62 protein-coding genes (2 of these 62 only partly in view) are annotated in these 53,416 nt (G+C 67.7%); 27 read left to right on the top strand and 35 right to left on the bottom strand.

Annotated features, from left to right (window positions below; translation table 11 throughout):
• Positions 1-12, bottom strand: the beginning of a protein-coding gene (gene asd, locus WDJ57_RS19670; RefSeq protein WP_338902703.1) for an aspartate-semialdehyde dehydrogenase. 1,026 nt of this gene lie to the left of the window's left edge; 12 of the gene's 1,038 nt are visible here — the first part of the coding sequence; it begins with the start codon at positions 10-12; the stop codon falls past the left edge of the window.
• 123 nt (positions 13-135) lie between these two features.
• Between asd and WDJ57_RS19665 the strand changes: the two genes are divergently transcribed.
• Entirely contained in the window at positions 136-390 is a 255-nt protein-coding gene (locus WDJ57_RS19665; protein ID WP_338902702.1) for a YgaP family membrane protein, read from the top strand.
• Here WDJ57_RS19665 and WDJ57_RS19660 read toward each other — a convergent pair.
• The 5 genes from WDJ57_RS19660 to cofD form a co-directional block, all read right to left on the bottom strand.
• Positions 387-578, bottom strand: a complete 192-nt coding sequence (locus WDJ57_RS19660) for a 30S ribosomal protein S17e (protein WP_338902701.1) — start codon at positions 576-578, stop codon at positions 387-389. The two genes, WDJ57_RS19665 and WDJ57_RS19660, sit on opposite strands and share 4 nt — an antisense overlap.
• Before the next feature lie 74 nt (positions 579-652).
• Entirely contained in the window at positions 653-1,237 is a 585-nt protein-coding gene (locus WDJ57_RS19655; RefSeq protein WP_338906319.1) for a DUF447 domain-containing protein, read from the bottom strand.
• The gene (locus WDJ57_RS19650; RefSeq protein WP_338902700.1) at positions 1,234-2,067 is read right to left on the bottom strand and encodes a triphosphoribosyl-dephospho-CoA synthase; all 834 of its coding nucleotides are present in this window, start codon (positions 2,065-2,067) and stop codon (positions 1,234-1,236) included. The genes WDJ57_RS19655 and WDJ57_RS19650 overlap by 4 nt, the downstream gene beginning before the upstream one ends.
• Positions 2,064-2,819, bottom strand: coding sequence for a tRNA-dihydrouridine synthase (locus WDJ57_RS19645; protein ID WP_338902699.1), 756 nt, complete (start codon positions 2,817-2,819; stop codon positions 2,064-2,066). The genes WDJ57_RS19650 and WDJ57_RS19645 overlap by 4 nt, the downstream gene beginning before the upstream one ends.
• Positions 2,816-3,808, bottom strand: a complete 993-nt coding sequence (cofD, locus tag WDJ57_RS19640; protein WP_338902698.1) for a 2-phospho-L-lactate transferase — start codon at positions 3,806-3,808, stop codon at positions 2,816-2,818. Before cofD ends, WDJ57_RS19645 begins: the two co-directional genes overlap by 4 nt.
• Positions 3,809-3,955: 147 nt before the next feature.
• Between cofD and WDJ57_RS19635 the strand changes: the two genes are divergently transcribed.
• From WDJ57_RS19635 to WDJ57_RS19615, 5 genes are all read left to right on the top strand, one after another.
• Positions 3,956-4,504, top strand: coding sequence for a protein-tyrosine phosphatase family protein (locus WDJ57_RS19635; protein ID WP_338902696.1), 549 nt, complete (start codon positions 3,956-3,958; stop codon positions 4,502-4,504).
• Positions 4,505-4,546: 42 nt separating this feature from the next.
• Positions 4,547-5,770: an HD domain-containing protein gene (locus WDJ57_RS19630; protein ID WP_338902695.1), complete on the top strand. Its 1,224-nt coding sequence runs from the start codon at positions 4,547-4,549 to the stop codon at positions 5,768-5,770.
• A 57-nt stretch (positions 5,771-5,827) separates the two neighbouring features.
• The gene (locus tag WDJ57_RS19625) at positions 5,828-6,142 is read left to right on the top strand and encodes a HalOD1 output domain-containing protein (RefSeq protein WP_338902694.1); all 315 of its coding nucleotides are present in this window, start codon (positions 5,828-5,830) and stop codon (positions 6,140-6,142) included.
• An 80-nt stretch (positions 6,143-6,222) separates the two neighbouring features.
• The gene (locus WDJ57_RS19620) at positions 6,223-7,245 is read left to right on the top strand and encodes an amidohydrolase family protein (RefSeq protein WP_338902693.1); all 1,023 of its coding nucleotides are present in this window, start codon (positions 6,223-6,225) and stop codon (positions 7,243-7,245) included.
• Positions 7,246-7,322: 77 nt separating this feature from the next.
• Complete coding sequence (locus tag WDJ57_RS19615; protein WP_338902692.1) at positions 7,323-7,775, top strand: universal stress protein; 453 nt, start codon at positions 7,323-7,325, stop codon at positions 7,773-7,775.
• A gap of 3 nt (positions 7,776-7,778) precedes the next feature.
• On the opposite strand, the gene WDJ57_RS19610 is transcribed toward WDJ57_RS19615, so the two are convergent.
• The 8 genes from WDJ57_RS19610 to WDJ57_RS19575 all read right to left on the bottom strand — a co-directional run bounded on the left by WDJ57_RS19610 (position 7,779) and on the right by WDJ57_RS19575 (position 16,744).
• Positions 7,779-8,717 carry a biotin--[acetyl-CoA-carboxylase] ligase gene (locus WDJ57_RS19610; protein ID WP_338902691.1) on the bottom strand — a complete coding sequence of 313 codons (939 nt, stop codon included), beginning with the start codon at positions 8,715-8,717 and terminating at the stop codon, positions 7,779-7,781.
• Positions 8,718-8,765: 48 nt separating this feature from the next.
• A complete protein-coding gene (locus WDJ57_RS19605) occupies positions 8,766-10,622 on the bottom strand; it encodes an acetyl-CoA carboxylase biotin carboxylase subunit (RefSeq protein ID WP_338902689.1) in 1,857 nt (618 codons plus the stop codon).
• Position 10,623: 1 nt separating this feature from the next.
• Entirely contained in the window at positions 10,624-10,902 is a 279-nt protein-coding gene (locus WDJ57_RS19600; protein WP_380630236.1) for an acc operon protein, read from the bottom strand.
• A gap of 10 nt (positions 10,903-10,912) precedes the next feature.
• Positions 10,913-12,451 carry an acyl-CoA carboxylase subunit beta gene (locus WDJ57_RS19595; RefSeq protein WP_380630235.1) on the bottom strand — a complete coding sequence of 513 codons (1,539 nt, stop codon included), beginning with the start codon at positions 12,449-12,451 and terminating at the stop codon, positions 10,913-10,915.
• Positions 12,452-12,810: 359 nt separating this feature from the next.
• Positions 12,811-14,139 (bottom strand): sodium-dependent transporter, encoded by a 1,329-nt coding sequence (locus tag WDJ57_RS19590; protein ID WP_338902685.1) that lies wholly within the window; start codon positions 14,137-14,139, stop codon positions 12,811-12,813.
• Positions 14,140-14,189: 50 nt separating this feature from the next.
• A complete protein-coding gene (locus tag WDJ57_RS19585) occupies positions 14,190-14,900 on the bottom strand; it encodes an SDR family oxidoreductase (protein WP_338902684.1) in 711 nt (236 codons plus the stop codon).
• A gap of 63 nt (positions 14,901-14,963) precedes the next feature.
• Positions 14,964-15,707: a GNAT family N-acetyltransferase gene (locus WDJ57_RS19580; RefSeq protein WP_338902683.1), complete on the bottom strand. Its 744-nt coding sequence runs from the start codon at positions 15,705-15,707 to the stop codon at positions 14,964-14,966.
• Between the two features lie 77 nt (positions 15,708-15,784).
• The gene (locus tag WDJ57_RS19575) at positions 15,785-16,744 is read right to left on the bottom strand and encodes an NADPH:quinone reductase (protein WP_338902681.1); all 960 of its coding nucleotides are present in this window, start codon (positions 16,742-16,744) and stop codon (positions 15,785-15,787) included.
• Between the two features lie 83 nt (positions 16,745-16,827).
• Here WDJ57_RS19575 and WDJ57_RS19570 point away from each other — a divergent pair, with 83 nt between their 5' ends.
• Entirely contained in the window at positions 16,828-17,484 is a 657-nt protein-coding gene (locus WDJ57_RS19570) for a glycerophosphodiester phosphodiesterase (protein ID WP_338902680.1), read from the top strand.
• A gap of 35 nt (positions 17,485-17,519) precedes the next feature.
• On the opposite strand, the gene WDJ57_RS19565 is transcribed toward WDJ57_RS19570, so the two are convergent.
• From WDJ57_RS19565 to WDJ57_RS19555, 3 genes are all read right to left on the bottom strand, one after another.
• Entirely contained in the window at positions 17,520-19,010 is a 1,491-nt protein-coding gene (locus WDJ57_RS19565) for a DUF7289 family protein (RefSeq protein WP_338902679.1), read from the bottom strand.
• A 109-nt stretch (positions 19,011-19,119) separates the two neighbouring features.
• The gene (locus WDJ57_RS19560) at positions 19,120-19,845 is read right to left on the bottom strand and encodes a hypothetical protein (protein WP_338902678.1); all 726 of its coding nucleotides are present in this window, start codon (positions 19,843-19,845) and stop codon (positions 19,120-19,122) included.
• Positions 19,838-21,316: a protein kinase domain-containing protein gene (locus WDJ57_RS19555; protein ID WP_338902677.1), complete on the bottom strand. Its 1,479-nt coding sequence runs from the start codon at positions 21,314-21,316 to the stop codon at positions 19,838-19,840. Before WDJ57_RS19555 ends, WDJ57_RS19560 begins: the two co-directional genes overlap by 8 nt.
• Before the next feature lie 195 nt (positions 21,317-21,511).
• Between WDJ57_RS19555 and WDJ57_RS19550 the strand changes: the two genes are divergently transcribed.
• From WDJ57_RS19550 to WDJ57_RS19490, 13 genes are all read left to right on the top strand, one after another.
• Positions 21,512-23,827, top strand: a complete 2,316-nt coding sequence (locus WDJ57_RS19550) for a methyl-accepting chemotaxis protein (protein ID WP_338902676.1) — start codon at positions 21,512-21,514, stop codon at positions 23,825-23,827.
• Positions 23,828-23,829: 2 nt separating this feature from the next.
• Positions 23,830-24,528, top strand: a complete 699-nt coding sequence (locus WDJ57_RS19545; RefSeq protein WP_338902675.1) for a bacteriorhodopsin — start codon at positions 23,830-23,832, stop codon at positions 24,526-24,528.
• A gap of 39 nt (positions 24,529-24,567) precedes the next feature.
• The gene (locus tag WDJ57_RS19540) at positions 24,568-25,470 is read left to right on the top strand and encodes a 3-hydroxyacyl-CoA dehydrogenase family protein (protein WP_338902674.1); all 903 of its coding nucleotides are present in this window, start codon (positions 24,568-24,570) and stop codon (positions 25,468-25,470) included.
• Between the two features lie 53 nt (positions 25,471-25,523).
• The gene (locus tag WDJ57_RS19535; RefSeq protein ID WP_338902673.1) at positions 25,524-25,703 is read left to right on the top strand and encodes an HVO_2753 family zinc finger protein; all 180 of its coding nucleotides are present in this window, start codon (positions 25,524-25,526) and stop codon (positions 25,701-25,703) included.
• Between the two features lie 2 nt (positions 25,704-25,705).
• The gene (locus WDJ57_RS19530) at positions 25,706-25,972 is read left to right on the top strand and encodes an elongation factor 1-beta (protein WP_338902672.1); all 267 of its coding nucleotides are present in this window, start codon (positions 25,706-25,708) and stop codon (positions 25,970-25,972) included.
• Positions 25,973-26,036: 64 nt separating this feature from the next.
• Positions 26,037-26,327, top strand: coding sequence for a 50S ribosomal protein L21e (locus tag WDJ57_RS19525; RefSeq protein ID WP_338902671.1), 291 nt, complete (start codon positions 26,037-26,039; stop codon positions 26,325-26,327).
• On the top strand, positions 26,324-26,680 hold the full coding sequence (locus WDJ57_RS19520; protein WP_338902670.1) for an RNA polymerase Rpb4 family protein: 357 nt from the start codon (positions 26,324-26,326) through the stop codon (positions 26,678-26,680). Before WDJ57_RS19525 ends, WDJ57_RS19520 begins: the two co-directional genes overlap by 4 nt.
• Positions 26,681-26,724: 44 nt before the next feature.
• Positions 26,725-27,306: a DUF655 domain-containing protein gene (locus tag WDJ57_RS19515; protein ID WP_338902669.1), complete on the top strand. Its 582-nt coding sequence runs from the start codon at positions 26,725-26,727 to the stop codon at positions 27,304-27,306.
• A complete protein-coding gene (locus WDJ57_RS19510) occupies positions 27,306-28,172 on the top strand; it encodes a 16S ribosomal RNA methyltransferase A (protein ID WP_338902668.1) in 867 nt (288 codons plus the stop codon). Before WDJ57_RS19515 ends, WDJ57_RS19510 begins: the two co-directional genes overlap by 1 nt.
• Positions 28,172-28,780: a HemK2/MTQ2 family protein methyltransferase gene (locus tag WDJ57_RS19505; RefSeq protein WP_338902667.1), complete on the top strand. Its 609-nt coding sequence runs from the start codon at positions 28,172-28,174 to the stop codon at positions 28,778-28,780. The genes WDJ57_RS19510 and WDJ57_RS19505 overlap by 1 nt, the downstream gene beginning before the upstream one ends.
• 59 nt (positions 28,781-28,839) lie before the next feature.
• On the top strand, positions 28,840-29,835 hold the full coding sequence (locus WDJ57_RS19500; RefSeq protein ID WP_338902666.1) for a 5-methyltetrahydropteroyltriglutamate--homocysteine methyltransferase: 996 nt from the start codon (positions 28,840-28,842) through the stop codon (positions 29,833-29,835).
• Positions 29,832-30,896, top strand: coding sequence for a methionine synthase (locus WDJ57_RS19495; RefSeq protein WP_338902665.1), 1,065 nt, complete (start codon positions 29,832-29,834; stop codon positions 30,894-30,896). Before WDJ57_RS19500 ends, WDJ57_RS19495 begins: the two co-directional genes overlap by 4 nt.
• 48 nt (positions 30,897-30,944) lie before the next feature.
• Positions 30,945-31,124: a hypothetical protein gene (locus WDJ57_RS19490; protein WP_338902664.1), complete on the top strand. Its 180-nt coding sequence runs from the start codon at positions 30,945-30,947 to the stop codon at positions 31,122-31,124.
• 50 nt (positions 31,125-31,174) lie between these two features.
• Here the strand turns inward: WDJ57_RS19490 and WDJ57_RS19485 are convergent, their stop codons facing one another.
• From WDJ57_RS19485 to WDJ57_RS19475, 3 genes are read right to left on the bottom strand one after another with little or no spacing between them, the layout of a single operon-like run.
• Positions 31,175-31,567, bottom strand: coding sequence for a Zn-ribbon domain-containing OB-fold protein (locus WDJ57_RS19485; RefSeq protein WP_338902662.1), 393 nt, complete (start codon positions 31,565-31,567; stop codon positions 31,175-31,177).
• Between the two features lie 55 nt (positions 31,568-31,622).
• Entirely contained in the window at positions 31,623-32,789 is a 1,167-nt protein-coding gene (locus WDJ57_RS19480) for a thiolase domain-containing protein (protein ID WP_338902661.1), read from the bottom strand.
• 1 nt (position 32,790) lies between these two features.
• Positions 32,791-33,552 carry a beta-ketoacyl-ACP reductase gene (locus WDJ57_RS19475; RefSeq protein ID WP_338902659.1) on the bottom strand — a complete coding sequence of 254 codons (762 nt, stop codon included), beginning with the start codon at positions 33,550-33,552 and terminating at the stop codon, positions 32,791-32,793.
• Positions 33,553-33,725: 173 nt separating this feature from the next.
• Between WDJ57_RS19475 and WDJ57_RS19470 the strand changes: the two genes are divergently transcribed.
• Together WDJ57_RS19470 and WDJ57_RS19465 are read left to right on the top strand one after the other, a co-directional pair.
• Positions 33,726-34,685, top strand: a complete 960-nt coding sequence (locus tag WDJ57_RS19470) for a ribose 1,5-bisphosphate isomerase (RefSeq protein ID WP_338902658.1) — start codon at positions 33,726-33,728, stop codon at positions 34,683-34,685.
• Positions 34,682-35,542: a carbohydrate kinase family protein gene (locus WDJ57_RS19465; RefSeq protein WP_338902657.1), complete on the top strand. Its 861-nt coding sequence runs from the start codon at positions 34,682-34,684 to the stop codon at positions 35,540-35,542. The genes WDJ57_RS19470 and WDJ57_RS19465 overlap by 4 nt, the downstream gene beginning before the upstream one ends.
• Before the next feature lie 27 nt (positions 35,543-35,569).
• On the opposite strand, the gene rbcL is transcribed toward WDJ57_RS19465, so the two are convergent.
• Positions 35,570-36,820 (bottom strand): type III ribulose-bisphosphate carboxylase, encoded by a 1,251-nt coding sequence (gene rbcL, locus WDJ57_RS19460; protein WP_338902656.1) that lies wholly within the window; start codon positions 36,818-36,820, stop codon positions 35,570-35,572.
• A 143-nt stretch (positions 36,821-36,963) separates the two neighbouring features.
• Here rbcL and WDJ57_RS19455 point away from each other — a divergent pair, with 143 nt between their 5' ends.
• Positions 36,964-37,581 carry a metal-dependent hydrolase gene (locus WDJ57_RS19455; RefSeq protein WP_338902654.1) on the top strand — a complete coding sequence of 206 codons (618 nt, stop codon included), beginning with the start codon at positions 36,964-36,966 and terminating at the stop codon, positions 37,579-37,581.
• A 40-nt stretch (positions 37,582-37,621) separates the two neighbouring features.
• Here WDJ57_RS19455 and WDJ57_RS19450 read toward each other — a convergent pair whose 3' ends face one another.
• Entirely contained in the window at positions 37,622-39,487 is a 1,866-nt protein-coding gene (locus tag WDJ57_RS19450; protein WP_338902652.1) for a bacteriohemerythrin, read from the bottom strand.
• Positions 39,488-39,662: 175 nt separating this feature from the next.
• Between WDJ57_RS19450 and WDJ57_RS19445 the strand changes: the two genes are divergently transcribed.
• Positions 39,663-40,097, top strand: a complete 435-nt coding sequence (locus tag WDJ57_RS19445) for a pyridoxamine 5'-phosphate oxidase family protein (protein ID WP_338902650.1) — start codon at positions 39,663-39,665, stop codon at positions 40,095-40,097.
• Positions 40,098-40,140: 43 nt separating this feature from the next.
• On the opposite strand, the gene ndk is transcribed toward WDJ57_RS19445, so the two are convergent.
• The 5 genes from ndk to WDJ57_RS19420 all read right to left on the bottom strand — a co-directional run bounded on the left by ndk (position 40,141) and on the right by WDJ57_RS19420 (position 43,122).
• Positions 40,141-40,608, bottom strand: coding sequence for a nucleoside-diphosphate kinase (gene ndk, locus WDJ57_RS19440; protein ID WP_338902649.1), 468 nt, complete (start codon positions 40,606-40,608; stop codon positions 40,141-40,143).
• Positions 40,605-40,988 (bottom strand): 50S ribosomal protein L24e, encoded by a 384-nt coding sequence (locus WDJ57_RS19435; RefSeq protein WP_338902648.1) that lies wholly within the window; start codon positions 40,986-40,988, stop codon positions 40,605-40,607. Before WDJ57_RS19435 ends, ndk begins: the two co-directional genes overlap by 4 nt.
• The gene (locus WDJ57_RS19430) at positions 40,988-41,218 is read right to left on the bottom strand and encodes a 30S ribosomal protein S28e (RefSeq protein WP_338902647.1); all 231 of its coding nucleotides are present in this window, start codon (positions 41,216-41,218) and stop codon (positions 40,988-40,990) included. The genes WDJ57_RS19435 and WDJ57_RS19430 overlap by 1 nt, the downstream gene beginning before the upstream one ends.
• An 11-nt stretch (positions 41,219-41,229) precedes the next feature.
• A complete protein-coding gene (gene rpl7ae / locus WDJ57_RS19425; RefSeq protein ID WP_338902646.1) occupies positions 41,230-41,592 on the bottom strand; it encodes a 50S ribosomal protein L7Ae in 363 nt (120 codons plus the stop codon).
• A 189-nt stretch (positions 41,593-41,781) separates the two neighbouring features.
• A complete protein-coding gene (locus WDJ57_RS19420) occupies positions 41,782-43,122 on the bottom strand; it encodes an arylsulfotransferase family protein (protein ID WP_338902645.1) in 1,341 nt (446 codons plus the stop codon).
• Positions 43,123-43,215: 93 nt separating this feature from the next.
• Here WDJ57_RS19420 and tmcA point away from each other — a divergent pair, with 93 nt between their 5' ends.
• From tmcA to WDJ57_RS19405, 3 genes are read left to right on the top strand one after another with little or no spacing between them, the layout of a single operon-like run.
• Positions 43,216-45,450 carry a tRNA(Met) cytidine acetyltransferase TmcA gene (gene tmcA, locus WDJ57_RS19415; protein ID WP_338902644.1) on the top strand — a complete coding sequence of 745 codons (2,235 nt, stop codon included), beginning with the start codon at positions 43,216-43,218 and terminating at the stop codon, positions 45,448-45,450.
• Complete coding sequence (locus WDJ57_RS19410; protein ID WP_338902643.1) at positions 45,447-45,959, top strand: DUF456 domain-containing protein; 513 nt, start codon at positions 45,447-45,449, stop codon at positions 45,957-45,959. Before tmcA ends, WDJ57_RS19410 begins: the two co-directional genes overlap by 4 nt.
• Before the next feature lie 46 nt (positions 45,960-46,005).
• Positions 46,006-46,188: a hypothetical protein gene (locus WDJ57_RS19405; RefSeq protein WP_338902641.1), complete on the top strand. Its 183-nt coding sequence runs from the start codon at positions 46,006-46,008 to the stop codon at positions 46,186-46,188.
• Positions 46,189-46,200: 12 nt separating this feature from the next.
• Here the strand turns inward: WDJ57_RS19405 and WDJ57_RS19400 are convergent, their stop codons facing one another.
• From WDJ57_RS19400 to WDJ57_RS19365, 8 genes are all read right to left on the bottom strand, one after another.
• On the bottom strand, positions 46,201-47,097 hold the full coding sequence (locus tag WDJ57_RS19400; protein ID WP_338902639.1) for a universal stress protein: 897 nt from the start codon (positions 47,095-47,097) through the stop codon (positions 46,201-46,203).
• 43 nt (positions 47,098-47,140) lie between these two features.
• Positions 47,141-47,872: a GNAT family N-acetyltransferase gene (locus WDJ57_RS19395; RefSeq protein WP_338902637.1), complete on the bottom strand. Its 732-nt coding sequence runs from the start codon at positions 47,870-47,872 to the stop codon at positions 47,141-47,143.
• Between the two features lie 94 nt (positions 47,873-47,966).
• Positions 47,967-48,332 carry a hypothetical protein gene (locus tag WDJ57_RS19390; protein WP_338902636.1) on the bottom strand — a complete coding sequence of 122 codons (366 nt, stop codon included), beginning with the start codon at positions 48,330-48,332 and terminating at the stop codon, positions 47,967-47,969.
• A 6-nt stretch (positions 48,333-48,338) separates the two neighbouring features.
• Positions 48,339-50,009, bottom strand: a complete 1,671-nt coding sequence (locus tag WDJ57_RS19385) for an FAD-dependent monooxygenase (protein WP_338902635.1) — start codon at positions 50,007-50,009, stop codon at positions 48,339-48,341.
• On the bottom strand, positions 50,002-51,633 hold the full coding sequence (locus tag WDJ57_RS19380) for an electron transfer flavoprotein subunit alpha/FixB family protein (RefSeq protein WP_338902634.1): 1,632 nt from the start codon (positions 51,631-51,633) through the stop codon (positions 50,002-50,004). Before WDJ57_RS19380 ends, WDJ57_RS19385 begins: the two co-directional genes overlap by 8 nt.
• The gene (locus WDJ57_RS19375) at positions 51,634-52,551 is read right to left on the bottom strand and encodes an electron transfer flavoprotein subunit beta/FixA family protein (protein WP_338902633.1); all 918 of its coding nucleotides are present in this window, start codon (positions 52,549-52,551) and stop codon (positions 51,634-51,636) included.
• Between the two features lie 128 nt (positions 52,552-52,679).
• Positions 52,680-53,018 (bottom strand): 4Fe-4S dicluster domain-containing protein, encoded by a 339-nt coding sequence (locus tag WDJ57_RS19370; RefSeq protein ID WP_338902632.1) that lies wholly within the window; start codon positions 53,016-53,018, stop codon positions 52,680-52,682.
• Positions 53,019-53,112: 94 nt separating this feature from the next.
• On the bottom strand, positions 53,113-53,416 hold the 3' end of the coding sequence (locus tag WDJ57_RS19365; RefSeq protein ID WP_338902631.1) for a glutamate--tRNA ligase. Its footprint extends 1,433 nt past the window's final position; the window shows 304 of its 1,737 coding nt (coding positions 1,434-1,737); its start codon lies beyond the right edge, outside the window — the gene reads right to left on this strand; it ends in the stop codon at positions 53,113-53,115.

Below are 53,416 nucleotides of genomic sequence, written 5' to 3'. Positions count from 1 at the left end.
GCGTACTGTCATAGGGGTGCGTAGGGCGAGGCCGGGTCAAAACAGTTTGGAAATGTCCCACGCACCCGGCCCGTCGCCGGCGCTGTCCGCTCATCGCCGCAAAACGTGTTTGTCCCTGTGGCCCCAACGGGAGGTATGTCCGGACTCGACATCCTCCCCCACGCGCGCAAGAACGTCGGCGGGTACGACCGGCTGGCGCGCATCCTCCTCGGCGTCGCGCTGGTCGTCGTCGGTACAGCCGCCTTCCCCTCGGACGTTACGCTGGCTGCGCTGGCCTTCGTCGGAGCCGCTGGACTCTTTTTCAACGCCGCCACGCAGTTCTGTGGGATAAACGCGGTGCTCGGCGTCGATACGTGTTCGCGCGACGCGGACGGCGAGTGCCAGAACTAGGCTTCGACCGGACGGGCCTGCTTGCGGGTGACGTACCCGGCGATGCGGTTGCGGACGCCCTTGGACTCGATGTTGGTCAGCTCCTCGACGAGCTCCTTGTTGTGCTCGAAGTCCGTGGAGAAGGCGTCCGGGTATCGTTCCATCAGCAGTGTCGCGGTCTTCTTGACGTAGGCGGGTTTGATGGCCATCGTTGCACCCACGTAACCCGCTGCCCCCCTAAAAGGATTCGATACCCACCGCGGGCCACCCGCACCCGACGCCCTCACTCCTCCCAGTCCGACAGGTCCCGCACCCGCTGGAAGGCCGCGCGCTCGCGAGGTCCGCCACACCGCTTTACGACGTCGGCGAAGTACGCGAGTCGCTCGCGCAGCGTCTCCGTGTCGTACGCGTCGACGTCCAGCCGCGAGGCGGCGACGGTGGCCTCGACGACGGCGCAGTGCCCGCGGCTCGTCACCGGCACCGTCTCGCGAACGACCGTCGAGTCCAGCGGCTCCAGCCGCCAGTCGACCCACTCTGTTCCGCCCGCTGTCCCGCTGTCCAGCCGTTCGACCGCCACCTCGACCCACGCGTCGGCGCTGTCGAGGACTGGAGATTCCTCCTCGCGGACGGCGAGTGCGGCCTCGACGAAGTCCACGGGGTCCCGCGAGAACTGGACGTAGCCCCCGCCGCGCTCGCGGAAGTTCCGCCAGGTCCGCGTGCGGCCCCACGTTCGGGCAGTCACGTCGTCCTCGCCGTCGCCCCCCTGGAGGCCGAGCGCAGCGACGTTCCACAGCCCGTTGGGCCCCTCCGTGGTCACGATGGATTCCACCACGCCCTCGACTGGGACCGGCCAGTCGCTCACGGTCAGACCTCCATTCCCCGCTCCAGCGCGACGAACAGCGCGCCGGCGACGACGTCGGCCGTCGTCCCGGGGTTGACCTCGCGGTCGACGAGTTCCTCCGCGAAGGCCTCGACGTCCTCGTCCCCGTCGCGCACGACAGCGGCCCGCTGGCGCACCTCCTCTGCGGTCTCCCGGTCGTGTTGCGTGACGACGAAGGTGTCCACCGTCGACGCGAGTTCGTCGAGGTAGACTGTCGCCGCGCGGTCGGTCACCGGCCCGTCGAGGCTCTGGAGCCGTTCGGCCGCCGCGAACGTCCGTGGGAAGCCGTCGGTCCACTCGGCCGCGATGCCGTCCCGGTCGGCGCTGTCGGCCATCAGTTCCCCGAGCGTGATACCGCGCTCGCGGACGGCCGGCACCGCCTCCGCGCCCCGTCGAACGTCCAGCGGTTCCATCGACGCCGGCGGGTCGTCCACGGCGACCTCGACGTGCTCGAACGACCGGAAGAAGTCGGCCGCGTCCTCGACTGTCGTCGCGTCGACCACTGCGTCGGCGCTCTCCGGCGACAGCGCGCCGTCGGCAGCAGCACAGACGAGCGGCGTCACGAGCAGGAGAGCCCCGAACTGCGTATTGCCCCCGGACTGCCCGCTCATCCCCTCGACAGCACGCACGAACGCCGCTCCGACCGGCGCACCGTCGGCGGCCATGGCGAGTCCCTCGCGCGCCCCGACCGCACCGGCCAGGAAGTGCTCGAAGCGCAGGTCGGGGTACTCCCGGACGCGGTCGACGTTGCCCGGCTTCGGCGTCCCCGACACCTCCAGCAGGAGCGCGAGCTGTGCGTTCTCCGTCGTCGTCCTCACGGTCCGACCTCCCGCGGGTGTCGCTCGAACCACGCCCGTGTCGCCGCGGCGACCCTGGCGAGGACGTCAGGGTCGTCGCTCGCTCGCCCGACGCTGACCGCGTCGGCCCCGTACTCCAGGTACTCGGAGACCGTCGCCCGGTCGCGGACGCCGTTGTTGGCGATGACGCGAGCGTCCGTCGCCGCGACGACGTCGGCGATGACGTCCTCGGAGTCCATCGCGTCGACGTGGACGTAGTCGGCACCGGCGTCGGACGCGGCCGCCGCGAGCGCCGGCAGGTCGACGCCGTGAACCTCTGTGCGGACCTTCACGCTGACTGTCGCACCGGTTTCCGCGGCGGCTTCGACCTGTTCGCCGAGGCGGTCGGCGTCCCGCAGCAGCGACTCACCGGCCCCGGCCGCGCACATCTCCTCCTGGCGGCAGTGGGCGTTGATTTCGAGGATGGCACCGTGGTCCCGACAGACCGACGCGGCCTCTCGCAGTGGGTCCAGCGTCGCCGTCCTGACGTTGAATCCCGGCGTGAGCGCAACGTCGGCGAGTTCCGAAAGTTGGTCGTCGACGAACGAAACGGGGTCTGCCGGCAGGAACTCCGTCCGGTCGCGCTCGACCATCCGGCGGGCCGCCTCCCGCGTCCGCTCGTCGAGGGCGATACCCCCGAGGAAGGCGGTGTCGGCGTACGCCGCCGCCTGCTCGGCCCAGGCAGCGTCCGCCTCGCCGCTGAGACTCGCCAGCGCGACGCGGACGTCTGTCACCGCGCCACCTCCAGCGCCTCGGCGACGGCGCGAGTGACTCGCGCCGCATCCGCCTCGTCGTCCATCGCCGTGTCAGTCCTGACCACGGGCCGGTCCAGCGCCGTGCCGTCCTCCGTGTCGAGGACGAACGCGTCCGCGAACGGGTAGGCGTCCGCGACCCCCGCCGTCGACGGGTCGTACCCGACCGCCTCCATCAGTTTCGCCGCGGGGCCGGAGAACACCTGGTCCTCGACGAACGGCGAGACGGCGACGACGGTGGTCTCCGCGAGCGCGTCCTCGATGCCCTCGACGGCGAGCATCGGGCCGATGCTCGTGACGGGATTCGACGGGCCGACGACGACGGGTTCGGCCAGCGCTGTCAGCACCGCGTCCGTCGCCGTCGCGTCCGCGCCGCCGCGGAACTCGACGTCCTCGATTTCGGGGTCGCCGTTTCGCGCCACCCAGAACTCCTGGAAGTGCATCGGCCCGTCCGGCGTGTGGACGAGCGTCGCCACGGGGTCGTCACTCATCGGGAGCAGTGTCCGGTCGAGCACGAACGCGTCCGCGAGGTGTGTCGTCGCCTCGGTCAGCGTGTGGCCCTCGTCGAGCAGGCCGGTCCGCGTGATGTGGACCGCGCGGTCGCGGTCGCCGATGTGCATGAACTCCGCGACCCCGGAGAAGCGCCGCCAGCGGGCGATGTCCCGACCGTCGGTCTGGGCCTCTGCCGGGAGGTACCGCGGACCGCCCGCCAGCCCTGCGGCGTCGGCGAGCGCGAGCAGTTCGTCGTGTGTCTCGGCCGTGTCGTCTGCGATGCCCCACCACGTGTCCGTGTCGAGTTCGTCACCGTCGAGAAAGAGCACGGTATCGAGGTCGGGACAGACGAGGTGCCCGCCGAGTTCCACGTCGTCGCCGGTGTTGGCGACCACCGTGGTCTCCGCGGGCGCGAACGTCGCGTCGGCGCCGGCGAGGAATTTCGGGGTTCCGGTCCCGCCGGACAGGAACGTCACCATACCGCTACCAGGGCCGAGGGACGTGATAAAGTGTCGGGAACAGTGCTGCCCGACTGAAGCCCCGCAGCGACGATTGCATCGCTGACAGTTTCACTTCTGAGAATGGCGGGCATACACTCAAAGGGGGCGGCCGGGACAGTTCTCACAATGACGAATCTGGCACCGGTCGAGAACGATGCTCACCGGTTTGCCCCCGCCGGGCCGGACGAGGACATCGTGTACGGAGCCTGTTGTCCTGGCTGGCACACCGCCGCCAGCCACGAGGCGGCCGTCGCGCAGTGGGTCTCGTTCATGCGCGACCACGGCATCGAGCGTGTCTGCTGTCTGCTCCCGGGCGACCAGCTCGACGCCGGAGGCGCGAACGTCGCCCGCTACAACGAGGCTTTCGGCCCCGACCAGGTCTTGCACGCCCCGATTCCCGACCACCGTCTGGCGGACCCCGACGTGCTGCGCGAGGACATCCACCCGTTTCTCGACGAGGCCGACGCGGACCGCGAGCCGGTCGTCGTCCACTGTCTCACGGGGCTCGGACGGACGGGGCAGGTGCTTGCCGCCTGGCTCGTCCACGCCCGGCAGTGCTCCCCCGAGGTGGCCGTCGAGACGGTGCAGTCGATGGGGCGGGACCCGCTGGCGGTCGTCGAGGCCGGCAACGCGACGCGGGAGGAACTGCTCACTCTGCTGGCGCTGACGGCCTGAGCCGGCCAGCCCTTTTATCCCGTCGGGCGCAACCTCCTCCCAATGACGACTATCAAGGACAGCGTCCACGACCACATCGAGGTGACCGGTGTGGCCGCGGACCTCCTCGAAACGCCGCCCGTCCAGCGTCTCCGCCGCATCAAGCAACTCGGCACGGTCGTCCTCGTCTACCCCTCCGCGAACCACACGCGCTTCGAGCACAGCCTCGGCGTCTACAGCCTCGCCGACAGCGCCCTCTCCCATCTCGGTATCCGTGGCCGCCAGGCCGAGCGCGTCCGCGCCGCGGCGCTCCTGCACGACATCGGACACGGCCCGTACAGTCACAACATCGAGGACCTCATCTACCGCCGGACCGGGAAGTACCACGACGACATCGCCGACCTCGTCGACAGCGGCCCGGTCGCCCGCGTCCTCTCCGAGCACGGCATCAACCCGGACCGCGTGGCGGACCTCGTCGCGGGCGAGGGCGAACTCGGCCAACTCGTCTCCGGCGAACTCGACGTCGACCGGATGGACTATCTCGTCCGCGACGCCCACCACACGGGCGTCCCCTACGGCACCATCGACCACGAGCGCCTCGTCCACGAACTCCGCCTGCTGGACGGCTCGCTCGTGCTCGACGAGGGGAACGTCCAGTCCGCCGAAAGTCTGCTGCTCGCCCGTGGGCTGATGAACCCGACGGTGTACTCCCACCACGTGGCCCGCATCGCAAAGACGATGCTCCGGCGGGCCGCCGAGAAACTGCTCGCGTCGGGAGCGACGACCGCCGAGGAGTTGCGCCGGATGGACGACCACGCGCTGCACGCAACGCTGCGCGATTGCGAGGCGACCGCAGGGTACGCCCGCCGACTCGACGACCGGAATCTCTACAAGCGGGCCGTCTGGGCGGAGATGGAGGCCGTCCCCGAGGACCTGCTCATCGCGGACCACGAGACGGTCCGGGCCTTCGAACGCGACATCGCCGACTCGGCCAACGTCGACCCCGAGGAGGTCATCCTGGAGATCCCCGACAGGCCGGAGATGAAGGAGTCCACCTCCCGCGTGGTCGTCAACGGTGAACCCCGCCGCCTGGGGCAGCAGTCGACGCTCGTCAGCGCGCTGCGGGCCGCCCAGCGCGACCAGTGGCGACTCGGCGTCTACGCGCCCGACGACCACAGCGAGCGGGTCGGGAACCAGGCGATTCGCACGCTCGGACTGGACCTTGAGGGAGCGCTCGTCCGGGACGTCCGGCCCGGCATCAACGCGACCCTCGAAGACTTCGAGTGAGTCGCCGACGGCACGCGGATAGACATATATAACAGGCAGTGGTCGATAGGCCCGGATATGACCAACGAGGCGGACGGCGAACGGAGAGACGACGGGGGTCACGACGCGACTCACTCCGTCGAGTTCGACTGGGACGACGAGTTGTCCATCGCTGCCGTGGTCACCTCCGCCGTCGAAACGGTCTCGGGTCGCGACGTCACGGACCTTCCCCCGCTCCACGACGTCGTGGACGTCGACGCGCTCGACAAGTTGTTCAGGCCCAGACGGTCCGGCGAGCGACGCACGAACGGGTCGGTGACGTTCCGGTTCGCCGGCTACACCGTCACCGTCTACGCCGACGGACTGCTCGTCGTCCGTGACGCAGAGAACTGACAGGCAATTTTCGTCCGCGTCGTCCGGTGCCACGCCCCGGGAACGGTGATTACAAAGCGAGGGCGATGCTGGGTACGGGCATGCTGCTCGAAGGGACGATACTCCGCGGGCGCGAGTTCGAACCCGTCGACGGGCGCGTCGTCATCGAGGACGGCGAAATCGTCGACATCGAGGAGGCCGACGTCCGCAGCGAGGACGTCATCCTGCCCGCGTTCGTCAACGCCCATACCCACATCGGGGACTCTATCGCGAAGGAGGCCGGCGAGGGCCTCTCGCTCGAAGAACTGGTCGCCCCACCGGACGGCCTCAAGCACCGCCTCCTGCGCCAGGCCGACCGCGACGACCTGGTCGCCGCGATGCGGCGCTCGCTCGAATTCATGGCGACGGCCGGCACGGCCACCTGTATCGAGTTCCGCGAGGGGGGCGTCGAGGGCGTCCGCGCTATCGACGACGCTGCGGAGGGGACACCGATCGACCCGGTCGTCCTCGGTCGGGAGACGGTCGAGGCGATGGAAGCGAGCGACGGCTTCGGTGCCAGCGGGGCCGAAGACGGCGACTTCACGCGGGAACGTAACGCGACCGGGCGCGCGGGGAAGCTCTTCGGTATCCACGCCGGCGAAGTCGACAGCGGCGACATCAACTCCGCGCTCGACCTCGAACCGGACTTCCTCGTCCACATGGTCCACGCCGAGGAACTCCACTTCGAGCGCGTCGCCGACAGCGAGATTCCCGTCGTGGTCTGTCCCCGCTCGAACCTGGTGACCGACGTCGGACTCCCGCCGGTCAGGGACCTGCTCGACCGGACGACGGTTGCACTGGGGACGGACAACGTCTTCCTCAACAGTCCCTCGATGTTCCGCGAGATGGAGTTCACCGCGAAACTGACCGACGCGACGACCCCGGAAATCCTCCGGATGGCGACCGTCAACGGGGCGGACATCGCGGGACTGAACTGCGGACTCGTCGAACCGGGCCGCGACGCCGAACTCCTCGTTCTCGACGGGGCCTCCGACAACCTCGCCGGGGCCCAGGACGTCGCGCGCGCCGTCGTTCGCCGCGCCGGCGTCTCCGACGTGAAAGACGTCGTTCGGGGCGAGGCCTGACCGCGCTGGCGGCGGCGGCGGTATCCGGACCGCGCCAGGGGCCGGGTTCTAAGTGCGACCGTGTGATACTCTCGCATATGTACGACGATATCCTCCTCCCGACGGACGGCTCCCCTGGCATGTCGAGCGTCGTCGACCACGCGGTATCACTCGCCGAGACCCACGATGCGACGGTACACGGCCTGTACGTGGTGGATACCGTCTCGCTGGCGGACGTGCCCATGGAGACCACGCTGGAGGGCGTCAACCGGGCGCTCCGCGAGGAGGGCGAGGCGGCCATGGAGGACCTCCAGCAGCGCGCCGACGGCGTCGACGTCGAGACGACCATCATCGAGGGGTCGCCGTCGCGGGAAATCGTCCACTACGCGGAAGACACGTCCTGCGACGTCGTGGTCATGGGGACGCACGGCCGCGACGGCGTCTCCCGCCTCCTGCTGGGCAGCGTCGCCGAGCGCGTCGTCCGCTCCTCGCCGGTCCCCGTCCTGACGATTCGCGTCGGGGACGAACCGCCCGACCTGGACGAGATGTAGCCCTCACTCCGGCCGCAGGTGCTCGCAGTCGCCCGCAGTCACCGATTGCCGTCCGGACTCCGTCTCGACGACCAGCGTTCCCGGCCCGGTCACGTCGACGGCCTCCCCGACGACCGCTTTCTCGCCGGTCTCGACGCGGACGCGCTGGCCGAGCGTCGCCGCGTGCTCGCGCCACGCCGGGAGGACGCCGTCGAGGTCGCTCCTGAGAGCGTCGAACTCCTCCAGCAACCGCTGGGTGAACACCCGACGGTCGACGTCCCCGGCCACCTCACGGATGCTCGTCCCGGCCGCGTCCGCTGGCAGGTCGTCGGGGGCGACGTTGGCGTTGACGCCGATGCCGACGACGAGCCAGGAGACCCTGTCGGCCTCGCCCTCCATCTCGGTGAGGATGCCGGCGAGCTTTCGCTCGCCGTCGGGCGTCTCCACGAGCACGTCGTTTGGCCACTTGATGTGTGCGTCGACGCCGGCCTCCCGCGCCGCGCGCGTCGTCGCGACGGCGGCGGCGAGCGTGAACGTCGGTGCGCTCGCGGGCGGCACGTCCGGCCGGAGGACCAGCGAGAGCCAGACGCCGCCGCTGGGCGAGGACCACTCCCTGTCCAGCCGTCCCCGGCCACCGGTCTGCTCGTCGGCCACCACCGCCACGTCCGCACGCCCAGCCGTCGCCAGTTCGCGTGCCCGGTCGTTCGTGCTCGGGATGGCGTCGTGGTACTCGACTGCGAAGGGCGCGTCGAGTCCGACCTCGATCGCAGCGCCGCCGAACTCGGGGACGCCGGTCAGTTCGTACCCCTCGTCGCCGCTCTCGATGGCGAAGCCGTCCGCGCGCAGCGCCTCGACGTGCTTCCAGACGGCGGCCCGCGAGACGTCGAGTCGCTCGGCGAGGGCCGGTCCGGACACTGTGTCGGTCTCCAGTGCCGAAAGCACCGCCCGACGTGTCTCGTTCATACGCGTCAGGTGGCGTCTGCAGGATAAAAGTTCGGCGCGTCCGGCCAGTCAGTCGAGGACGACCAGCAGGTCGCCCATGTCGACGCTGTCGCCCTCGCCGACGGCGACTTTCTCGACGACGCCGCCCGACTCCGCGACGACGTCGTTCTCCATCTTCATCGCCTCCAGCACGAGCAGGACGTCGCCCGCGGCCACCTCGTCGCCCTCGGCCACGTTCACGTCGAGAATCGTCCCCTGCATCTCGGCGGCCACCTGCTCGCCGTCTGCCGCTGCCGCGCCACCGCTGCTGTCGTCGCCCGGCCCCGCTCGCTCGGGGCGGGGCTGAGTGCCGCCACTGTCACCGGCCGCCGCGGCGTCGATGTCGATGGCGGGCGCACCGCGCTCTTCGAGTTCGACCTCGAAGCGCTTGCCGTTGACCTCGACGGTGAACTCCCGCTCTGTGACCTCCTCGTCGTCGGCGGGCGCCGCCGTCTCGGTGCCCCACTTCTCCTGGGCCTCGTCGATGCGCTCGGGGTCGAGGTGGTTGTCGAGGTACTTCGTGGTGTGGCGGCCGGTGACGAATCGCTCGTCGTCGAGCATCAGCCGGTGGAACGGGATGACCGTCACGATGCCCTCGATGTCGAACTCGGCCAGCGCACGCTTGCCGCGCTCGATGACCTCCTCGCGGTCTTCGCCGCTGACGATGAGCTTGGCAATCATCGAGTCGTAGTCGGTCACCAGGTCGTCACCCTGTCGCAGCGCGTCGTCCATCCGGACGCCGATGCCGCCCGGCGGGTCGTACGTCTCCAGCGAGCCGCCGGTGGCGGGTGCGAAGTCGTCAGCGGCGTTCTCGGCGTTGATTCGGAACTCCATGGCGTGGCCGCGGACCTCAACGTCGTCCTGGGCGAAGGCCAGTTCGTCGCCCTCCGCGACGCGAATCTGCCACTTCACGATGTCGATGCCCGTGATCTCCTCGGTGACGCAGTGTTCGACCTGGATGCGCGTGTTGACCTCCAGGAAGTAGAAGTTCGTGTCCGGCCCCAGCACTTCACCCGGCTCGCGGTCCTCGTCCTCCTCGACGAGGAACTCGACGGTCCCCGCGTTGGTGTAGTCGGCCTCGCGGACGCCCCGGCGGGCGGCCTCGCCGATTTTCTCCCGGAGTTCGTCCGACAGCGCCGGACTCGGTCCCTCCTCGATGACCTTCTGGTGGCGCCGTTGCAGCGAACAGTCGCGCTCGCCCAGATGCCGGACGTTGCCCTGGCTGTCCGCGACGATCTGCACCTCGATGTGGCGCGGGTTCTCCAGGTACCGCTCCAGATACACCGAGTCGTTGTCGAAGTATGCCTCGCCCTCGCGCTTGGCGCTCTGGAGCTGGTCGGCCGCTTCGTCCGCGGCGTGGACGACCTTCATGCCGCGGCCGCCGCCGCCACCCTCTGCCTTGATAGCGACGGGATAGCCGTATTCGTCGCCGAAGGCCTCGACTTCTTCGGGGTCCTCCACGGGGTCGGTCGTCCCGGGGACGATCGGCACGTCCGCGCTCTGCATTATCTGGCGGGCCTTGGTCTTCTCGCCCAGCCGTTCCATCGCGTCGCTGGCGGGGCCGATCCACTGGACGCCGTCGGCGTCTTCGACCTTCCCCGCGAAGGTGGCGTTCTCGGCGAGGAAGCCGTAGCCCGGGTGGATGGCGTCGGCGCCGGACCGCTGTGCGGCGTCGATGATGGCGTCGTGGTCGAGATACGAGTCGGCGGCCCGCGCCGGGCCGACGTTGTAGGCCTCGTCGGCGTAGCGGACGTGGCCGCCGTGTTTGTCCGCCTCGCTGTAGACAGCGACGGTGTCGATACCGAGTTCTTCGCAGGCGCGCATGACGCGCACGGCAATCTCTCCACGATTCGCGACGAGTACCTTGTCGAATCCGTTGTCAGACATGTTAGAATCGCTCCGTTCGTCCGCTGGCCGCCCATTCGTCCGTCGGTGCGTTCGCTGGCACGCGCTCCCCCCGGCCGGTCAGCCCCTCCAGGCGACCGGCGTAGGCCCACCGCTTGCCGTCCCAGGTCTCCGCTTCGCCCGACTGCGCGGCGAGGGCCGCCGCCGCTGCCTGCTGGTCGCGCAGGTGCGTCCCGATTGCTGCGGCGATGGCCGCCGCCTCCTCGACGGTGGCCGTCTCCGGCACGGCGAGCGTCCCGTCGTCGGTGTCGAGCGTGAGCATGTCGGCGGCCTCAGAGTGGGATGTTGCCATGTTTCTTGTCGGGCTGTGATTTGCGTTTCGAGCGCAGCATCTCCAGGTCGGAGACCAGTTGCGCGCGGGTGTCCTTCGGTTCGAGCACGTCGTCGACGAAGCCGCGGTCCGCGGCCGTGTACGGATTGGCGAACTGCTCGCGGTAGTCGTCGATGAGTTCCTGCCGGCGCTCGTCGGCGTCCTCTGCCGCTTCGAGTTCGTCGCTGTAGAGGACGTTCACCGCGCCCTGCGGCCCCATGACGGCGATTTCGGCGGAGGGCCAGGCGTAGTTGACGTCCGCGCCGATGTGTTTCGACGCCATGACGTCGTAGGCCCCGCCGTAGGCTTTCCGCGTGATGACGGTCATCAGCGGAACCGTCGCCTCGGAGAAGGCGTACAGCAACTTCGCGCCGTGGTTGATGATGCCGTTGTGCTCCTGGTCGGTGCCGGGCATGAACCCGGGGACGTCCACGAACGTCAGGATGGGGATGTTGAAGGCGTCACAGAAGCGGACGAACCGTGCGCCCTTGATGGACGCCTCGATGTCGAGCGTGCCGGCGTTGACGCGGGGCTGGTTGGCGACGACGCCGATGGCGTGGCCGTCCAGGCGGGCGAAGCCGATGGCGAGGTTCCGCGCGAAGGCCTCCGCCACCTCGAAGAACGAGCCCTCGTCGACCACCTCGTCGATGACGTCGGTCATGTCGTAGGGCTTCTGTGGCTGGTCGGGGACGATGTCGGCGATCGCCTCCGAGCGGCGCTGTGGGTCGTCCCAGGGGTCGACGCGGGGCGGGTCCTCGACGTTGTTCTGTGGGAGATAGGAGAGCAGGTGGCGGATGTCGTCCAGCGCCTCCTCCTCGTCGGCGGCGGTGAAGTGCGCCACACCGGACTCCGACGCGTGGGTGTTCGCGCCGCCGAGTTCGTCGAAGCCGACCTGTTCACCGGTGACCGTCTCGATGACGTCCGGGCCAGTGATGAACATGTGGCTCGTGTCCTGGACCATCATGATGAAGTCCGTGATGGCGGGCGAGTAGACCGCGCCGCCGGCGCAGGGCCCCATGATGGCCGAAATCTGCGGGATGACGCCGCTGGCCTGCTGGTTGCGGTGGAAGATTTCCGCGTAGCCGGCGAGCGAGTCGATGCCCTCCTGAATGCGGGCACCAGCGGAGTCGTTGAGGCCGATGACGGGCGCGCCGGTCTCCATGGCCTTGTCCATGACCTTGGTGACCTTCTCCGCGAACACTTCGCCGAGCGACCCGCCGAAGACGGTGAAGTCGTGGGCGAAGACGAAGACGGTGCGGCCGTTGACCTCGCCGTAGCCCGTGACCACGCCGTCGCCCTTGTACTCCTCCATGTCGAACTTCTGGGTTCGGTGGGTGCGGAACTGGTCGAACTCGGTGAAGGTGCCGTCGTCGAGGAAGTAGTCGATGCGCTCGCGGGCGGTCAACTTGCCCTTGTCGTGCTGGGCCTGGATGCGCTCCTCGCCGCCGCCCTTTTCGGCCTCCTCGCGGAGTTCCCGCAACTCCTCGATACGCTCCTCCATCGTCATTGGGACTGCCTCCCGACGGTCATTGGGAGTCACAAACAGCACCCACGGGAAAAGGATTCCGCAATCAGAAAACGGTGATTCGTCAACCGTCGAATTCGCGGCGCTAGACCACCGCTACGGCGGGGTCGGACCTGTGCGCCGCCGCCTGCTGAGTCCGCCCCCGTGACGTTCGTCCGGGGAACCCCCACAAATCCCGTTGCTAGTCCGCCTGTGCAGCGCTGTCGGACACACCTAGGCGTCTAGGTCAGGCCACCGGTTGCCCCGGCGCTACGACGATAATCGAATGTCACGGAAGATGATTAGAAACCGGCTCCGTCGGTGTGGATACCGCGGTCGCGTGGGCCCGCCGTCGGTCACACCGGCGGCACGATGTCGCCGCCGAGCAGCAGCGTCTCCAGGCCGAGCGCCAGCGTGGCGACCACGGCGAGGACGACGACGGTCCGGACGGTCCAGAGCCAGACCGGGCCGAGCCAGCCGGTGTCGCTGCCCAGCAGGAGTTGTTCGACGGCCTCGTCCGCGAGCACCCAGCCGACGAAAAGCAGCAACAGAAGCACCGATAGCGGCAGGAACAGCTTGTAGGCGAGCGTGTCGAACCAGCCGAGCCAGGCCGTGTCCCACGCCGACGGCAGTCCCATCACGAAGAGGACGGTCCCCGTGAGGACTGCCAGCCTGGGCCGGGACACGGTCGAATGGTCCGTCGCGTAGGAGACGACGACCTCCATGAGACTGATGGCGGAGGACAGCGCCGCGATGAGGACGACGCCGAAGAAGACCATCCCGAGCAGTCGTCCGCCCGGGACCTGACTGAAGGCGTTGGCCATCGCGACGAAGATTGCTTCCGCCTTCGTCGTGTTCGGGTCGATGCCGTTAGCGAACAGCACCGGGAACACGACGAGCCCCGCGAGGACGCCGATGAGCGTGTTCATGACGACGATGACCCCGCCGTCGACGAACAGGCTGGTGTCTTCCCCGACGTACGACGAGTAAGTTATCATGATAGCCATCCCCAGCGAGAGGGTGAAGAAAGCCTGCCCGACGGCGAAGGGGACGACGTCGCCGGCGTTGGCGAGGAGCGTGCTGAAGTCCGGGTTCAGAAAGTACGAGTAGCCGGCCGCGGCACCGGACTGGGTCGCCGCCCAGACGGCCAGGCCGAGCATCATGACGACGATGCCGGGGACCATCACCTTCGTCGCGCGCTCGATGCCGCTGTTGACGCCGAGGGCGACGACGGTGACCGTCGCCGTCATGAAGAGGCCGTGGAACAGAATCGCCTCCGGACCGGTGGCGATGGCCCCGAAGTACTGCCCCGGCGCGTCGAAGTACCCGCCAGTGACGCTCCCGATGAAGTAGCGTCCGACCCAGCCCCCGACGACGCTGTAGTAGGAGACGATCCAGAACCCGATGAACGCGCCGAACGCGCCGATGACCCGCCACCGCGGGTGGCCGAGTTTCCGGAACGCGTCGACGGCATTGGCTTTCGTCTTCCGCCCGACCACGAACTCTGCCAGCAGGGCAGGCAACCCGATTCCGACGACGGCCACCAGGTAGACCACGAGGAACACCGCGCCCCCGTTCGAGGCCGTCTTGAACGGGAACTGCCAGATGTTGCCAAGCCCCACTGCGCTCCCGATTGCCGCGACGAGAAAGCCCACCCTCGTCGCCCACGTCGCTCGTTCACTCATGCGGCTGAACGTCTACGATGGGGGGTGATATGCCCCTCGACTCCGCCGCGTCAGGCTTCGCCGTAGACCGGGACCGCCGCGCCGCTCGTGACGCCCGCGGCGTCGGAGGAGAGGAACATGACGACCTGCGCGATGTCGGCGGGGTCGACCCACGAGTCGTGGTCGGCGTCGGGCATCATCTCGCGGTTCATCGGCGTGTCGATGACGCTCGGCATGATGGCGTTGGCGCGGACGCTCCCGACGTTCTCCTCCGCGACCGTCTCGGTGAGCAGTCGGACGCCGGCCTTGGTCGCGCGGTAGATGCCGTCGCCCTCGCCGCCCTCCAGCGAGGAGCGCGCCGAGACGCTGACCACGGCACCGCCCGACTCCTGGAGGTGCGGGACCGCGTGCTTCGTCGCGAGGAACATCGTCTTGAGGTTCACGTCGAAGAGGAAGTCGAAGGTGTCCGCATCTGTCTCGTGTATCGGGGTCCCGCCGCGCCAGGTCCCCGCGATGTTCGCCAGCGCGTCGAGGCGGCCGTGGTCGTCGACGATGCTCTCCACCGCGGCCTGGACCTGGGCCTCCTCGGTGAAATCGCCCTGGTAGAAGTCGATGCGGTCGGGGTCGGCGAGCAGGAAGTCCTCGCTGTCCTGTTCCACCACGTCCGCGCCGCAGACCGTCGCGCCCGCGTCCAGGAACGCCTCCGCGACTGCGCTTCCCAGCGCGCCGCCCACGCCGGTCACCAGCACGACGTCACCGCTGAAATCGAACGAGACTGACATACACACCCGTTGGCGCGCCGCAGGAATAAAACGTGCCGCCGGCGGTCCGCGCCCGGAAGCGTCTCAGCGCCCGAGGTGCCGGGCCATCATCACCTCGTCGACGTCCGTCCCGTCGACCCTGTAGTGGTCACGGCGGCGCGCTTCTTCAGTCCACTCGTAGGACCGGAGGAACTCGATGGCGGCCTCGTTGGTCGCCGGGAGCGACTGGTGGACCTTCTCGTACCCGTGTGCGGCCGCCCAGGAGAGTCCCCGGTGTAGCAGGTGGCTGCCGATTCCCCGACGGCGGTGGTCCGCCTCGATGCCGAGGGTCAATTCGGCTGTGTGGCGGAGTTTCGCCACCTCCGGGGACTCGACGTGACACCAGCCGACGACCTCCTCCTCGACGGTCGCCACGAAGAACATCCGTGATTCGAGGTCGTTGTGGCGGATGAGCGCCGCCTCGCGGTCGAGTTGTTCCGCGACCGTCTCGGCCTCGATGTAGGTCCGTTCGGCCGTGACCGCCTGGATGACGTCGACGACGTCGGGGAAGTCCTCCTGTCTGGCCGGGCGAATCTCGAACTGGAGTGTCTCCCTCGCGAACTCCTCGGTGGCTCCGCCGTCGAGCGCGACGCGGAGCAGTCCGTCCCGTTCCTCCAGATAGCCGTCCCGCTTCAGGATGTCGACGAGCTGTCGGAAGCGGTCCGGCGAGACCCGGACGATGTCGGCGTCGGAGAGCTCCGGCGGTCGTACTGCTCCGTTCCGTTCGATGTACTCGTAGATGCGCCGCCTGTCGCTCGTGTCGAACTCCGGGCGGTCCGTGGCTCTCATGCTGCCCGCGACTTCGACCCCCTCCCCCTTTTACTTTGTCACGTGGTGGCATACAACAAACAGGTGGGACGGGACTCTCAGGGGACGACCACGAGCTTGCCGAGGTAGCTGTCCTCGACGACTGCGCGGTGGGCCTCGTCGACGTTGTCCAGCGAGTACCGCCGGGCGACGACGGCCGCGAGGTCGCCGTCGGCCATCAGCGTCGCGAGGCTGTCTAGCACGGCCCCGACGTCCGGCGTGTTGAACATGCTCACGTGGTGAAAGGAGAGGGACTTCCCGCGACACCGCGGGACGTTGTCGTGGGTCGCCCGGAGGTCCCGGTTCCCGATGACCGCGATGCGTCCGTCCTGGGCCGCGACCCGCGCGTCGAAGGGGAGGTACTCGTCGAAGCGGTGGTCCAGAATCACGTCGGGGGCACCGGCGTTCCCGACCGCTTCCGCGAGGTCGTCCCGTCGGTAGTCGAAGACGCTGTCGGCTCCCAGTTCCCGGAGGCGGTCGTGGTAGCCCGTCGAGGCCGTCGTCGTGACGGTCGCACCCGTCGCGGCCGCGAGCTGGACGGCGACGTGACCTACGCCGCCGCTGCCGCCGTGGACGAGACAGGTTTCGGCCGGCCGGAGGTTGCAGGCCTCTACGAGCGTCTGCCACGCGGTCACGCCGACGAGCGCCGTCGCCGCGGCCGTCTCCGCCTCGACTCCCTCCGGAATCCTCGCGAGCAGTTCCGCCGGGACCGCGACGTACTCCGCGCAGGTCCCCGGCAGGTCGTTCCCGAGCCCCGTCGCGAACACCCTGTCACCCACCTCGTACCCGCTGGCGTCCGGGCCGGTCTCGACGACGGTGCCGGCCACGTCCGACCCCGGTATCCAGGGGAGCCCACCCGGCTGGAACGTCTCGCCGTCGCGGAACTTCGTGTCGACGGGGTTGACCGACGCGGCGGCAACCTCTACCAGTACCTCGTCGTCGTCCGGCGTCGGTCTGTCGACCTCTTCGACCTGCAGCACGTCTCTCCCGCCGTGGTCGTGGTATCTGACTGCCTGCATGTGGAGTGGCTGGGACACCGAGCACAATAGTTCTGTCCTGCGGGACCGGTACTGTTCTTCCGCTCGCGTGCGTAGCCGGGCACGTGCGCTGTATCGCCCACCGCGGCTTCGCCGGCGTCAACCCCGAGAACACGGTGCCGGCAGTCCGCCGCGCCGTCGAGGCCGGTGCCGACGCTATCGAAGTCGACGTCCGTCGCTGCCGCAGCGGCGAACTCGTCGTCGTGCACGACGCGACGGTCGACCGCGTGACAGACGGCAGTGGCGCAGTCGCGGACCTCCCGCTGTCCGAACTCGCGTCGCTGGACGTCCTCGGGACCGGACGCGGCATGCCGACGTTGCAGGCGGTCGTCGACGCGGTGCCAGCGAGCGTCGGACTCAACGTCGAACTCAAGGAGACCGGGTTGGCCGGGGACCTGCTGTCGGTCGTGGGCGACCGTGACGACGTTCTCGTCTCGTCGTTCGACCCGCAGGCGCTCCGCGAGGTCGCCGACCGTTCCGAGTGTCCGCTGGCCCTGCTGTGCGCCGAACGGGCGGGGGCAATCGAAACCGCCGAGTCGCTAACCTGTGCGGCGGTGCACCCACACCACGGGTTCTGTGACGACGCCCTCGTCGCGGCGGGCCACGACGCTGACCTGAGGGTGAACGCCTGGACAGTCCGCGATACCGCCACGGCCGCTCGGCTCCGCGACTCGGGCGTCGACGGCCTCATCTCGGACGCGCCGTCGTACTGTCGCGTCTGAGCGCCGCCTCAGTTCCCGGCCCTCTGAACTGTCGCTCAGTCTTCGGACACGTCGATGCGGTTCTCCGTCACGTGGAGGTACGTGATGTCGTTGATAGCCGTGAACTCCACGGAGATGTCCATCGACCCGTCGTAGGTCAGTTTGCCGTTGCCGACTGCCGTGGCCTCCTCCACCACGACGCTGCCGACGATGTTGCCGTTACATTTTGAGTTGCCATTCCCCTTACCATTCCCTTTGGAAGCGCCACAGGCACCACCACCGTTGATTTCGAACTCCGACCCCGGTGCGTAGATGACGCCGGTGAACTGTGGTGTGCCACTCGCTGCTGCGACAGTGTCCCCGTCAGAGTGGACCATCACGAGCAGGTCCGACGCGTTCCCGCCCGTGTTCACGGCAGCGTTGCCGCCCGCGGTCACGTCCCCGCGGACGTAGAACCTGACCGTCCCGTTGGACCCGGTGATGGACTGGTCCAGATTCCCGGGACCGCCGGTGCCAGTGAACGTCAGGCTGCCATTGACGACGACGGTCACGTCGCCGCCGGCCGTGTCGAACTCGGCCCCGCTCTCGACGGTCAGCGGGCCGTCCGCGTAGTACGTCCCCTCGGCGAGCGTGCTGGATAGCGGACTGGAGATATTGGTGCAGGTCCCCGCCTCGCAGTCCTCGATGTGAGAGTCGATTTCGCGGTCGGGCATCGGGCGGTTCGCACCGACGACCGTCGGCCCCTCGAACTTCGCGTTGCCGGTGGCGGAGATGGCGTCGCTGTCGTTGGACGTCGCCGCCACCGCGTACTCGAAGTTCTCCTCGACGGGGACCGTCAGCGTCACTTCGACTGTCTCGTTGGCCGGGTCGTGGTCGACGCTCCCCTCTGTCCTGCTTTTGAAATACTCCGCCCAGCCCTCGTGATAGGCGCTGGTGACCCGGACGACGACTGCCCCTTCGTCGAGTGGATTCTGGCTGGCGGCGTCCGGGAAGACGCGGTCAGTGCCGTTGTCCCGAACCTGCAGCGTGGACGCCGCCGACATGGACCCGGCCTCGCCGGTCACGCGGACGATAGGGAAGGTCAGTGTCGCGTTCCGGTAGTGGAACTCGGGCACCGAGACCATCGTGGAGTAGTCGCCGGTGCGTCGCCAGACGCCCCCGCCCTGGTAGGCGACGACGCTCTCGTCCGTCTCGTACCTGACCGCTCCCAGCGGTTCGCTGACCAGCGTCCTCTCGGACCCTGTTTCGTTCCGGTAGAGGACCTGGAGTTGTCCGGCGGACTCGGCGACGTCCACGCTGCCGCCGTCGCCCCGTCCGAGCGTGACCGACTGTGACGGCGACCCGCCCAGCGCGACCTGGCTCGCGCGCGTGTCGAACAGCGTCATCACGTTCTCCGTCCGGTCGAGCGTCGCCTGTCTCTGGAGGTCGTCGAAGGCGACGGCGCCCAGCGCCACGGTGAGCGTCGCGCCGCTGATGACCAGCCCGAGCAGGAGCGCGAACCCGACCACGTTCGACACGCCCCTGGAGCGGCCCTGGAGGAAACTCATGCGCCCGAATTCTTCACGCACCCACTTACTTAATTCGAGTCTTTTCTCGCTGTGAAATAGCCCGCTGCGCTCCACAGTGTGACGTACAATCAGACGCTGTCCGGCGGACTCAGAGCCCGGCGAGGTTCTGCCGGAGCTTGATGGTAGCCGTCATCATCGCGGTGGCGGTCATGATTATGAAGACGACCTGGACGTGGAGGATGACGATGCGGTCGAGACCGAACGGGTCGGCGAGGTTGACGATGCCGACCAGCGCGGCGAAGGCCAGCACCGGGAGGAGGTGGCGCAGCAGCGAGTCGAGCATCGTCCCCTGGAGCCGGGCCGTGGATATCTGGTCCCGGTAGAAGACGAGCCCGTAGCCCAGAAAGGCCAGCGCCCCCAGACTCTCGACGGTCGCCGTGAGGTCGGAGATGCCGAACTCGAACAGCAGCACCGCCTGGCCGATGACGACGGCGACGAAGGCCGCGCGGGCGAACCGTTCGGACGGGTGTGCCTGCGCCGCACCCCCGTCGGCACTGGTCGCGGTGTAGTGAATCTGCCGGATGGCGAAGGCGAGCAGCAGGGTCGTCGCCAGCATCGGGACGCTCTTGTAGGGCACGTCGAGGCTGGTGATGATTTCGAGGAGGCCGACGGCACCGTACAGCGCGGCGAACAGCCCGATGTACAGCAGGTGGCTCCAGATGGGTGCCTGCATCTCCAGTTCCGTCTGTGCCCGGTTCCGGAAGGCGTAGTACGCGAAGCGAACCCCCAGCACCGTCAGCAGCGCTAGCCCGACGAAGAAGATGAACGTCAGGTTGGCGTTGCCGGCGACGAGTTCGAGCCCGATTTCAACCATCCGGCGCTCCCCCCCGGATGCCCGAGAGCTCCTGTTCGAGGTGCTCCACCGTCTCGTATCTGGTCAGTTTCTGCGTCGCCATCGCCTTGGCGACGACGTCGTCGAGCGCGGCCGGGACCTCGTCGTCGATTCTGCTCGGCACCGGCGTCTCGGCGTCGAGGACGTCGTCCCGGACCTGCTCGAACTGGCCGCTGTAGGGCGGCTGTCCCGTGACCATGTAGAACAGCACCGCGCCGAGGTGGTAGACGTCGGTGGCCGGGCCGATGCGGCCGTACTGCCGGTCGAAGTACTCCGGCGCGGCAAAGCGCGGGTCCAGCATGAGCGTGGGCTGGAAGTGGAACCGGAAGGCGTTGACGAGGCCGACGTTGTCCAGAAACGGCGGCTGGTTGTCGGGGGACTCGACGACGTCCTCGGGGTAGATGACGTTCCCGGGGTCGATACCGCCGTGGACCACTCCCCGGCGGTGGAGCGACGAGACGGCACCCGCGAGGTCGATACCGTCGGCCAGAACCTGTTCGGGCGGGATACGACCTATCTCGGACAGGGGTTCCCCGGTGAACTGGGTGGCGACCCAGGGCCGCGGCTCGACGCTCCAGTCGAGGACCGACACCACGTGCGCGTTGTCGGAGACGGCCGCCCAGTTCGCGAGTTCTCGTTCGACCCGGCGGCCGAACTGGAGCCGCGCGCCGTCGCCCTCGGGCCGGTGCAACAGCCTGAGTGCGACTGCCTGCTCCTCGCCGCTCTGGCCCACGAGCGCCTCGTAGACGTCGGCGTACCGGCTCCGCTCCCGCGTCGCCAGGATGTGGAGCTTGTCGAAGCGACTCCGCGTCGCTATCGACGACACCTCCGAGCGTTGCTGTGCCATCGGACCGCTGCCTCCGCCGGCGGCGGCCGGGGAGTCCGCCGGCGCTTCGTCGTCGGCGTCGCCCTCGTCGTGACCCGGGTCGCGCTCGCGTTCCCGTTCGGTCTGCTCGCGCTCCTCCTGCACCCGGTCGGCGTAGGCCGCCCGCGGGTCACCGGCGTCGTCGGCCCCCGCGACGCGGGTCCGTCCGACGCCCTGTCTGGTGTGGTCGCGGCTGTAGTAGTTCGCCCGCGTGAAGTTCCCGACCCGCGGGAGCGGGATGTCCCCGCGGTCGCGCTCCTCCTCGTCCATCTCGTCGAGGATGGTCTCGACCTGTTCGGAGTACAGCGTGGAGATGTAGTCGAGCGTGGTCGTCAGTTCCAGCGAGACGTACTCCGCGTCCAGTCTGTCGCTCAGCCGCCGGACGAGGTACTCGATGGTGTCATCGTCCTCGATTTCGGTCGCGAGAAGACAGCACGCCCAGGCGGCACACAGCCGTGTGACCCGCTCGTCGGACTCGAACAGCCCGACAATCCGGGGAAGCCGGGACTTCCCCGCTGCCGGGTCCTGCAGACAGTCGACGAGCATCCCGTACGGGTCGTCCAGCTCGTCGGGCCCAGGTGTCTCCATGTGACTCGATTCGTCTACGATTGACGACAGTCTGTCTTGATTGTTTTGGAAGTTACTATCACGATACCATGGTTTTAAGTGCGAAAGCGATTCGGTCGGAAGCGCTCTAGTCACCGGACTGTAGGCCTCTCGTCCATTATCAGCACTGAAATTTCGGAGCTGGTGCTTAAATACGTACCACAAACATATAGAGTGATGACAGCCGATGGAAGTTCGCTCCTCCCTGCCTTCGTCAGGCGGAGTTACACGACGCGTCTCGGGGTGGCCCTCGCACTCGCGGTGCTTGCGATGGTCGCCTTCGGACTCGTCGTGAGCACGCAGGCGTCTGCGACGCTCGACGAGGACGTCGAGAACGACCTCACGTCCCTGTCGGCGTCGCAGGCAGACCAGCTCGACGAGTGGTTGAGTAACACACAAAGTTCCATCAGAGCCACGTCCGCACACCCGGCCCTGTCGGACGGCGGTCCCGGCGACGCCAACGACTACCTCCGCTCGCTCGCCGACCGCGGGGCCTTGCCGGGCAACACCGTGGCCGTCCACTATCTGAACACGAGTTCGGGCGTCTTCGAGGCGAGTTCGCGCGAGCAGTTCGTGGGCGTCCGGCCGGCCGAACAGGGGGCCGCGTTCGCCACCTCACCCCCGTCGTTCGAGGGGCCGGACGACACCTACGTCTCCCGGCCGTTCACCGTCCCGCTGGTCGACCACCCGATAATCTCGGTCCTCTCGCCGGTTCCCGGTGACGAGGACCACGCCGTCGTCTACATGGTCGACCTCCGCGAGCGGGCGGGGTCGGTCTCGGCACAGCGCAACAGTTCGTTCACCGTCGTCGTGAACGAGGAGGGGCAGTACATCTCGCATCCGAACACGAGCAAGATTCTGACCGGGAGTCAGACGGACCCCTCGACGGTGCAGGGACTGGCCCCTGGCGAGAGCGACTTCGTGGCGATGGACGAGGTACTGATGGGCGTCACGAAGATGGACCAGGCCGACTGGACCGTCATGACCCACCTCGACAAAGAGGACGCTTACGCGCTGTCGAGCCAGATCAACTCCGACCTCATCGGACTCATCTTCTTCGCCGTCATCACGCTGGGACTCGTCGGCGTGACCATCGGGACGAACACCATCGTCTCGCTGCGGCGCATCTCCTCGAAGGCGCAGGCGATGGGGGACGGTGACCTCGACGTGGACCTCGCGACGACCCGCGACGACGAGTTCGGGACGCTGTACGACTCCTTCGACCAGATGCGGGCCTCGTTGCGCGAGAAGATAGCCGAGGCCGAGCAGGCACGCGAGGACGCCGAGGCGGCCAGACAGGAGGCCGAGCAGGCCCGGGCGGAGGCCGTCGAGGAGAGCGAGGTGGTCCGCGAGATGAACGACCGCCTCGAAGCCAAGGCTACCGAGTACCGGCGGGTGCTCGACGACGCCGCGAGCGGCGACCTGACACAGCGGGTCGACCCCGAGAGCGAGAACGACGCGATGGCGTCCGTCGGCGAGGAGATAAACGCCACGCTGGCGGCCCTGGAGCAGACGATAGCGGACATGCAGTCGTTCGCACGGAACGTCCTCGACGCGACCGGCGAAGTCGACGACAACGCCGAGCGCGTCGACGACGCGAGCGCGCAGGTCAGGCAGTCCATCGACGAGATCTTCGACGGAGCCTCCGAGCAGAATCAGCGCCTCCGGGACGCGGCTTCAGAGATGGAGGGGCTGTCCGCCACCGCCGAGGAAGTCGCCTCCTCGGCACAGGAGGTCGCGGACACCTCCCAGGCGGCAGCGGAACTGGGCGAGAGCGGTCGAGAGGCCGCACAGGCGACCATCGAGGAGATGAACGCCATCGACGAGCGAACCGACGAGACAGTCGAGGAGATCGCGGCGCTGGCCGACGACCTCGACGAGATAAGCGACATCGTCGACCTCATCACCGACATCGTCGAGCAGACGAACATGCTGGCGCTGAACGCCTCCATCGAGGCCGCTCACGCCGACGCGGACGGCGACGGGTTCGCCGTGGTCGCCGACGAGATAAAGAACCTCGCGGAGGAGACCAAGGAGGCCGCGGGCGACATCGAGACGCGCATCCAGCGCATCCAGGACCAGGCCGGCGACACCGTCGAGACGATGGAGGCCACCAGCGACCGCATCACGAGTTCCGTCGCGACGGTCGAGGAGGCCGTCGACGCCCTGGAGACCATCGTCGAGTACACCGAGGAGGTCGACGTCGGCATCCAGGAGATAGACGACGCGACGGAGGAGCAGGCCCACACGACACAGCGGCTGATGGAGATGATAGACGACCTCTCGGACATCAGCGAACAGACCGCAAGCGAGGCCGACGTCGTCGCAGACGCCGCGGAGGACCAGTCGGACTCCATCTCCGAGGTGTCCGCGTCGGCGTCGGAACTGCGCGGCCGCGCGGAGGAACTGGAGGACGTACTGGAGCGGTTCTCGGTGACTGCGGAGGCATCGGCCGAACGTGACTTGACCGCACGAGCGAGCGTGGACGACTGACAATGGCATCGATAGAACTCTGGTTTACACTCGGAACGGCTGGCATGGCGCTCGGAACACTGGTGCTCGCCTACGGGCTGCGGTTGCTGCCGCGGTCGCAGTGGCGACGGTACAGCATCCTCATCGCGGTGCCCGGTATCGCCGTCGTCGCGTACGCGCTGATGGCCCTCGACGTCGGCGCTGTCGAGACGGCCGTCGGCGGCACCGCCTTCATCCCGCGGTACGTCGACTGGCTGCTGACGACGCCGCTGCACATCCTCTATCTCGGTCTCTTCGCCGGGGCGGCACGTGGCGTCATCGGGCGTGCCGTCGGGCTCCAGACGGCGACCATCGTCCTCGGACTCGCGGGCGCGCTCGTCGCCGCACCGCTGAAGTGGGTGCTGTACGCGGGCGGACTGGTCACTTTCGCCGGCGTCGTCTACTACGCCTACGGCGACTTCGGCGAGGCCGCCGAGAGGCAAGGCGGCGCGACGGCGGCGCTGTACCGGAAGCTCCGTGCCTTCCTCGTCGTGCTGTGGCTCGTCTACCCGCTCATCTGGCTGGTCGGGCCGAACTCCCTGGTGCTGATGGACGTCGAGACAACCGCGCTCGTCGTCACCTACATCGACATCGTCTCGAAGGTCGGCCTGGGACTCATCGCGCTGAACGGCCAGCTCGCCTTCGACGACAGTGCCGCTGTCACGGGCGCGCCGGGCGACTGACGGCAAACGCTTAACCTGCCGGCGGACGCGACGGTTCGCATGGACGTTGCTGTGCTCGGAGCGGGGTCTCTCGGCCGGGCAATCGCGCAGGTGTGTGCGGTCGCCGGACATGACGTGGCGCTGCAGGCCGACGACGCCAACGCCGCGATGGACGGCCTCGACGACATCGAGCGGCGACTGGACGACCCGGATGTCCCCGACGCCGACGCTGTCCGCGACCGCCTGACCGCGACGACGGGCGTGGAGGCGGCCGTCTCCGGTGCCGCGGTGGTGGTCGAGACGACCACGACCGACGCGAGCGCACTCCAGGGGATTCTCGCCGACATCGAGGAGACCGTCGACAGGGAGACGCTCGTGGTCCCGAGTGCGACAGGCGTCTCCGTGACGGCAGCGGCCGCTGGTCTACGCCACCCCGACCGCGCCATCGGTCTCCAGTTCCGGGACCCGCTCGCCGCCCCGCTGGTCGAGGTGGTCGTCGCGGACCAGACGAGCCAGTCGACCTGCGACCGCACCGAACGGTTCGTCGAGGGGCTGGACCGGTCGCCGGTCGTCGTGCGAGACGGGCCCGGCGTCGCCGCGACGCGGCTGGAACTCGCCCTGGAGGCGGAGGCGATGCGACTCGTCGCGGAGGACATGGCCGGCGTCGCGTCCGTCGACGGCGCGCTCGAACTGGGCTACGGCCACCCGATCGGGCCCCTGGAGCGGGCCGACAGCGCCGGCTTGCGCGGTCGCCTGGAGACGCTGGAGTTCCTGGCTGCGGAGGTGGGGCCCCGGTTCGACCCGCCGGGGCTGCTCCGGGACCTCGTCGCCGACGGCAAGACGGGCGCACCGAGCGGCGAAGGCTTCTACGTCTGGGAGAACGGCGAGGCGACCGAACCCGCTCTCGCGGGGCCGGACGTCCCAAGTCGGGACCGCCAGCCGGACGACCCGGGCCAGGAGTGAGCGGCCCGCGCCGTTTGACAACGGTTAAAAGCGGCCGCACGATATGAGGGGGTATGAGCGAGAGCGAACAGAAACGAACGCAGAAGTGCATCTCGTGCGGGCTCAACATCGCCGGCACGAACGCCGCCGCGTTCAAGTGCCCCGACTGCGGGCACCAGATTTACCGCTGTGCGAAGTGTCGCAAGCAGAGCAACCTCTACGAGTGCCCCGACTGCGGGTTCACGGGACCGTAACAATGGGAAAAGTCGCTGCCAAAGTCAAGGTCATGCCGCAGAGCCCGGACGTCGACCTCGACGAACTCCAGGACCGGCTCGAATCGGTCCTGCCCGAGGGCGCGAAAATCAAGGGCTTCGAACGCGACGACGTCGCGTTCGGCCTCGTCGCGCTCCTGCCGACGGTCATCGTCGCCGACGACGCCGGCGGCACCGAGGCCGTCGAGGAGGCCTTCGAGGGCGTCGACGGCGTCGAGAGCGTCTCCGTCGAGAACGTCGGCCGGCTCTGATCGGGCCGCTCTCGCCCGCGTAACGCACGTTTTATAAGGACGACCAGACTACCACTCCGCAGGAATGCCTAACTCTAACGGACCACTCCAGGGAACACGGAACAAGCTGAAGAACGACCCCCGAAAGAGCGGCACCTCGCCGCCCCAGCAGGCCGTCGAGGAGTACGAGGAGGGCGACTCCGTCCACCTCAAGACGGACCCGAGCGTGCCCGACGGTCGCTACCACCCCCGTTTCGACGGCCACACCGGGACCGTCGTCGGCAAGCAGGGCGCAGCGTTCAAGGTGCGCATCAACGACGGCGGCAAGGACAAGACCATCATCGTCAAGGCCGCCCACCTGAGCCGGCAGGAATGACGATATTCAAAGAGAAGGTCGACGAGGAGCACCTCACCATCGCCGAGACCAAGGAGATACTCGCGGACATCGAAGTCGAGCGCGCGGCGGACGAGGACCGCGAGATGCGCTACGAACTCGCGCGTGCGCTCGAACACGTCAACCGCTTCGCCACGCTCGACGCCGAGGAGTCCCGCGAGTTCGTCGACCAGCTGCTGGAACTGGACAAGGTCGACGAGGCCACGGCGCACAAGATTGTCGACCTCAAACCCCAGGACCGCGACGAACTCCGCGCCGTCTACGCGCAGGAGCGGTTCTCGCTGTCCGGCGACGAACTGGACGACATTCTCAACGTCGTCAAGCAGTACGTCTGACATCCCGCTCAGGTTTAAGTGAGCGGTCCCCCTACATCTGTCACATGAGCGACGATGAGCGCGACGATTCAGACGGGCAGCGCGGACGGGCAGTCGTTCTCGACTTCCTCCCCCACGGACGGACGGAGGACGACCGGCCCCAGTATCAGAAACAGCCAGTCGCCTTCGCGCTGGACATCGAGGAGTTCGCACTCTACGAGATGATAGTCGCCGACGGGGCGGACATCGCCATCGGCGACTACTTCGACATCTACGACGCGGACTTCGCCGAGCGGGTCAACGAGGTGGAGTACGATGACCTGCCCAGCGGCGCGCAGTCGGAACTCGACTACGCGGTGGAGGACGTCGTCGAAGACGAGGAACGGCGCTTCGTCGACTTCTACAACGAGGCCCAGCCCATCACGCTGCGCCTCCACCAGTTGAACCTGCTGCCGGGTATCGGGAAGAAGCTCCGCAACACGATTCTGGACGAGCGCGAGCGCCAGCCCTTCGAGAGCTTCGAGGACCTGAAATCGCGCGTGAGCGGCCTGCACAACCCCAGGGAGACGCTGGTCGAGCGCATCCTCGAAGAGATAAAGGAGGACGACCTGAAGTACCGCACCTTCGTCCGGCGCGACGACCAGTGATGAGCGGCGGGAACGCGGACACCGGCGGCCGCCGCGACCCTGACGCGCTCATCCGCCGGGCCGGCGTCCGCGGCAACCCCGACTTCGACCAGCACTTCCTCGTCGACGACCGGGTGCTCGACCGCCTGCCGTCGCACCTGCCCGACGACGCCGACACGTCTCACGTCCTCGAAATCGGCGGCGGGACCGGGGCGCTGACGGACCGACTGCTGACCGTCGCGGACCGCGTGACCGTCGTCGAGCGCGACCCGACGCTCGCGGAGTTCCTCCGCCAGGAGTTCGCCGACGAGGTTTCGGACGAGCGACTGACCGTCGTCGAGGGCGACGCCCTGGCGGTCGACCTGCCGGACTTCTCGACGTCCGTCTCGAACCTCCCCTACGGTATCTCCAGCGAGGTGGCCTTCCGCCTGCTCCCGCGCGGGAAACCGCTCGTGCTGATGTTCCAGCGGGAGTTCGCCGAGCGGATGGCTGCCGACCCCGGCACCGACGAGTACGGCCGGCTCTCGGTGACTGCGGGCCACTACGCAGACGTCGAGGTGGTGGAGACGGTCCCGAAGGAGGCCTTCGACCCCCGGCCCCGCGTCGAGAGCGCCATCGTCAGGACGACGCCACGTGCACCCGACTACGACGTGCCCGACGACGACTTCTTCCTGCAGTTCCTGAAAGCAGTCTTCACCCAGCGCCGGAAGACGATGCGCAACGCGGTCCGGAACACGGCCCATATCTCGGGACTGGGCGACGCAGACGCAGTCGTCGAGGCAGCCGAGGAGGACCTGATGAGCCGTCGGGCCGGCAACGTGACGCCCGCGGAGTTCGCCGCACTGGCGACGCTGGCGTACGACGTCGGCGACCCCGGGGGCTACTGATGCCCGGGGACCGCCCCGCGCTGGCCGACCGGCGCGACCTGAAGACGGTCTACCAGCCGGCAGAGGACTCGAAACTGCTCGCCGACGCGGCTGTCCCCTACGTCGACGCCGGCGACTGGGTGCTCGACGTGGGGACCGGGTCGGGGTACGTCGCCCACCGATTTCTGGAGGAGACCGACGCTCGCGTCGTCGGCTCGGACATCAACCCGAACGCCTGCCGGCAGGCCCGGAATGCTGGTATCCCCGTCGTCCGCGCGGACCAGTTGACGCCGTTCCGCGATGGCGCGTTCGACGTGGTCGTGTTCAATCCACCCTATCTCCCCACCGCGCCCGACAGAGAGTGGAACGACTGGATGGAGAAGGCGCTGTCGGGCGGCGAGACCGGGCGCGAGGTCATCGAGCCGTTCCTGGACGACCTCCGACGGGTCCTCGACACCGGCGGCGACGCGTTCCTGCTCGTCTCCTCGCTGACCGGTATCGACGCAGTCCGCGAGCACGCGCGCGCCAGCGGCCTCACCACGATGGAAGTCGCCGAGGAGCCACAGCCCTACGAACGGCTGGTCGTGCTCCACCTCCGGCCGAGCGGCGGGCCTGACGCCGTGAGATAACCACTGTGCATTAAAGTAATTAGGAAATATTAAAGGCCGTCATTTCCTACGTCGGTGTAATGACACGGGTAGTAGCGACGACACCCGGATTGTATCCGTTGCCCGACTGGGCGAAAGACGACCTCTCGGACCTGAAGGGGCACCAGAAGGACGACCTCATCAGTGGCGACGAGAGCGAGGCAATCACAGAGGCCTACGACCGCGCGCGCTCGGAGGTCGTCGAGCGCCAGCAGGCCGCCGGTCTGGACCGAATCGTCGAGGGCCAACTTCGCTGGGACGATATGCTCGCCCACCCGCTGGCCGTCGCCGACAGCGTCGACATGCGCGGCATCGTCCGGTACTACGACAACAACAACTTCTACCGCGAACCGGTCGTGACCGGCGACCTCACGGCGACCGGTGACGTCGCGGCGGAACTGGAGAGTGCCAGCGAGCAGGTCGACGAAGGCTTGCAGGCCGTCCTCCCCGGCCCGTACTCGCTCGCGGACCTGGCGACCGACGACCACTACGGCGACGAGGCCGCGTTCCTCGATGCCATCGCGGACTTCCTCGCCGACGAGGCCGGCCAGTTCCCCGACGTCGAGACGCTGTTCCTGCTGGAGCCCTCGCTCGTCGAGAACCCGCCCGGCGACGGTCCGGACGCCCGCGCGAGCGAGGCTATCGACACCGTCGCCAGCGCCGTCGACGCCGACGTCGTGGCCCACACCTACTGGGGCGCGCTGGAGGAGAAAGTCTACGCCCACCTAATGGACGCAGACGTCGACGCCATCGGCTTCGACCTCGTGAGCGACCACGACCAGAACGTCTACAACGTCCAGGAGTACGGGACGAAAGACGACGTGGCGCTCGGACTCGTCGACGGCCAGAACACGCTCGTGGAATCGCCGGAGACCATCCGCGAGCGCATCGACTGGTTCCAGGAGATGACCGGCGACGACTACGGGACCGTCTACGCCACCTCGAACACGGAGCTGTTCTACCTGCCAGTCAACAAGTTCGAGGAGAAACTGGACGCCCTTGCGAACGCTGCGGACCTGGAGGAGGTAGAAGCATGACCGGCCCACGAGAGCAGTTCAGACCGGAGGACCACCCGAACGACCACTTCCTCATGACCACCGTCGTGGGGTCGTACCCCAAGCCCAAGTGGCTCCACCGCTCGCGGGACCTCTACGAGGACGAGGACGCCAACTTCGACGCGGAGAACTTCGAGGAAGCCAAGGACGACGCGGCGCGGCTCATCACCGAGGAACACGAGCGCTGCGGCCTCGACGTCGTGGTCGACGGCGAGATGCGCCGCAACGAGATGGTGGAGTATTTCGCCCACCGCATCGACGGCTACGACTTCAACGGCCGCGTGAAGGTCTGGGGACACAACTACTTCGACAAACCGAGCGTCGTCGACGAGGTCGAGTACGGCGAGGAGTGGCTCGTCTCCGAGTACGAGTTCACGTCCGAGGTCGCCGACGCCCCGGTCAAGGTGCCCATTACCGGCCCGTACACGCTCGCGTCCTGGTCGTTCAACGAGGTCTACGACGACGACGCGGAACTGGCCTACGAACTGGCCGACCTGGTCAACGAGGAGATCGAGGCCCTCGTCGAGGCCGGTGCCCGCTACATCCAGATCGACGAGCCCGCGCTCGCGACGACGCCGGACGACCACGCCATCGTCGGCGAGTGTCTGGAGCGCATCGTCGCGGACGTCCCCGACGACGTCCGCCTCGGCCTGCACGTCTGCTACGGCGACTACTCCCGCATCTACCCGGAGATTCTGGACTACCCGGTCCACGAGTACGACCTCGAACTCGTCAACGGCGACTTCGAGCAACTGGACGTGTTCAAAGAGGACGAGTTCACGAAGGACTTCGCGATGGGCGTCGTCGACGTCCACGTCGCGGAGGTCGAATCCGTCGAGGAAATCAAGGACAACATCAAGAAGGGACTGGAGGTCGTCCCGCCGGAGCGGCTGACCGTCAGCCCGGACTGTGGCCTGAAGCTCCTGCCACGCGACGTCGCCTACGGCAAGATGGAGAACATGGTCCAGGCCGCCCGCGAAGTGGAGGCGGAACTCGACGCCGGCGAAATCGACGTCGGTGCGCCCGCCAGCGCGGACGACTGACCGCGGCCATTCCTGTCGGTTTTTACCCCGCGGTGAGTACCGTCGGTCATGCGACTCCTGTGGCTGGCGCTGGTCGGTCTCGTTCCACTGGTCGTGGTCGGCGTCCTGACGACGCTCGTCGAGGTGAACCTGCTCACCACCCTCTCCGGGGCCATCGGCGCGACGGTGCCCGCCGTGATGATTTACGTCGTCATGACGGCCGAGTCCGACGCCGATGCCGCCGAGTGAGCGCCGCGACGGCCGAATCCGGAGAGTCGACGAAAGAGTGAGGGGGACGATTACGCCGGCTCGAAGACGACGAGTCGTTCGCCTTCCGTCTCGTTCTTGCCGACGCCGATGGTGACTTCCTGGCCGATGTCGACGTCGTCGTGGTCCATGCCGCGGACCTGGCCGGTGATGCGGACGGGGCCGAACTGTGCGACCGCGACGACGAAGGGTGCGTCGTCGGCGAAGGACGGCCCGGCGACGTTCGTAATCGTCGACGTCAGTATCTCACCGGTTTCTGGCAGTGACTGTTGGGTCAACTCGCGCTCGCCGGTTTCGGGGTCCATCTGTCGTGGCGGGAGCCAGCCGTTGCCGCTGGGGCTCTCCAGGTAGTACGGTTCACCCTCCTCGACGGCGTCGAGGAAGTCGTCGTAGCCGTTGTCGCGAACTCTGTCGTCGTCGCTCATGCTATCACCTCCAGAGCTCCGCTCTGGCGTCGTCGCATTCGCTCACTGTGCTCGCTCATGCGACCACCTCCAGAACATTGACCACACAACTCGCGACGGTGCCACCGGCGTTGTGGGTGAGACCGATTTGTGCGTCAGCAACGGCGTCGCTGTTGACGTGGTCACCGCGCAGGAGTTTGGTCAATTCGGAAATCTGTGCACCGCCGGTCGCGCCGACCGGGTGGCCCTTGGCCTTGAGACCGCCCGAGAGGTTGACGGGCAACTCGCCGTCGATGGTCGTATCGCCGTTGGTGGCTGCCTTGATGCCTTCACCCTGTTCGTAGAATCCCAGCGCTTCGAGGGCGAGTACCTCGGCGATGGTGAAACAGTCGTGGACTTCCGCGACGTCGACGTCGTCCGGGCCGATGCCCGCGTCCGCGTAAGCCTGCGCCGCCGCGCGCTCGGCTGCCGGCGTCCTGGTCATCGAGACGCGGTCCTGGAGTGCGAGGCGGTCGCCGTTTTGCCCCGTTCCGATAATGGCGACGTCGGGTCCGAGGCCGTGGTCGTCGGCGTAGTCTTCGCTGACGAGCAAGGCGGCGCTGCCGCCGTCGCTCATCGGCGAGCAGTCGAAGAGGCCAAAGGGCGAACAGACCATCGGCGCTTCGAGGACGTCGTCGACCTCGATGGCTCGCTGGAACTGTGCGAGCGGGTTTTCGACGGCGTTGTCGTGATTCTTGACGGCGATGTTGGCGAGGTCCTCGCGGGAGCCGCCGTGTTCGTGGAAGTAGCGGTTGGCCATCAGCGAGTACGCGCCGGGGAAGGTTACTCCGGCCTTTATTTCCCACAGCGCGTCCGCCGCGGCTGCGAGGCCGGCGGTGCCCTCGGGCGTGGAGAGGTTGGTCATGCGTTCGGCGCCGCCGACGAGGACGACATCGACGTCGCCGTTGCGGATGCGGTTGACGCCGTGGCGAACGGCAGAGCCGCTGGATGCGCAGGCGCTCTCGATGCGCGTGGCGGGAGCGGTGACGCCCGCCGCGTCTGCGGCAAGGGGCCCAGAGTGGCCCTGTTGTTCGGCGATTTCACCCATGAAGTTGCCGTAGTACACCTCGTCGACGTCGTCCGGCGCGATACCGGCGTCGTCGTATGCCTTGCCGGCGGCTTCGGCGAACATCTCGCGGGCGGTGCGTTCGCCGCTCTTGCCGAACTTCGTCATGCCGACGCCGGCGACTGGAACACGGCTCATGTTACCACTCCATCCCCCCGTTGACGCCGAGGACCTGGCCGGTCATGTAGCTGGACTGTTCCTGTGCGACGAACGTGACCATACTGACCACGTCTTCCACCTCCGCGAAGCGATTGAGGGGGATGCGCTCGAGGATATTCTCCTTGACGCGGTCGGGAACGCTTTCGAGCATGTCAGTCTTGACGAAGCCCGGCGCGACGCAGTTGGCTGTGGAGCCTTCCCGGGCAAGTTCCAGCGCGAGCGTGCGCGTGAAGCCGAAGAGGCCGGACTTGGTGGTGGCGTAGTTGGCCTGCCCGTAGTTGCCCTGCTGGCCGACGACGCTTGAGATGTTGATGAGTCGGCCCTCGTGGGCCTGCCGGATGTCTTCGAAGCAGACCTTCGTGCAGTTGAAGACGCCGCCGAGATTCACCTCCACGACGCGGTCCCAGTCCTCGCGGGTCATGTTCTCGAACTTCTTGTCGACGGTGATACCCGCGTTGTTGACGAGTACGTCGATGTTACCGAAGGCGTTCTGGACATCTTCGTACATCGCACGGACCTCGTCCAGGTTGGAGACGTCCGCCTGGACTGCGATTGCGTCACCCCCGGACTCCTGGATGTTGTCTTTCACCGCGTTGGCCGCGGCCTCCGAGGAACGATAGTTGACCACGACGTCGGCGCCGTGTTCCCCCAGATTCTCCGCGATGCCGCGACCGATTCCCTTCGAGGAACCGGTCACCAGACAGGTGCGGTCTTCCATGGATGAGTGGTCGTCTACTGCCATCTGTGAGTTCACTCCATTATGCGCTACGTTACCACTCACCTTGGTCTTGTTGCCGTGCTAACCGGAATGCCGTAGCTGTCAGACTCCCCTCCAGTCCCTCTGTCACCGCGACTGCTTGCGCTCTGGCCCGTCTCGGCGGGTCACTTTTGCCGCGGGGTACCGTACGCCAGCGCATGGGCACAGGCGAGGTCAGCGACGACGTGGTCGAGACGGCGGCGGAGATAGCGGAGATGGACATTCGGGGTGCGGCGACGATAGCGCGCGCCGCCGCGGACGCGCTGCAGACGCAGGCCGTCGAGAGCACCGCCACCGACGTGCAGACGCTCGACGCGGAGCTTCGAACCGCCGCGCGGCGGCTCAACGCCACGCGCCCGACGGCCGTGAGCCTCCCGAACGCGCTCCGGTACGTCCTCGAACGGGCCGGCGGGAGCGATGTCGAGAGCTACCGTGAGTCCGTCGTGACAGCGACCGGGGACCTCAGAGAGCGGCTGGAGAGCGCGCAGGCGGACCTGGGTCGCGTCGGTGCGAACCGGTTGCGCGACGGCGACACCATCATGACACACTGTCACTCGACGGCCGTGCTCTCGGTCGTCGAGGCCGCCCGTGACCGGGGGCTGGACCTGTCGGCGGTCGTCAAGGAGACCCGCCCGCGCGAACAGGGGCGTATCACGGCCCGACAGCTCCGCGAACTGGGCGTCCCCGTCACCTACATCGTCGACAGCGCCGCCCACCGGTACCTCGACGAGGTCGACCACGTCTGCGTCGGGGCCGACAGCATCGCCGCCGACGGGACAGTGGTCAACAAAATCGGCACGAACGGGCTGGCGGTCAGCGCCCGCGAGCGCGGCGTCGAGGTCGTCGTCGCCGCGCAGACGCTCAAACTCGACCCGGCGACGCTGTCCGGACACAACGTCGACATCGAGTTCCGCGAGGAGACGGAGATCCTTGGCCCGGAAGAGCGCGACGACATCGGCGACATCGAGGTCGTCAATCCCGCGTTCGACGCCACGCCGCCGCGCTATATCGATGCCATCGTCACCGAAGAGGGCCAGTTCCCGCCCGAGAGCATCGTCACGCTCATGCGCGACCTCTACGGCACTCATCCGTCCGCTCCCTGGGAGGACGAGCGGTGACGCGGGTGCTCTGTGCCGGCCACGTCAACTGGGACGTGACACTCCGGGTCGACTCACTGCCCGCCCCCGACGGCGAGGCGGCGATTACGGGACAGACCCACGCGGGCGGCGGCAGCGCCTCGAACACCGCCGTCACGATGGAGAGTCTGGGCGTGGATTCCGCCCTCCTCGGGAGCGTCGGCGAGGACGACTACGGCCGCCTCGCGCGCGAGGAACTCACCGCCGCAGGGGTCGACTGTTCGCACCTCCAGCGGACCATCGGCGAGACGACGGTGAAGTACCTCGTCGTCGACGACCGCGGCGAGGTGATGGTCCTCGCCAACGACGGCGTCAACGAGTCGTTTCGGGCCGCAGATGCTCCCGACTCTCTCCTCGACTCGGTCGACCACGTCCACCTGACGAGCCAGCGCCTGGAAACTGCCGAGATGCTGGCCGAGCGCGCCCGCGACGCCGGTGCCACGGTCAGTTTCGCGCCGGGCCGCCGCCTCGACGAGCGCGACTACCGCTCCGTCGCTGCCACCGCGGACTACCTCTTCCTGAACGAGCGCGAGGCCGAGACGGCGGCCGAGGAGGGACTGCTGGCTGCCGGCGACGGCGTCACCGTCATCACCCGGGGCGAAGACGGCGGCGAGGTCCGAGCCTCCAGCCGGCGGACTCACTCCGGGTACGACGTCGAACCGGTCGACACGACCGGTGCAGGCGACGCGTTCGCCGCGGGCTTCCTGGCTGCGGTGCTGAACGGCGAGGACGACGACGACGCGCTGGCCGTCGCCAACGCCGCCGGGGCGCTGGCGGCCAAGTCCATCGGCGCGCGGACCCACGTTTCGTGGGCGGATATCGAGGACCTGCGCGAGTGACCGACGACCGAAAAGAGCGGAAGGTCGCTACCGCGGCGTCTCAGTCCCCCACTTGTCGATAGCGGTGGCGAGTTCGGGCGTGTCTTCGGCGGCGTCCGCTATCGGCTCGCCGGCAGCGGCAGCCTCGACGGCCCGCCGCAGCGCCTTCGCCCCGGCGTGGGTTCCGTCGGGGTGACCGTGGACGCCCCCGCCGGCCTGGACGCCGATGTTCGTCCCGAGTGCGTCGAGCAGCGCCGGAACCAGGCCCGGGTGGAGTCCACCGGAGGCCATCGGGAGCACGTCGTTCAGACCGTACAGTTCACCGTGGAGCCACTCGTTGATGCCCGGCGTGTCCTCGTTTTCGAGTTTGCCAAGGCCCGCCGTCCCGGTGTGGATGTGGTCGACGCCGCAGAGACGCGCCACCTGCGCGAGCACGCGCATCGAGACGCCGTGGGTCGGCACCCGGTCGAAGGCGGCGTGCATCGCGCGGTGGGCGTGGATTGCCAGCCCGTGTCGCTCACAGCGTTCGCGGACCTGCTGGACGGCGGCCCAGCCAGTCGTCACGACGTCGACCATGACGAACTCGCAGCCGTGTTCGGCCGCCAGGTCCACCCGTTCGAGCATCTCTGTGCCGGACGCGGTCACGTTAAGCAGGTAGCTTTTGGTCTCGCCGGTCTCGTCCTCGGCCCGGTCGCGCTGGGCCAGGCTCTCGGTGAGGCGGTCCTCGAAGGGGTTGAACGCCTGGTCGGTGAGGTTCTCGTCGTCCTTCAGCAGGTCCAGCCCGCCCGTCCAGGCCTCGTAGCCGATTTGCGCGTGCTGGTCGGTCGACAGCCCCACCTTCGGCTTGGGGACTGTCGCCGTGATGGGGCGCTCGCCGGCGTCGAGAAGTTCAGATTTGACGCTCGTCCCGAACTGCGGGCCGGGGAACGAGGTGGCGAGTTGCTCGGGCCAGTCACAGTCCAGCAGGCGGATGCGGTCGACGGCCTTCATCCCGAGGATGTTCCCCGCGATGCAGGACAGTACCTGGGGCATGTTGCCCGGTTCGAACAGCGCGTCGGGATACGCGACGGTGACGGTGCCGCTGTCCTCGTCGATGTCACACGCCGTCGCCGAGAGGTCCCGGATGGACCCCTCGACCTGGAGTTCCGCCCAGGTGCCGTTTGAGGATTCGGAGGCGACGCGGCTGGCGGCGTCGTCCCAGTCCATGTCCGCGGCCGGTTCGACGTAGAACTCGCAGACGAGGTCCGTCTCCGTCGGGTCGTAGTCGAGGTCCAGGAAGTCGTCGTAGGTGATGCCCATGACAGCACGTTGCACCCGGCCGCGTATAAATTCCGGCCGGCGGGCTATTGCGGTCGCCGCCCGAGTCCGGGAGACGGCGGCAGAATATATAGCCAAACTGAGTGGTGTGTGTTTTGTACCTCCGGACCGTCAGGGCGACCACGATGATGGCGACGACGCACGCGCTGTACGGGATGGCCGCCGGAGCGGTGACGCTGGCGACCGTCCCGGAGTACGCCCCGGTGGCGATGCTCGTCGGCTACGTGGCCGGCTTCCTCCCGGACCTCGACGCCTACGCCGAGCACCGCCGGACGCTGCACTTCCCGGTGTACTTCTCCGTCCTCGCGGTCCCGGCCACCCTGCTCGCCGCCCTCTGGCCGACGCTGGCGTCCGTGTCGCTGGCCACCGCTCTCGTCGCCCTGGCCGCGCACTCGGTGATGGACGCCGGCGGCGGCGGGCTCTCGCTGCGGCCCTGGGTCGAACAGCCTGACCGCGCGGTGTACTCGCACTACCACGGCCGGTGGGTCGCACCCCGGCGGTTCGTCGCGTACGACGGTGCGCCCTCGGACCTGGTGCTGGCCCTGGCCGCTGGCCTCCCGTTGCTTGCGGTCACCGCCGGGTCCGTCCGTCTGCTCGTCGTCGCCACGCTCGTCTTCTCCGGCGTGTACGTCCTCGTCCGCAAACGCCTCGTCGAAATCGTCACCGTTGCCATCCGGTACACGCCGCGGCGTCTGCTCGTGCTGGTGCCGCGGCGGTTCGACGAACTGGTCGACGGCGAATAGAGCGCGAGTAGAGACGCGGGCAGAGGGTACGGTCGAGCGGCTACTTCGCGCCGACGATACGCAGCGAGCCCTCGTCGTCGAACTCGCCGAGGTCGCCGGTGTGGTACCAGCCGTCGCGAATCGCGTAGGCCGTCGCCTCCTCGTCGTTCCAGTAGCCGGCCATGACGCCGGGGCCGCGGACGAGCACTTCGCCGTCCTCCGCCAGGGCCACGTCGGTGCCGGGGAACGGCGTCCCGACGGTGTCCGTCCGGTGGTCGTCGGGCGCGGTCATCGTGGCGAGTCCGGTGAGTTCGGTGGACTCGTACACCTCGGTCAGCGGGAGGCCGAACCCCCAGAAGAACTCCACGATGTCGTCGTCGATGCTGTCGGTCCCGGTCAGCGCGTACTCCACGTTCGCCAGGCCGAACTCCTCGCGCAGCGTCGAGAACACGGTCCGCTCGGCCATGGAGTGCTTTATCGAGAGCCGCGAGGACGCGCTCTCGCCGGGCTTCATCGCCGCCCCGTAGCTCCGGGCGACGTCGTTAGCGAGGAACTTCTTCGCGCCGCCCATCTCGCTCATGCGGTCGCGGATGGCGTCGTGGAGCCGCCCGTACGCCTGTGGCACGCCGACCAGCACGTCCGGCTGGACGGTCTGAAGTTGCTCTTTGAACGCGTCGGTGTTGATGTACGCGACGGCGTTGCCCGTCCCCCAGAGGTAGTACGTGGACAGGCGCTGGTAGATGTGCGCCAGCGGCAGGAAGCAGGTTCCCGTGCCGCCGGCATCCAGCGGCAGCCGGCTGTCGAGCATCCCGACGCCCGCGAGCAGGTTCCTGTGGGTGAGCGCACAGCCACGCGGGTGCTTGTCCGTCCCGAGCTTGTAGACGATGGTCGCAACGTCGTCGGGGTCGCGGTCGAACCCGGGGAGCCGTGCGCGGTCGCCCGTCGGCAGGTCGTCGATGGTGAAGACCCGCTCGACCGCCTGTTCGACTGCGACCGGCAGGGTCCGCTCCGCGAGGAGGACGTCGACGCCGGCGTCGGCGATGACGTGGCGGGCGCGCTCGTTGCCGTACAGCGTCGAGACGGGCACGGAGACCAGACCGGCCATGTGACAGGCCATGTCGACGACTGACCACTCGTAGCGGGGGTCGGCGTGGATGCCGACCCGGTCGCCGGGTTCCAGCCCGGCGTCCAGCAGGCCGGCGGCGACGCTCCGGGCGCGCTCCCGGAACTGGTCGAACGTCCGGTCGTACCCCGCCTCCAGTTCGGGCCGGCGCACGGCCGTCCGGTCGCCGTACTTGTCGAAGACCCGCTCGACCCAGGCGGCCATCGGGCCCTCGGGCACCGACAGCGCGCCACCGGAGAGGATGTCGCTCCCGAGGGTGGCCTCCAGGTCCGCCGTCGACGTGTCCTCCTGGAGCGCCTCGGGGTGGGCTGCCTCGACCTCGCGGTTCTTGTTGAGCTTGCCCGGCTCGTACTCGTAGTCGTCGTCTATGTTCTCCCTGTAGTAGTCGCCGTAGTTCTGGTCCTGGTTGCCGCCGGCGATGTGGGAGTCCAGCCAGTCGCGGGCGAACATCAGCACCTCCATCGTGATGTACTCGCCGTCCTCGTGTTTCTCGCGGAGTTCGCTCACTTTCTCGGCGAACTCCTCGTGTTTCTCCCGGTGGTTGTAGAAACAGTCCGCACAGTCCATGGAGTAGCCGCAGTCCTGCATGAACTCCTCCTCGTCGCCGAAGTGGTACTCGGTGTAGCGTTCGAGTTCCCGGAGGATGTCGCCGACCTCCTCCTCGGACCGGCCCTCGTCCATCGCCACGTGGAGGTCGTTCAGGAGTCCGAAGAGGTGCTGGTGTTGCTCGTCGAACCGCTCGATGGCGGTGCTATAGCGCTCGTCGTCCCACTCGATAAACATGCTCTCCGACCCGGATGCCATACCCGGATATGACCGTAAAGACCCTCTAAAACCAGGTGTCCATTCCCGGTGGCTGAAAATGTACCACAAAACCTCATAGCTGGTTACATGAAACGTGTAGTATGGAAGCCAGGTCGCTACACCGGTGTCCGGCCCCGCATCGCCGCCAGGTGCTCCACCGAGGCAGGGCCGACCGATGAACCACCTCAGCGACGCGGAGATTGCGACGGTGCTGGAACGCAACGGCGTCGCCGTCCTGGCGCTGTCCGGCCAGACCTACCCCTACCAGGTCCCGATGTGTTACGGCTACGTCAGCGACAGGGACCTGCTCGTGATGCAACTGACCGAACCGGCAGAGAGCCACAAGCACCGCCACCTCCAGGCGAGTCGAAAGGCGAGCGTCACGGTGTACGAGGAGACCGAGCCGGGCCAGACGTGGCGCAGCGTCGTCCTCCGCGGCGAACTGGTCGAGAGCGCCTACGGGGAGGCCGAGCAGGCCTTCGCCGCCCTCGCCCGGAACACGCAGTCGGTCCCCAACCCGATCTCCTGGGCCGACTCGACGGGCCGGACGGACCTCACGCCCTACGAGTTCGACATCGCGGAGCGCAGCGGCCGCGAGTTCGACATTTGATAGCCGTCGCTGTGCAGTCGAGAACGACGAAAACGGGGCGCGATTACTCGTACAGCCAGGTCTCGTCGATGCGTTCCCACTCGACGAGTTCCTCGTCGTCGAAGAACAGCTCTATCTCGCGCTCGTTCGCGCCGGGGTCCTCGTCGTCGGAGCCGTGGATGACGTTCCGACCGAGGTCCAGCCCGAAGTCGCCGCGGATGGTCCCGGGCGCGGACTCGGCGGGGTCGGTCTCACCCATCATGGTGCGGACCTGACTCACCGCGTCCTGCCCCTCCCAGACCATCGCCATGACCGGACCGGCGGTGATGAAGTCGACGAGGTCCTCGAAGAAGGGCTTGTCCTCGTGTTCACCGTAGTGGTCCTCTGCGAGGTCCTGGTCGATCTGCATGAACTTCGCGCCGACGAGCTTCAGCCCGCGGTCCTCGAACCGAGAGATGACGTCGCCGACGAGGCCGCGCTGGACGCCGTCGGGCTTGACCATCACGAAGGTCCGTTCGAGGTCCTCGCTCATGCCTCGGCCTCCGTCTCCTCGTCGTCTTCCTCGGCCTCGTCGTCGGACTCCGCTTCTTCGTCTTCGGCCTCGTCGTCGGCCGCCTCAGTCTCGTTGTCGGACTCCGCTTCTTCGTCCTCGGACTCGTCGTCCGCGACGGTTTCGGGCTCCTCGGCTTCGGCCGCTGGTTCTTCTTCCGCTTCGTCCTCCGATTCTGCCGTGGCCTCGGGGGTCTCCTCGCCGGCCCACTCGAGGTCACGGGCCTCGCGCCCGAGGTCGGCGTTTTTCTCGCACTTGGCTGAACAGTAGTGTATCGTCGTGCCGTCCGTGTGGACGAACATCGTTCCCGTGCCGGGTTCGATGTCGGCCCCACAGAAGTCACACTCGCGCGTTTGGGGCATTATTGACCTCCGATAGTGTCCGCTTCGCGGGCTGTCTCACGCAGCTGGAGGACGTCGCCCTCGCGGACCGGGCCGAGAACGTTGCGGGTGATGATGCGACCCTTGTTCTCGCCCTCGCGGATGCGGCACTTGACCTGCATGGCCTCGCCGTGCATCCCCGTTCGGCCCACGAGTTCGATGACCTCCGCGGGTGTGGAACCGCCGCCTTCCTCAGACTCCTCTGCGCTCATCCTTGGTCACCTCAGCGGAGTTCCTCGACCTTGTCGGCGATGTCCTGGACGTCGGCCTCGGCCTCGCCCGGGTCGGTGATGGCCGCGGCGGCGCTGCCGACTTCGAGGCCGGCGGCGTGGCCGACGTCGTCCTGCGTGCCGACGAAGACGTAGGGGATGTCCTTCTCGTCGGCCAGTTCGGGGAGGTGCATGACGACCTCCTCCGGCTGGACGTCCTCGGCGACGTAGACGAGGCGTGCGTTGCCTCGCTCGACTGCCTTCGTCGTCTCGTTCGTACCTTTCTTTACCGTACCTGTGTCCCGTGCGATCTCGAGCGCCTCGAGGGCGTCGTCTTCGAGATCTGCCGGGACGTCGAAATCAACGTACACTGGCATGATTGGTCACCTCCTGCACGTGGGCTCGCACTCCCCCGCCCTCCGCGGCACGTCCGCGGTCGCTTGAGAGTCCTAATCGAGGCTGGGAGCGTCATCAACCCCGCGCAGGCTGTACTCCCTACTGAGTAATCTGCCCCCTAAAGCAGTTTCGAAGCCGCTATCCCGTGGCAACCGGACGCATGCCCGCCCTCACCGGAATCGCAGGTAGCCGTACCGGCCGACCTCGCCGAGGAGCCACAGTGCCGCCAGGACCGTCGCGAGCAGTAACATCGCGCCGGCGAGTGGCGAAATCCACGTCGGCAGGACGTAGAGGAACCCGTTCAACACGAGCGACGGGAACAGTTCCCGGAAGTCCCGTTCGAGCGAGTCGCTCACGCCGCCGTAGTCGGTGGCGTTGCTGACGTTGGTCACTCCCTGGATTGCGGCCATCGAGCGGCCCGACCGGCTCTCGTCGCCCGTCCAGAGCAGTTCGGCCTCGTAGACCCCGCGGGGGACGGTGTGCTCCCAGACGATGCTCCCGTTGGGCGTGACCTCGACGAGGCGCGTGCCGTGCGTGTCGGTGATGAGCGTGTTGTTGTTCGGCAGCCGGTCGGCGTCGCGGGGCCACTGGATGGTCTCGTCGGCCCAGGTCCAGGACCGGTTCCAGGTGCCGTTGCGGCGCTGGTACTCGACGATGCGGCTGTTCTCGCTGTCAGCGACGAGGATTGCCGGTCCGCCGCGTTCCTCCGGGATGTAGTCGGGGTTGTGCTGCTCGTAGAGGATGTCGTAGTCGTCCTCCGCGCCGAGGGTCATGTTCTCCAGCATGCCCTCCTCGCGGTCGACGAAGACGACCTGGTCCTGGTTGCGAAGGTTCACCATGTACAGGCCCTCCTCGACGATTTCGACGTCGTTGAGGTGCGTCCAGTCGCCCTTCTTCCCGCCGGTCGAGCGGTCGAACTCCGCGGCGGCGTTCCACACCCAGTCTATCTCGCCCGTGCCGACGTCGACGGTGTAGACCCGGTCGAACTGGATGTCCCCGATGAGAAAGCGGTCCTCGTCGACGCGGTCCACGTCGTGCGTGTTCGACGAGCCGTTGTAGTTCAGCGTCCGGGCGTACAGGCGCTCGCGCTCGCCCGTGGAGTAGTTCAGTCGGTCGACGACGTTGCGGGTACAGAGCCCCTCGATGTCGTCGGGGCACTGCTCGTTGCCGAGGATGATGCTGGCGACGTACTGGACGGTGTACCGCCCCGCGGGCGAGGGGTCGACGTCGTGGTAGAGGTTGTACTCCGTCGTCCGGTAGACGACCTCGCCGGTGGTGCGGTTGAGAATCGTCAGCTGTCCGGGGCCCTGCGCGTCGACGACGTAGGCGACGTGTCCCTTCGGCCGGTCGAGCGTGGCTGTCGAGTTGACGGTGACCTCCGGTGTGTCGACGGCGTCGGGCGCCGCGGCGGTCGTTCCCTCCTGTGTCAGAAAGTCGATGGCCGTCGGCGCGGCGAGCACCACGATTGCAACGAGCAATGCGACCCTGACAGTCCGTTTTCTGGAGGGCACGTCTGGACCGACTGTCGAAGATGAAATATAAGAACTTTCTGTCTGAACAGGGGGGACCACAGCCGTCAATTGCCTGCACGACGGAACACTGGTATGGACTACGCCGCGCGACTCCGGGCGGACGCCCGCCGGGCAGACGAGCGCCGCCTCCTCGTCCTGGCCGGGGACGCCGACGACGGACGGGAGCGAGCGGCTGCTTCCCTCTCTGCCGCCGGCGTCGACCCCGCTGACGCGTGGTACGTCGGCACTGCCGGGGACCCGCCCTGCCGCCGCCTCGCACCCACCGAGACCGGTCGCCTGCTCGGGACGACCCAGCAGGCGGTCGTCCTCGACTGTCACGACGCCTGCCGGCCGAACGCCATCGGGCGGGCGGTCGGTGCCGTCGACGGGGGCGGCCTGCTCGTCCTCCTCGCGCCCCCGCTGGAAACCTGGCCGGACCGCCGGGACGGGTTCGACGAGACGCTCGCGGTGCCGCCGTTCGAGCAGGGCGACGTCGCCGGCAACTTCCGGCGGCGACTCGTCGACACGCTCCGCGCCCACCGCGGCGTCGCCATCGTCGACGCCGAGACGGGGACTGTCGAGAAAGACGGCATCCTCGACGCACCGCCGCGGCGGCCCCGACCCGCACCGACGCCGCCCGCCGACCACGCCTTCCCCGCGGCGGCCTACGACGCCTGCCTGACTCAGGACCAGGCCGACGCAGTGGCGGCCTTCGAGACGCTGCGAAGCGGGGGAACCGCACTCGTCGCGGAGGCCGACCGCGGCCGCGGGAAGTCCAGCGCCGCCGGCCTCGCCGCCGCGTCGCTGGCGCTGGAGGGCGCGGACGTCCTCGTCACCGCACCGCAGTACCGCAGCGCCGCCGCGGTGTTCGCCCGCGCCGTCGACCTGCTGACCGACCTCGGCGAACTCGCCGGGCGCGACGACCCCGAGACGCCCCGTCGCGTCGAGACCGAGACGGGACGGGTCCGCTTCGCCGCCCCGACCGAAGCTGCCGAGCTACCCGGCGACCCCGATTGCGTCGTCGTCGACGAGGCGGCCGCACTCCCCGTGCGGTTGCTGGAGCGGTACCTCGCGGCCGAGAGCGTCGCCTTCACGACCACTATCCACGGCTACGAGGGTGCCGGCCGCGGCTTCTCCGTGCGCTTCCGCGACCGTCTGGCCGGCAGCGACCACGACCTGACGGAGGTGTCGCTGGCCGACCCCATCCGCTACGCGCCGGGCGACCCGGTCGAGGTCTGGTCCTTTCGCGCGCTCTGTCTCGGCGCAGGCCCGGCCGCGGACCCGCTGGTCGCGGACGCGACGCCCGGGACCGTCGAGTATCGCCGGTTCTCCGCAGCGGACCTCACCGGCGACGAGAACCTGCTGCGGGAGGTGTTCGGACTGCTCGTGCTGGCGCACTACCGGACGGAGCCCGACGACCTCGCGCGGCTGCTCGACGCGCCGAACGTGACAGTGCGCGCGCTCACCCACGACGGGCACGTCGTCTCGGTCGCGCTGCTCGCCCGCGAGGGCGGTCTGCCAGCGGACCTGCGCGGCCGGATGTACGAGGGCGAGCGCGTCCGCGGCAACATGATTCCGGACGTGCTGACCAGCCAGTTGCGCGACGAGGCGGCCGGCGTGCCGGTCGGGTACCGCGTCCTCCGCATCACCACCCACCACGCCGCGCGCTCGCGGGGGCTGGGCTCACGGTTGCTCGACGACGTCCGCGCAGAGGTGCGCGAGGACGTCGACTGGCTCGGCGTGGGCTACGGCGCGACGCCCGACCTGCTCTCGTTCTGGACCGACAACGGCTTTTCGACGGTCCACCTCTCGACGACCCGCAACGACACGAGCGGCGAGCACTCCGCGGTGATGCTCGACCCGCTGACCCCGGCCGGCGAGGCGCTCCACCGGCGACATACCGGGTGGTTCGTCCGCCGACTCCCCGACGCACTCGGCGATGCGCTCGCGGACGTCGATCCCGACGTCGTCCGCGGGACACTCCGCTCCGTCGCGGGGACCGTCCCCCTCGACCTCTCGGCGTGGGAGTCCCGCGTCGCCGCCGGCGTCACCTCCGGGCTGGCAATCCTCGACACCGCGCCGCGGCCGGTCCGTCGCCTCGCACTCCGGCACCTGGTCGACCCGGCGAACCTCGACGCGCTGGACCCGGACCAGGAGCGACTGCTCGTCTGCAAGGCGCTCCAGCAACGACCCTGGCCCGCGGTCGCGGCGATGCTCGACTTCCACTCGACGGCGGAGTGCAAGCGCGCGCTCCCCGACGCCGTGCGGCCGCTGGTCGCCGCCTACGGAGACGACGTCGCGCGTGCCGAACTGGAGCGGTTCGAATGACAGCCCTGCCCGCGCTGGCCGTCGCGACGGCCGACCTCGTCACGGTGCTCGCGTTCGTGGTCCTGGCCTTCGCCGTCGTCTCCGCGTTCCTGCCGGGGTTCCCGACGGGGGCCGTCTCACTCGCCGGCATCGGCCTCTACTGGTGGGGGTCGGGCTTCACCAGCCCCGGGACGGCGGTGCTGGTGGTGCTGATTGCGGTCAGCCTCCTCGCGGTGGCCGCGGACTGGTTCGCCGGCGCCGTCGCGGCGAAAGTGGGCGGCGCGTCCCTCCTCACGACGGCCCTCGCCGGACTCGTCGGTCTGGCCCTGCTCTTCGTCACCGGACCGATCGGGATGGTAGTCGGGAGCGCGGCCGTCGTCTTCGCCCTGGAGTACCGCAAGCACCGCGACGTGCGCGGCAGTGCCACCGCTGCCGGGGCGTACGTGGTCGGCTTCTTCGCGTCGGCGTTCGTCCAGGCGCTGCTCGCCTTCTCCGTCCTCCTCGCCCTGGTCTGGGTGACGCTGTTTTGACTCCCTCACCAACAATGCTGTAAGTCCGGCCGTCGAACGGCCCAACATGGAGTGTGCCGAGGAGGACTGCGACCGGGAGGCGACGTTCGAACTCCACATCCCCTGGACCGAGAACAGGTTCGTCTGCGCCGGCCACGCGCGCGTCCAGTCGCGCACGGACGGCATCGTCGCCGACCCGATGGACACCGCCGGAGACGAACTCCCGGACGGGGCGAGCAACCGCCCGTAGGACCCCCACCGCTCACTCGTCGACGTCCGGCTGTGGCACGGCGATGACCGGCAGGTCGCTCCCCCTGATGACCCGTTCCGTGGTACTTCCCAGCAGGAACCGTTCCAGTCCCGACCGGCCGTGCGTCCCCATGACGACCACGTCCACGTCGTTCTCGTCGGCGTAGGACGTGATACCCGCGCTCGGCCGTCCCTCGACGACGGCCGTTTCCACCTCGACGTCGGCAGTGCGGGCCTGCTCTGCGACGTCCTCGACGACTGCCTCGCCGTCCACTTCCAGGTGTTCGATGTAGTCCGACGGCGTCTCGACCCCCGGTGCGACGGCGTACACGTTCGTGTCCACGACGTAGACCACGTGGACGGTCGCCCCGGTCGCGTCCGCGATAGAGAGGGCGTGGTCGACCGCGCCGTCGGCGCACTCGCTGCCGTCGGTCGGAACCATGACCTTCCGGTAGGGGAGCGTCGGCGGTTCGTCCTCCACGGCACGGGTCGCCAGCACCGGCACTGGCGAGGCACGGAGGACGTGTTCGGTGACGCTGCCCAGGACGAACCGCTCGATGCCGGTCCGTCCGTGGGTTCCCATTGCGACGAGGTCGATGTCTTCCTCGGCGACGTAGTTCAGAATCTCCGCGGAGGGCGGGCCTTCCCTGACCTCGCCGTGGTATCGGTCTGGCTGGGACCACTGGTTCTCGACGTGTTTGATGTCGTTCTCGGCCTCCTCGCGGAACCTGTCGATGAATCCCTGGTCGATACCGCCCGCGTCGAACGGTCCCGCGAGCCTCGCGATGTCCACGACGCCGAGGGCGTGGACGTCGGCCCCGAACGTGGACGCCAGCGAGAGAGCGTGTTCCGTCGCACGCGTTGCGTGCTCGCTCCCGTCGGTCGGCACGAGAATCGAATCGTAGGACATGTGCTAGAACCGACGGGCGACGCGGTGATAAAGGTACGTCGAGCTACAGGTCCTTCTCCATCATGACCTCGTCCACGTACTGGCCGTCGAGTTTGTAGTGGTCCTCGCGGCGGGCCTCCTCGTCCCACCCGCGGGACGTGAGGAACTCGATGGCAGCCTCGTTGGTGGCCGGAAGGGAGTTGTATATCTTCTCGTACCCCTTCGAGGCCGCCCACTCCAGGCCGCGTTCGAGCAGGTGACTCCCGATGCCGTGGCCGCGGTAGGCCTCGAGCACGCCGACGGTGAGTTCGGCCGTGTGGCTCAGTTTCTCTATCTCGGGATGCTTCAGGTGAACCCAGCCGACCACGTCGCCGTCGACGCAGGCGACAAAGAATATCCGGGATTCGAGTTCGTTGTGTCGCAGCAGGACTCCCTCCGTGTCGACGATGTCGGCGACCGTCTCCGCGTTGATGTACTTCCCGCCGCCGATTGCCTGCCGGATGGCCCCGACCAGCCCGGTCAGGTCCTCCTCCCGGGCCTGCCGGATGGTGAATTCGACGTCGTCGGCCTCGAACTCCTCCTCGGCCCCGGAATCGAAGGCGATGCGGAGCTTCCCGTCGACCGCTTCGAGCACCTGGTCCCGTTTCAGGATAGCCGTGTGGTGACCGAAGGCCCGCTCCCCCATGTTCAGCGACGTGCGGAGTTTCTCCGGTCGCGTCGCACCGTGGGACTCGACGTACTCGTAGATGTCCTCCCTGTCGGTGTGGTCGAATTCGAGTTTGTCAGTCAGTTCCATGCGATTCGGTACCGCGCCTCGGCACTTAACCGTTTGTCATTACGCAGTGACGTGTCTGGGGGACCAGCGTCGGTCAAAAGAGCGCTCGGACGCCCTACGGGACGCTCGTCAGGACGACGGCGACGTCTTTGATGTTCTCCGTGTCGATGAGCAGCTGGGCCGCCTTCCGGAGCGCGTACTCCGCGTCCATGTCGACGCCGTAGCAGGCCGCGTACAGTTCCAGCCAGTCGTTCATCGACTGCTCCAGCGCCCTGTAGGCGTCGGGCTGGAACTGGACGTTGTGCTGGCCGGTCCGGGCCTCGACGAACAGCGAGATGGCGGGGCCTGCCCCCTCGCGGAGGTAGTCCATCGCCTGCTGTTCGTCCGGCGGGTCCGCGGGCGGTTCGAACGCCTGGACTTCACGCTCGGCCCGCTCGGACAACCGCCAGATTCGCTCGGTGAAGCGGGCTCGTGCGTTCATGGTGTCCTATCCCTGTTTGTACTCGACGCCTTTGCCACCTGGTGGGTGCTCCCACTTCGTGTCGGCGACGACCGCACACGTCCCGCACTCGACGCAGGGCTGGGTGTCCAGACTGACGACTTTCTCCTCGCCGCCGTTGGTCTTGATCGTCTCCTCGCGGTAACACCCGCCCCCGAAGTCCTTCGCGCTCACGGGACAGGCCGTCACGGCAGTCCCGCTGGCTTCGAAGCTGTTGTCCTGCAGGATGATGTGCGGCTCGTCGACGTCGTAGGTCAGGTCGCCGATGCGGTCGTCCAGCTCCGGCGGTTCCACCTCGTTGTCGCCGCTGACGCGCGTCCCCAGTACTTCACCGATTCGGGTGGGGATGTCGACGTAGGACATCTTCGTGTCCGGAATCATCCCCAGCACGAACGGCGAGTTGAACGACTGTTCGATGAGCCCGTCGAACGCTTTCAGCCCCATCTTGCCGATGGGCGAGTTCAACACCGCGTTACCCAGGTTGGTGACCCACTCGCTCTCCGAGAGCGACCGCGTCATCTCGTAGCGGGTCGGCCGCAGTTTGTCCATGACGCCCTCGCTGTTGAGCTTCTGCTCGTAGAGGTCGCCAGCGTTCGTCGGATTCCCGCGTGCTTTGGCTTCCTGGAACGCTTCGGCCGCCAGCCCACCAGCCGTCACGGCGTGGTTCATCCCCTTGATGATGGGACCCTGGGCCTGCATCTGCCCGGCGGCGTCGCCGACCAGCAGCAGGCGGCCGCGATGCGGTGACGGATGCGCGACTTTCTTCGAGTCCGGCACGAGTTTCGCCGCGTACTCGCGTTCCTCGTACTCGCCCTGGAACCACTGGTCCATCAGCGGGTGCGTCAGCAGGCTGTCCAGCAGTTCGTGCGGTTCCGCCCGGCTCTCCGCGATGGAGTCCAGGTGGAACACCGTCCCGATGGACAGCGAATCCTCGTTCGTGTACAGGAACCCGCCGCCGCGGACCCCCTCGAAGAGGTCACCCGAAAACAGGTGCGCTTCGCCGTCGTCTTCCGGAATCCCGAAGCGCTCGTTGATGTCCTCCGGGTCCATCTCCACCACTGCCTTCACGCCCTGGAACCACTCCTCGGGCTCCTCCCAGTCCATCAGCCCCGCGTCGCGGGCCAACTCGGAGTTGACACCGTCGGCAGCGATGATGACGTCCGCGGTAATCGGGTCCAGCTCGTCGCAGGTGACACCGACAATCTCGCCACCCTCGCGCAACAGGCCGTTGACGCGGACGCCCGTCAGCAGACCGCCGCCGGTCTCCCGGGTCATCTCGTGGACGCGCTCGGCCAGCCACGAGTCCATCTTCCGGCGCAACACCGCGTCGCACCAGTCCATGTCGTGGTGGTGAACGTCTTCGAGGTCGAACGTCTTCACCTTCCGTCCGGAAATGTTGTGGATGTACGTATCCGACACCGGCCGTTCGGCCGCTTCCTCCCGGAACCCAGGGAACAGGTCGTCTATCGTATACGGCGACGACTCTTCCGCGTAGATGAGACCGCCCGAGACGTTCTTCGACCCGGCGTCCACGCCACGCTCCAAGACGAGCGTTTCCACGCCCTGCCGAGCGAGCGTCGCTGCTGCTGCCGCACCGCCGGGTCCGCACCCGACGACCAATGCCTCGTAATGTTCGTGGTCTGTGTCTGTCTCAGTCATCACTTACCTCCGCCACTGCCTCCGCCAACTCTCCCTCTTTGAGCGCCTCGATGAACGTCGGCAACACCTCGAAGAGGTCGCCCTGGATGTAGTAGTCCGAGAAGTCCCGGATGTCCGCGTCCGGCTCCGTGTTTATCGCGACAATCGTATCGGACTCGTCCATCCCGACCTTGTGCTGGACTGCGCCCGAGACACCGGCCGCGATGTAGAGGTCCGGTTCGACCTCCTGGCCCGACTCGCCAATCTGCCGTTCCTCGGAGATGTACTGCTCGACGTGCCCGTCGAACTGGTAGGAGGCGGTAATCACGCCCCTGGTGAGTCCGAGGTCGGCGTCCTCGAACTCGTCGACGAGGTCCAGCCCCAGTTCGATGCCCTTCGTCGGGTCGTCGCCGATACCCCGACCCATCGCCACGATGACCTCGTGGCCGGTGAGGTCGACGCCCTCGTCGAGTTGGTCGTAGTCCTCGACGCGGACCTGGAACCAGTCGTCGGGCATCTCCAGGTCGTGCTCGACGATTTCGCCTTCGCGACTCGCATCGGGTTCGGGCAGGTCGAACGTCCCCGGGATGACCGAGGCGCCTTGCGGGTGGAAGTCCCGGTGTGGCTTGTCGATGCACAGGATGGTCGAGTACTCGAAGCCGGAGAAGTCCGGCCGCGGCATGTGCAACACCCGCTCGAACTCTTTCGAGGAGCCGGGCTTGCCCGTCTTCTCCGGGTTCGAAATCATCGCGTTCTCGATGTACAGGTCCGAACAGTCCGACGCCAGCCCGGAGTCGAGTTCGCCCTGCACGAGCGCGGAGAGGTCACGCCCGTTGTTCGTCGCGGGGAAGATGGTGTAGCGCGGCTCGTGGTAGTCGCGCCACTCCTCGTCCCAGTCACGGCACATGTGGCAGAATATCTCCGTGTACGGCGTGTGCTGGAACCGGCCGAGGCGCTCGTCGTCGTGGTAGACGACGCGGTCCGCGCCGTAGGCGATGGCCTCCTCCGCGAGGTCTTCGACGCCGTCGCCGATGAGCACCGCGATGACCTTCTCGTCGTCCCCGTAGTCCTCCTCGTACTGGTCCATCAGCTCGCGGGCTTTCCCCAGCATCTCTTTGGAGACGTCGATGAGTTCGCCCTGCTGGGTCTCGCAGTACACCCACATGTCGCGGTACTCGCCGTCGACCGTCCCCTCGACGTACTGCTTGTCCGCAGTGGGGTGGTCGAGGTCGGGGTGTTTCTCCTCCGGCGGGACGTACTCGACTTCTTCTTCGTCCTCGTCGTCCGTGCCTTCGATGGATTCGATGCGGTCCTCGATCTGGGAGATGGCGCCTTTCCGGTCGTCGCCGTCTTTCTCCCGCTCGAGCATGTCCTCGAGGACGTCGACGTCGTCGACGTCCCGGACCATGTTGGCGATGTCGGCGATGGTCAACTCGGTGAGGTCGACCTCGCTGGGGTCGTCTGGCTCCTCGTCGTCACCGGTGAGCTTTTCGAGGCGGTCTTCGAGGAGCGTGACGACGGGCGCGCGTGCCTCGCCGCCTTTCTCCATCGCCAGCATCTCTTCGAGTTCCTGTGCGTCGTCGATGTCTTTGATCTGCGGGCCGAGGTCCGCAATGTCGTGTTCTGTTGGGTCGATCTCTGGCATTTAATCACCCGCCACGAACGGTTGCATTTCTTCGAGCACGTCGCTCATCCCCTCGTCGTCGTCGGGTTGGATGTGCTGGGCTTCGCGCTCGGAGGGGGCTTTCGGAATCGGGTCGACACCCGAGACGATGGTCGGCGACCCCGACAGGCCGATGAAGTCGGGGTCGAGGTTCAAGTCCGCGTGGTTCCACATGGTGAAGCGGTCCCAGTCGGTCATCTCTTTGTCCGAGCCGTCCGCCAGGTACTCGCCGAACTCCGCGGCGCGCTCCTGGGTTTCCGCGCGGAAGTCCTTGTGGCGCAGGCGGTGGTCGGCCTTCCTGTATGTGGGTTCGAACTCGGGGTCGACCACGATGAACGCCGGCAGTTCTGTCTCCACCGTCTCGATTTCGGAGATGTCGCCTTCGACGAGGCGTTTGGTGCGCACGACGCCCTCCTCCTGGTCGACGTCCATGGCGATGACGTGGGTGATGAGGGGGTAGTCGGGCATCTCGTCGTTGATGTTGAGACACCACTCGGTCTGTGGGCCGGTGTGGCCCGTCTCACCGTCTGCCGTCTTGAAGCCCGCAAATAGCAGGTCGGGGTTTTCCTCCATCTCTTCGAGGCCTGTCGCCACGGTCATTGCCGTCGCCCAGGTGTCGGCCGCGCCCATTTCGCGGTCCGATAGCAGGTAGAGGTCGTCGGCGTAGACGTCTTTCATCCCCTCCTGGAGGATTTCGGCGTAGCCGGGTGGACCCATGCTCATCAACGATACGTTGCCGCCCTGTCTGACTTTGGTCTGGAGTGCCGCACGGAGTGCGTGTTTGTCGTTCGGGTTCATCACGGTGGGCGTCTTCCCACGCTCGAGGTGACCGTCCTCGTCGAACGACACCTGTCCTTCCCGAAAGTCCGGAACTCCCTTCGTCAGTACGACGCTTCGCATTGATATCACTAACCGTGTGTGAGTACCACATCCAGGTTCACCTAATTGTTTCGTCTGCTACCGCGGATTACCGCATTATCCGTGGGATTGATACCAGAAACTGGATAGCCAGGGGCGAGAAAGTGCGGTCAGATGCGGCCGGCGCGGCTGGGGTCGACGTCGATGGCGTCGACGGGGCAGACGTCGACACAGAGCATGCAGTCGATGCACTGGTCCTCGTGCGCTGGGTCAGCTTTAATCTCGCTCTCGGGGTGACCGGGGGTGTCGACCCACTCGAAGACGTCGACGGGACAGTCCTCGAGACAGGCGCCGTCAGCCAGACAGATGTCGAAGTCGACGGCCACGTGGGTGCCGTGGATGCCCTGTTTCTCTGTCGTGGGGTCGTCGCCGTCCGGCGTCCAGACGCGGTGGCCCTCGTGCCGGTCGACTTCCTCGTAGGTCTCCTCGAACTCTGGGTCGATTGCCATGCTACCTAGGGGCAACTCCGGGCGCGTACTTAAAGCTTGGACCGAAGGTAGTCGCCGTGGGGTAGTTTTCGGCCGGCCTAAGACCGAGAAGTCGTCAGGGGTGCGCGAAGTACGCGACCATCTCACCGTCGGGGTCACTGTCGATGCGCGCGAAGCAGACGCGCTCGAACTGCAGCAGGTCGTCGACGTCGTACTCGCTCACACCGGGTTCGGCGTACCCGGACACGTCGCCGTCCATGGTCCGCAGGCGCGTCCGGACGTTGTCGCCGGCGGGCACCCAGTGGACGATTGGGACCCCCTCCTCGCGCGTCACGTCGAGGTCCGCGTCGACGTACTGGAGCGTGTCGCGGGTCTCCTGCACGCAGCCGAAGCCCTTCAGCCAGACGCGCTCGCCGTGG

The sequence above is a fragment of the Salinibaculum sp. SYNS191 genome (assembly GCF_037338445.1).
GTDB classification, from domain to species: Archaea; Halobacteriota; Halobacteria; order Halobacteriales; family Haloarculaceae; genus Salinibaculum; species Salinibaculum marinum.
Note: the sequence above shows the minus strand (reverse complement) of the source record. Positions and strands in the feature narration are given on the sequence as shown.

Excerpts from the sequence above, each read along its gene's own strand:
- WDJ57_RS19665 (WP_338902702.1), top strand. The coding sequence starts at position 136 with ATGTCCGGACTCGACATCCTCCCCCACGCGCGCAAGAACGTCGGCGGG.
- WDJ57_RS19660 (WP_338902701.1), bottom strand. The coding sequence starts at position 578 with ATGGCCATCAAACCCGCCTACGTCAAGAAGACCGCGACACTGCTGATG.
- cofD (WP_338902698.1), bottom strand. The coding sequence starts at position 3,808 with ATGGTGACGTTCCTGTCCGGCGGGACCGGAACCCCGAAATTCCTCGCC.
- WDJ57_RS19635 (WP_338902696.1), top strand. The coding sequence starts at position 3,956 with ATGACGAATCTGGCACCGGTCGAGAACGATGCTCACCGGTTTGCCCCC.
- WDJ57_RS19630 (WP_338902695.1), top strand. The coding sequence starts at position 4,547 with ATGACGACTATCAAGGACAGCGTCCACGACCACATCGAGGTGACCGGT.
- WDJ57_RS19625 (WP_338902694.1), top strand. The coding sequence starts at position 5,828 with ATGACCAACGAGGCGGACGGCGAACGGAGAGACGACGGGGGTCACGAC.
- WDJ57_RS19620 (WP_338902693.1), top strand. The coding sequence starts at position 6,223 with ATGCTGCTCGAAGGGACGATACTCCGCGGGCGCGAGTTCGAACCCGTC.
- WDJ57_RS19615 (WP_338902692.1), top strand. The coding sequence starts at position 7,323 with ATGTACGACGATATCCTCCTCCCGACGGACGGCTCCCCTGGCATGTCG.
- WDJ57_RS19610 (WP_338902691.1), bottom strand. The coding sequence starts at position 8,717 with ATGAACGAGACACGTCGGGCGGTGCTTTCGGCACTGGAGACCGACACA.
- WDJ57_RS19605 (WP_338902689.1), bottom strand. The coding sequence starts at position 10,622 with ATGTCTGACAACGGATTCGACAAGGTACTCGTCGCGAATCGTGGAGAG.
- WDJ57_RS19600 (WP_380630236.1), bottom strand. The coding sequence starts at position 10,902 with ATGCTCACGCTCGACACCGACGACGGGACGCTCGCCGTGCCGGAGACG.
- WDJ57_RS19595 (WP_380630235.1), bottom strand. The coding sequence starts at position 12,451 with ATGGAGGAGCGTATCGAGGAGTTGCGGGAACTCCGCGAGGAGGCCGAA.
- WDJ57_RS19590 (WP_338902685.1), bottom strand. The coding sequence starts at position 14,139 with ATGAGTGAACGAGCGACGTGGGCGACGAGGGTGGGCTTTCTCGTCGCG.
- WDJ57_RS19585 (WP_338902684.1), bottom strand. The coding sequence starts at position 14,900 with ATGTCAGTCTCGTTCGATTTCAGCGGTGACGTCGTGCTGGTGACCGGC.
- WDJ57_RS19580 (WP_338902683.1), bottom strand. The coding sequence starts at position 15,707 with ATGAGAGCCACGGACCGCCCGGAGTTCGACACGAGCGACAGGCGGCGC.
- WDJ57_RS19575 (WP_338902681.1), bottom strand. The coding sequence starts at position 16,744 with ATGCAGGCAGTCAGATACCACGACCACGGCGGGAGAGACGTGCTGCAG.
- WDJ57_RS19565 (WP_338902679.1), bottom strand. The coding sequence starts at position 19,010 with ATGAGTTTCCTCCAGGGCCGCTCCAGGGGCGTGTCGAACGTGGTCGGG.
- WDJ57_RS19560 (WP_338902678.1), bottom strand. The coding sequence starts at position 19,845 with ATGGTTGAAATCGGGCTCGAACTCGTCGCCGGCAACGCCAACCTGACG.
- WDJ57_RS19555 (WP_338902677.1), bottom strand. The coding sequence starts at position 21,316 with ATGGAGACACCTGGGCCCGACGAGCTGGACGACCCGTACGGGATGCTC.
- WDJ57_RS19550 (WP_338902676.1), top strand. The coding sequence starts at position 21,512 with ATGACAGCCGATGGAAGTTCGCTCCTCCCTGCCTTCGTCAGGCGGAGT.
- WDJ57_RS19545 (WP_338902675.1), top strand. The coding sequence starts at position 23,830 with ATGGCATCGATAGAACTCTGGTTTACACTCGGAACGGCTGGCATGGCG.
- WDJ57_RS19540 (WP_338902674.1), top strand. The coding sequence starts at position 24,568 with ATGGACGTTGCTGTGCTCGGAGCGGGGTCTCTCGGCCGGGCAATCGCG.
- WDJ57_RS19535 (WP_338902673.1), top strand. The coding sequence starts at position 25,524 with ATGAGCGAGAGCGAACAGAAACGAACGCAGAAGTGCATCTCGTGCGGG.
- WDJ57_RS19530 (WP_338902672.1), top strand. The coding sequence starts at position 25,706 with ATGGGAAAAGTCGCTGCCAAAGTCAAGGTCATGCCGCAGAGCCCGGAC.
- WDJ57_RS19525 (WP_338902671.1), top strand. The coding sequence starts at position 26,037 with ATGCCTAACTCTAACGGACCACTCCAGGGAACACGGAACAAGCTGAAG.
- WDJ57_RS19520 (WP_338902670.1), top strand. The coding sequence starts at position 26,324 with ATGACGATATTCAAAGAGAAGGTCGACGAGGAGCACCTCACCATCGCC.
- WDJ57_RS19515 (WP_338902669.1), top strand. The coding sequence starts at position 26,725 with ATGAGCGACGATGAGCGCGACGATTCAGACGGGCAGCGCGGACGGGCA.
- WDJ57_RS19510 (WP_338902668.1), top strand. The coding sequence starts at position 27,306 with ATGAGCGGCGGGAACGCGGACACCGGCGGCCGCCGCGACCCTGACGCG.
- WDJ57_RS19505 (WP_338902667.1), top strand. The coding sequence starts at position 28,172 with ATGCCCGGGGACCGCCCCGCGCTGGCCGACCGGCGCGACCTGAAGACG.
- WDJ57_RS19500 (WP_338902666.1), top strand. The coding sequence starts at position 28,840 with ATGACACGGGTAGTAGCGACGACACCCGGATTGTATCCGTTGCCCGAC.
- WDJ57_RS19495 (WP_338902665.1), top strand. The coding sequence starts at position 29,832 with ATGACCGGCCCACGAGAGCAGTTCAGACCGGAGGACCACCCGAACGAC.
- WDJ57_RS19490 (WP_338902664.1), top strand. The coding sequence starts at position 30,945 with ATGCGACTCCTGTGGCTGGCGCTGGTCGGTCTCGTTCCACTGGTCGTG.
- WDJ57_RS19485 (WP_338902662.1), bottom strand. The coding sequence starts at position 31,567 with ATGAGCGACGACGACAGAGTTCGCGACAACGGCTACGACGACTTCCTC.
- WDJ57_RS19480 (WP_338902661.1), bottom strand. The coding sequence starts at position 32,789 with ATGAGCCGTGTTCCAGTCGCCGGCGTCGGCATGACGAAGTTCGGCAAG.
- WDJ57_RS19475 (WP_338902659.1), bottom strand. The coding sequence starts at position 33,552 with ATGGCAGTAGACGACCACTCATCCATGGAAGACCGCACCTGTCTGGTG.
- WDJ57_RS19470 (WP_338902658.1), top strand. The coding sequence starts at position 33,726 with ATGGGCACAGGCGAGGTCAGCGACGACGTGGTCGAGACGGCGGCGGAG.
- rbcL (WP_338902656.1), bottom strand. The coding sequence starts at position 36,820 with ATGGGCATCACCTACGACGACTTCCTGGACCTCGACTACGACCCGACG.
- WDJ57_RS19455 (WP_338902654.1), top strand. The coding sequence starts at position 36,964 with ATGATGGCGACGACGCACGCGCTGTACGGGATGGCCGCCGGAGCGGTG.
- WDJ57_RS19450 (WP_338902652.1), bottom strand. The coding sequence starts at position 39,487 with ATGGCATCCGGGTCGGAGAGCATGTTTATCGAGTGGGACGACGAGCGC.
- WDJ57_RS19445 (WP_338902650.1), top strand. The coding sequence starts at position 39,663 with ATGAACCACCTCAGCGACGCGGAGATTGCGACGGTGCTGGAACGCAAC.
- ndk (WP_338902649.1), bottom strand. The coding sequence starts at position 40,608 with ATGAGCGAGGACCTCGAACGGACCTTCGTGATGGTCAAGCCCGACGGC.
- WDJ57_RS19435 (WP_338902648.1), bottom strand. The coding sequence starts at position 40,988 with ATGCCCCAAACGCGCGAGTGTGACTTCTGTGGGGCCGACATCGAACCC.
- WDJ57_RS19430 (WP_338902647.1), bottom strand. The coding sequence starts at position 41,218 with ATGAGCGCAGAGGAGTCTGAGGAAGGCGGCGGTTCCACACCCGCGGAG.
- rpl7ae (WP_338902646.1), bottom strand. The coding sequence starts at position 41,592 with ATGCCAGTGTACGTTGATTTCGACGTCCCGGCAGATCTCGAAGACGAC.
- tmcA (WP_338902644.1), top strand. The coding sequence starts at position 43,216 with ATGGACTACGCCGCGCGACTCCGGGCGGACGCCCGCCGGGCAGACGAG.
- WDJ57_RS19410 (WP_338902643.1), top strand. The coding sequence starts at position 45,447 with ATGACAGCCCTGCCCGCGCTGGCCGTCGCGACGGCCGACCTCGTCACG.
- WDJ57_RS19405 (WP_338902641.1), top strand. The coding sequence starts at position 46,006 with ATGGAGTGTGCCGAGGAGGACTGCGACCGGGAGGCGACGTTCGAACTC.
- WDJ57_RS19400 (WP_338902639.1), bottom strand. The coding sequence starts at position 47,097 with ATGTCCTACGATTCGATTCTCGTGCCGACCGACGGGAGCGAGCACGCA.
- WDJ57_RS19395 (WP_338902637.1), bottom strand. The coding sequence starts at position 47,872 with ATGGAACTGACTGACAAACTCGAATTCGACCACACCGACAGGGAGGAC.
- WDJ57_RS19390 (WP_338902636.1), bottom strand. The coding sequence starts at position 48,332 with ATGAACGCACGAGCCCGCTTCACCGAGCGAATCTGGCGGTTGTCCGAG.
- WDJ57_RS19385 (WP_338902635.1), bottom strand. The coding sequence starts at position 50,009 with ATGACTGAGACAGACACAGACCACGAACATTACGAGGCATTGGTCGTC.
- WDJ57_RS19380 (WP_338902634.1), bottom strand. The coding sequence starts at position 51,633 with ATGCCAGAGATCGACCCAACAGAACACGACATTGCGGACCTCGGCCCG.
- WDJ57_RS19375 (WP_338902633.1), bottom strand. The coding sequence starts at position 52,551 with ATGCGAAGCGTCGTACTGACGAAGGGAGTTCCGGACTTTCGGGAAGGA.
- WDJ57_RS19370 (WP_338902632.1), bottom strand. The coding sequence starts at position 53,018 with ATGGCAATCGACCCAGAGTTCGAGGAGACCTACGAGGAAGTCGACCGG.